The 57671-nt window shown below is 72.6% G+C and carries 49 protein-coding genes and 1 pseudogene (1 of these 50 running past the window's edge); 24 read left to right on the top strand and 26 right to left on the bottom strand.

From position 1 onward, the window contains the following. Positions 1–756, top strand: a 756-nt coding sequence (locus ACGF3I_RS20965; protein ID WP_393134144.1) for an RICIN domain-containing protein, incomplete at its 5' end; no start/stop codon positions are given. 72 nt (positions 757–828) lie between these two features. Here ACGF3I_RS20965 and ACGF3I_RS20970 read toward each other — a convergent pair. Continuing rightward, positions 829–1761, bottom strand: a complete 933-nt coding sequence (locus tag ACGF3I_RS20970) for a LysR family transcriptional regulator (RefSeq protein WP_393134146.1) — start codon at positions 1759–1761, stop codon at positions 829–831. Between the two features lie 70 nt (positions 1762–1831). On the opposite strand from ACGF3I_RS20970, the gene ACGF3I_RS20975 reads away from it, so the two are divergent. From ACGF3I_RS20975 to ACGF3I_RS21000, 6 genes and pseudogenes are all read left to right on the top strand, one after another. Further along, complete coding sequence (locus tag ACGF3I_RS20975; RefSeq protein ID WP_393134148.1) at positions 1832–2770, top strand: NAD-dependent epimerase/dehydratase family protein; 939 nt, start codon at positions 1832–1834, stop codon at positions 2768–2770. A 14-nt stretch (positions 2771–2784) separates the two neighbouring features. Beyond that, positions 2785–3669, top strand: a complete 885-nt coding sequence (locus ACGF3I_RS20980) for an aldo/keto reductase (protein WP_393134150.1) — start codon at positions 2785–2787, stop codon at positions 3667–3669. A gap of 346 nt (positions 3670–4015) precedes the next feature. Further along, positions 4016–5305: an MFS transporter gene (locus ACGF3I_RS20985; RefSeq protein ID WP_393134152.1), complete on the top strand. Its 1290-nt coding sequence runs from the start codon at positions 4016–4018 to the stop codon at positions 5303–5305. Position 5306: 1 nt separating this feature from the next. Then, a pseudogene (locus tag ACGF3I_RS20990) lies at positions 5307–5426 on the top strand (dihydrofolate reductase); the annotation flags it as partial. 404 nt (positions 5427–5830) lie between these two features. Further along, complete coding sequence (locus ACGF3I_RS20995; RefSeq protein WP_393134154.1) at positions 5831–7318, top strand: MFS transporter; 1488 nt, start codon at positions 5831–5833, stop codon at positions 7316–7318. 40 nt (positions 7319–7358) lie between these two features. Further along, entirely contained in the window at positions 7359–7694 is a 336-nt protein-coding gene (locus tag ACGF3I_RS21000; protein WP_393134156.1) for a hypothetical protein, read from the top strand. A gap of 81 nt (positions 7695–7775) precedes the next feature. On the opposite strand, the gene ACGF3I_RS21005 is transcribed toward ACGF3I_RS21000, so the two are convergent. The 14 genes from ACGF3I_RS21005 to ACGF3I_RS21070 form a co-directional block, all read right to left on the bottom strand. Then, on the bottom strand, positions 7776–9785 hold the full coding sequence (locus ACGF3I_RS21005; protein WP_393134158.1) for a hypothetical protein: 2010 nt from the start codon (positions 9783–9785) through the stop codon (positions 7776–7778). Between the two features lie 85 nt (positions 9786–9870). Next, positions 9871–11631, bottom strand: a complete 1761-nt coding sequence (locus tag ACGF3I_RS21010; RefSeq protein ID WP_393134160.1) for a carbamoyltransferase — start codon at positions 11629–11631, stop codon at positions 9871–9873. Then, positions 11628–12980 (bottom strand): hypothetical protein, encoded by a 1353-nt coding sequence (locus tag ACGF3I_RS21015; protein ID WP_393134162.1) that lies wholly within the window; start codon positions 12978–12980, stop codon positions 11628–11630. Before ACGF3I_RS21015 ends, ACGF3I_RS21010 begins: the two co-directional genes overlap by 4 nt. Further along, complete coding sequence (locus ACGF3I_RS21020; protein ID WP_393134164.1) at positions 12967–14625, bottom strand: ABC-F family ATP-binding cassette domain-containing protein; 1659 nt, start codon at positions 14623–14625, stop codon at positions 12967–12969. The genes ACGF3I_RS21015 and ACGF3I_RS21020 overlap by 14 nt, the downstream gene beginning before the upstream one ends. A gap of 43 nt (positions 14626–14668) precedes the next feature. Then, positions 14669–16042, bottom strand: a complete 1374-nt coding sequence (locus ACGF3I_RS21025) for a hypothetical protein (RefSeq protein WP_393134166.1) — start codon at positions 16040–16042, stop codon at positions 14669–14671. A gap of 69 nt (positions 16043–16111) precedes the next feature. Continuing rightward, the gene (locus ACGF3I_RS21030) at positions 16112–16720 is read right to left on the bottom strand and encodes a DUF5825 family protein (protein WP_393134168.1); all 609 of its coding nucleotides are present in this window, start codon (positions 16718–16720) and stop codon (positions 16112–16114) included. After that, the gene (locus ACGF3I_RS21035) at positions 16717–18651 is read right to left on the bottom strand and encodes a RiPP maturation radical SAM C-methyltransferase (protein WP_393134170.1); all 1935 of its coding nucleotides are present in this window, start codon (positions 18649–18651) and stop codon (positions 16717–16719) included. Before ACGF3I_RS21035 ends, ACGF3I_RS21030 begins: the two co-directional genes overlap by 4 nt. A 16-nt stretch (positions 18652–18667) precedes the next feature. Beyond that, a complete protein-coding gene (locus tag ACGF3I_RS21040; protein ID WP_393134172.1) occupies positions 18668–19963 on the bottom strand; it encodes an MFS transporter in 1296 nt (431 codons plus the stop codon). A gap of 6 nt (positions 19964–19969) precedes the next feature. Further along, a complete protein-coding gene (locus tag ACGF3I_RS21045) occupies positions 19970–21079 on the bottom strand; it encodes a ThiF family adenylyltransferase (RefSeq protein ID WP_393134174.1) in 1110 nt (369 codons plus the stop codon). After that, positions 21063–22994 carry a B12-binding domain-containing radical SAM protein gene (locus tag ACGF3I_RS21050; RefSeq protein ID WP_393134176.1) on the bottom strand — a complete coding sequence of 644 codons (1932 nt, stop codon included), beginning with the start codon at positions 22992–22994 and terminating at the stop codon, positions 21063–21065. The genes ACGF3I_RS21045 and ACGF3I_RS21050 overlap by 17 nt, the downstream gene beginning before the upstream one ends. A 1-nt stretch (position 22995) precedes the next feature. After that, entirely contained in the window at positions 22996–23760 is a 765-nt protein-coding gene (locus tag ACGF3I_RS21055; RefSeq protein ID WP_393134178.1) for a 2OG-Fe(II) oxygenase, read from the bottom strand. After that, the gene (locus tag ACGF3I_RS21060) at positions 23757–25163 is read right to left on the bottom strand and encodes an ABC transporter substrate-binding protein (RefSeq protein ID WP_393134180.1); all 1407 of its coding nucleotides are present in this window, start codon (positions 25161–25163) and stop codon (positions 23757–23759) included. The genes ACGF3I_RS21055 and ACGF3I_RS21060 overlap by 4 nt, the downstream gene beginning before the upstream one ends. An 809-nt stretch (positions 25164–25972) precedes the next feature. Then, positions 25973–26578, bottom strand: a complete 606-nt coding sequence (locus ACGF3I_RS21065; RefSeq protein WP_393134182.1) for a potassium channel family protein — start codon at positions 26576–26578, stop codon at positions 25973–25975. Between the two features lie 123 nt (positions 26579–26701). Beyond that, positions 26702–27097, bottom strand: a complete 396-nt coding sequence (locus ACGF3I_RS21070; protein ID WP_393134184.1) for a hypothetical protein — start codon at positions 27095–27097, stop codon at positions 26702–26704. 716 nt (positions 27098–27813) lie between these two features. Between ACGF3I_RS21070 and ACGF3I_RS21075 the strand changes: the two genes are divergently transcribed. Next, entirely contained in the window at positions 27814–28317 is a 504-nt protein-coding gene (locus ACGF3I_RS21075) for a winged helix-turn-helix domain-containing protein (RefSeq protein ID WP_393134186.1), read from the top strand. Positions 28318–28369: 52 nt separating this feature from the next. Here ACGF3I_RS21075 and ssuE read toward each other — a convergent pair whose 3' ends face one another. Continuing rightward, positions 28370–28930, bottom strand: coding sequence for an NADPH-dependent FMN reductase (gene ssuE, locus ACGF3I_RS21080; protein ID WP_393134188.1), 561 nt, complete (start codon positions 28928–28930; stop codon positions 28370–28372). A 932-nt stretch (positions 28931–29862) separates the two neighbouring features. On the opposite strand from ssuE, the gene ACGF3I_RS21085 reads away from it, so the two are divergent. Further along, positions 29863–31107, top strand: a complete 1245-nt coding sequence (locus tag ACGF3I_RS21085; protein ID WP_393134190.1) for an acyl-CoA dehydrogenase family protein — start codon at positions 29863–29865, stop codon at positions 31105–31107. 145 nt (positions 31108–31252) lie between these two features. Further along, positions 31253–31711, top strand: coding sequence for an RrF2 family transcriptional regulator (locus ACGF3I_RS21090; RefSeq protein WP_393134192.1), 459 nt, complete (start codon positions 31253–31255; stop codon positions 31709–31711). Positions 31712–31747: 36 nt separating this feature from the next. Here ACGF3I_RS21090 and ACGF3I_RS21095 read toward each other — a convergent pair whose 3' ends face one another. Beyond that, positions 31748–33145 carry a chloride channel protein gene (locus ACGF3I_RS21095; protein ID WP_393134194.1) on the bottom strand — a complete coding sequence of 466 codons (1398 nt, stop codon included), beginning with the start codon at positions 33143–33145 and terminating at the stop codon, positions 31748–31750. A gap of 573 nt (positions 33146–33718) precedes the next feature. Between ACGF3I_RS21095 and ACGF3I_RS21100 the strand changes: the two genes are divergently transcribed. Both ACGF3I_RS21100 and ACGF3I_RS21105 read left to right on the top strand, forming a co-directional pair. Beyond that, positions 33719–34396: a DUF4232 domain-containing protein gene (locus ACGF3I_RS21100; protein WP_393134196.1), complete on the top strand. Its 678-nt coding sequence runs from the start codon at positions 33719–33721 to the stop codon at positions 34394–34396. Between the two features lie 215 nt (positions 34397–34611). Continuing rightward, a complete protein-coding gene (locus ACGF3I_RS21105) occupies positions 34612–35004 on the top strand; it encodes a hypothetical protein (protein ID WP_393134198.1) in 393 nt (130 codons plus the stop codon). Between the two features lie 40 nt (positions 35005–35044). On the opposite strand, the gene ACGF3I_RS21110 is transcribed toward ACGF3I_RS21105, so the two are convergent. After that, on the bottom strand, positions 35045–35893 hold the full coding sequence (locus ACGF3I_RS21110) for a MurR/RpiR family transcriptional regulator (protein ID WP_393134200.1): 849 nt from the start codon (positions 35891–35893) through the stop codon (positions 35045–35047). Positions 35894–36011: 118 nt separating this feature from the next. Here ACGF3I_RS21110 and ACGF3I_RS21115 point away from each other — a divergent pair, with 118 nt between their 5' ends. From ACGF3I_RS21115 to ACGF3I_RS21145, 7 genes are all read left to right on the top strand, one after another. Then, positions 36012–36887, top strand: coding sequence for an EamA family transporter (locus ACGF3I_RS21115; RefSeq protein WP_393134202.1), 876 nt, complete (start codon positions 36012–36014; stop codon positions 36885–36887). 125 nt (positions 36888–37012) lie between these two features. Next, complete coding sequence (locus ACGF3I_RS21120) at positions 37013–37978, top strand: STM4015 family protein (protein WP_393134204.1); 966 nt, start codon at positions 37013–37015, stop codon at positions 37976–37978. A gap of 70 nt (positions 37979–38048) precedes the next feature. Next, entirely contained in the window at positions 38049–39164 is a 1116-nt protein-coding gene (locus ACGF3I_RS21125) for an STM4014 family protein (RefSeq protein ID WP_393134206.1), read from the top strand. 111 nt (positions 39165–39275) lie between these two features. Beyond that, positions 39276–40082 carry an STM4013/SEN3800 family hydrolase gene (locus ACGF3I_RS21130; RefSeq protein ID WP_393134452.1) on the top strand — a complete coding sequence of 269 codons (807 nt, stop codon included), beginning with the start codon at positions 39276–39278 and terminating at the stop codon, positions 40080–40082. Continuing rightward, complete coding sequence (locus tag ACGF3I_RS21135) at positions 40079–41434, top strand: STM4012 family radical SAM protein (RefSeq protein ID WP_393134208.1); 1356 nt, start codon at positions 40079–40081, stop codon at positions 41432–41434. Before ACGF3I_RS21130 ends, ACGF3I_RS21135 begins: the two co-directional genes overlap by 4 nt. A gap of 6 nt (positions 41435–41440) precedes the next feature. Next, positions 41441–42376: an STM4011 family radical SAM protein gene (locus ACGF3I_RS21140; RefSeq protein ID WP_393134210.1), complete on the top strand. Its 936-nt coding sequence runs from the start codon at positions 41441–41443 to the stop codon at positions 42374–42376. A 147-nt stretch (positions 42377–42523) separates the two neighbouring features. Then, entirely contained in the window at positions 42524–43909 is a 1386-nt protein-coding gene (locus tag ACGF3I_RS21145) for an Ig-like domain-containing protein (protein WP_393134212.1), read from the top strand. Positions 43910–44148: 239 nt separating this feature from the next. On the opposite strand, the gene ACGF3I_RS21150 is transcribed toward ACGF3I_RS21145, so the two are convergent. The 4 genes from ACGF3I_RS21150 to ACGF3I_RS21165 all read right to left on the bottom strand — a co-directional run bounded on the left by ACGF3I_RS21150 (position 44149) and on the right by ACGF3I_RS21165 (position 48955). After that, a complete protein-coding gene (locus ACGF3I_RS21150) occupies positions 44149–44496 on the bottom strand; it encodes a hypothetical protein (protein ID WP_393134214.1) in 348 nt (115 codons plus the stop codon). Between the two features lie 12 nt (positions 44497–44508). Further along, complete coding sequence (locus tag ACGF3I_RS21155; protein WP_393134216.1) at positions 44509–47205, bottom strand: DNRLRE domain-containing protein; 2697 nt, start codon at positions 47203–47205, stop codon at positions 44509–44511. Positions 47206–47444: 239 nt separating this feature from the next. Further along, positions 47445–47891, bottom strand: coding sequence for a nuclear transport factor 2 family protein (locus tag ACGF3I_RS21160; protein WP_393134218.1), 447 nt, complete (start codon positions 47889–47891; stop codon positions 47445–47447). Between the two features lie 143 nt (positions 47892–48034). After that, entirely contained in the window at positions 48035–48955 is a 921-nt protein-coding gene (locus ACGF3I_RS21165; protein ID WP_393134220.1) for a zinc-binding dehydrogenase, read from the bottom strand. Between the two features lie 111 nt (positions 48956–49066). Here ACGF3I_RS21165 and ACGF3I_RS21170 point away from each other — a divergent pair, with 111 nt between their 5' ends. Next, complete coding sequence (locus ACGF3I_RS21170) at positions 49067–50059, top strand: LysR family transcriptional regulator (protein ID WP_393134222.1); 993 nt, start codon at positions 49067–49069, stop codon at positions 50057–50059. Here the strand turns inward: ACGF3I_RS21170 and ACGF3I_RS21175 are convergent. The 3 genes from ACGF3I_RS21175 to ACGF3I_RS21185 form a co-directional block, all read right to left on the bottom strand. Then, the gene (locus tag ACGF3I_RS21175; protein WP_393134224.1) at positions 50041–50457 is read right to left on the bottom strand and encodes a hypothetical protein; all 417 of its coding nucleotides are present in this window, start codon (positions 50455–50457) and stop codon (positions 50041–50043) included. The genes ACGF3I_RS21170 and ACGF3I_RS21175 overlap by 19 nt on opposite strands. Positions 50458–50608: 151 nt before the next feature. Continuing rightward, on the bottom strand, positions 50609–50848 hold the full coding sequence (locus ACGF3I_RS21180; protein WP_393134226.1) for a DUF5133 domain-containing protein: 240 nt from the start codon (positions 50846–50848) through the stop codon (positions 50609–50611). Positions 50849–51074: 226 nt separating this feature from the next. Beyond that, positions 51075–51599 (bottom strand): CGNR zinc finger domain-containing protein, encoded by a 525-nt coding sequence (locus tag ACGF3I_RS21185; protein ID WP_393134228.1) that lies wholly within the window; start codon positions 51597–51599, stop codon positions 51075–51077. Positions 51600–51707: 108 nt separating this feature from the next. Here ACGF3I_RS21185 and ACGF3I_RS21190 point away from each other — a divergent pair, with 108 nt between their 5' ends. The 4 genes from ACGF3I_RS21190 (at position 51708) to ACGF3I_RS21205 (ending at position 57446) form a co-directional block, all read left to right on the top strand. Further along, the gene (locus tag ACGF3I_RS21190) at positions 51708–52589 is read left to right on the top strand and encodes an alpha/beta fold hydrolase (protein ID WP_393134230.1); all 882 of its coding nucleotides are present in this window, start codon (positions 51708–51710) and stop codon (positions 52587–52589) included. 158 nt (positions 52590–52747) lie between these two features. After that, a complete protein-coding gene (locus ACGF3I_RS21195) occupies positions 52748–54217 on the top strand; it encodes an aldehyde dehydrogenase family protein (RefSeq protein ID WP_393134232.1) in 1470 nt (489 codons plus the stop codon). A 67-nt stretch (positions 54218–54284) separates the two neighbouring features. Further along, positions 54285–55853, top strand: a complete 1569-nt coding sequence (locus ACGF3I_RS21200; RefSeq protein ID WP_393134234.1) for an APC family permease — start codon at positions 54285–54287, stop codon at positions 55851–55853. Between the two features lie 33 nt (positions 55854–55886). Further along, positions 55887–57446: a GMC family oxidoreductase gene (locus ACGF3I_RS21205; RefSeq protein ID WP_393134236.1), complete on the top strand. Its 1560-nt coding sequence runs from the start codon at positions 55887–55889 to the stop codon at positions 57444–57446. Positions 57447–57501: 55 nt separating this feature from the next. Here the strand turns inward: ACGF3I_RS21205 and ACGF3I_RS21210 are convergent, their stop codons facing one another. Beyond that, a protein-coding gene (locus tag ACGF3I_RS21210) for a cryptochrome/photolyase family protein (protein ID WP_393134238.1) crosses the window boundary here: on the bottom strand, positions 57502–57671 show its 3' end. It continues 1345 nt past the right edge of the window; 170 of the gene's 1515 nt are visible here — the last part of the coding sequence; its start codon lies beyond the right edge, outside the window; it ends in the stop codon at positions 57502–57504.

The raw sequence follows: 57671 nt of genomic DNA on the forward strand, positions 1-57671 counted from the left end.
CGCTGGGTGCTGGCGGTGGGCACGGTGGTGCTGGCGCTCGCGGTGACGTTCGCGATGATCTGGTTCCGTCATGACACCGGGGTCAAGAGCCAGGCTTCGGAGCAGGCGCCGGCCAAGCAGGTGCCGCTGCCGCAGGGCTCCCAGACCCCGCTGCCCGCTCCCCCGCCCAGCCCGTCCAAGGCGCCCGAGCCGCCGCCGTCCGCGCCCGCGCCCCAGCAGCCCAAGCCCAAGCCCGAAGGCGGGTCGGGCGGATCCGGCGGCGGGGGCGGTGGTCCGAAGAAGCCCCAGTACGACCCGACCAAGCTGGTACGCATCCAGTCCGGGCTCGGCAAGTACCTGACGACGAAGACGAGTGACAGCCGGGAAGGACGGCACGTCACCACGTGGGCGGAGATCAAGGACAACCCCACGTGGGACCAGTACTGGTACGTCCGGCCGCTGCCGCGCGACGAGTTCGCCATCACCTCCTCGTCCGAGCCGTGGGCCGTCGTCGACAACACCCGCGAAGGCAATCAGGTCCAGATGTGGGGTGCGGTCGGCGGTGATCCCAGTCTCACCAACGGGCAGATGACCAAGAACCAGAAGTGGTCGATCCAGCCGATCGAAGGAGCGGAGGGATTCGTGAAGATCGTCAGCAAGGACGACGCATGGTGCCTCTCCGACCTCTCCCCCAACGACACGAAGCTCCAGGTCGCCGAGGTGCGCCCCTGCGGAGCCCTGCCCACCGACCAGCAGCGTTGGCGCATAGTCTCCTGAACGACCCGGACCAGGGGTCCGGCCGGACGCCGGTGGGCGAACCGCCCGCCGGCATCCGGCCGCACCCCTCACTCATGACCGTCCACCGGCCGACGCTCCGCTCCTCCGGCACCGTTCGGCCTCGTCGACCAGCGCCTGGATGAGGGTCGTCACGTGCGGCCGCGCCCTTCGGCGGATCGTGGCGACGCCGATGTGCCGGACGGGGCCGGACGGCCCGACCGGCACCACACACAGCCCCGGGATCCGGGGAGTGAGCGCGATGGTGGGGATCAGTGAGATCCCCACGCCGGCGGCGACGAGTGAACGCGCGAAGAAGTAGTCCGTGGTGGTGCCGCGCACGTCGGGGGTGAAGCCGGCGCGCTCGGCGTAACGGCGCAGGTACGCCTCGGTCTTGTGGCAGCCGAGCACCCAGGGCTCGGCGGCGAGCTCGGCGAGGTCGAGGGCGTCGCGGCCGGCGAGTGGATGATCACGCGGCAGGACGACGTGCAGGGGATCGTCCAGGATCGGGGCCCATGCCAGACCGGAGTTGGGGCCGGGCCCGAGAGGCAGCGGCCCGTCGAAATGGTAGGCGAGCGCGAGATCCACGGCGCCCTGCCGGACGAGCGGCAGGGTGCTTTCGGGCTCGCCCTCCCTGATGTGCAGCACGGTGCCGGGATGGGCGGTCATGAGCCGGTCGAGTGCGCCGGGCAGCAGGAGCCTGCCGCCACTGGTGAAGGTGGCGACGGTCAACTGGGCTGCGCCCGTGGCGAGTTGGTCGACCTGCTGTTGTGCGTGTTCGAGTTCGGCGGCGACCGATTCGGCGGCACCGACCATGATCCGGCCCGCCTGCGTCAGGGTCACACCGCGCGTGCTGCGGACGACGACCTGGGTTCCGAGGCTGCGCTCCAGGGCGGCCACGTGCTGGGAGACGGCCGAGGGGGTCAGACGCAGGGCCACGGCCGCCCGGTTGAAGCTGCCGTGCTCCGCCACGGTCCGCAGGACGCGCAGCCGCTGAACATCGATCAACAGTTTTCCTTCATACGTATGCAGTGGATCAGCACTTCTGCTGCTGACGATAGACGGACACGATGGCGACATGAAGAGGATCTGCGTCATCGGCGGAAGCCGCTACGTCGGAAAGCTCCTGGTCGAACGGCTGCTGTCGGCCGGCCACCAGGTGACCGTGCTCAACCGCGGCTCCGCCCGGCCGCCGGCCGGCGCCGAGCACGTGGTCGTCGACCGCGACGACGAGGCCGCTCTTGGTGCCGCACTCGGCTCGCGCACCTTCGACGTGGTGGTCGATCAGGTCTGCTACACCCCTGTGCAGGCCGCCATCGCCGTCCGTGTGTTCACCGGCCGCGCGGACCGCTACGTCATGACCTCCACGATCGAGGTCTACGACCCGGCCGGCGCCGCGCTGCCCCAAGTCGCCCCGGGCACTCCGGTGGAGGAGGCGAACGTCGACCCCGCCTCCTGGCTCGTCTCCCTGGATCTGCCCTGGCAGCACGACGCCTACCGCGATGCGCACTACGCCGAGGGCAAGCGCCAGGCGGAGGCCGTCTTCGCGCGCGCCGACCGGCTCACGTTCGCCGGTGTGCGCAGTGCCCATGTGCTCGGCGGCGGTGCGCGGGAGTTCACCGGCCGACTGGCGCATTACGTCGAGCGCATCACCCGGGGCCGGGAAGTCCTGGTGCACGCACACGCTCTGCCGACGGTCTTCATCCACTACCAGGAGCTCGCGCAGGTGCTGCTGTGGGCGGCCGGCGGCGACTTCACCGGCGCGGTGAACGCGTGCTCCGACGTACCACTCGATGTGTACGACATCGCCGCGGCCGTGGCCGCACGGAGCGGCCGGGCACCCGTCTTTCGGAGCGTCCCGGCGGGCGAGGAGGCGTCGCCTTTCTCCTTCGACCGCCACTACGCCATGAGCAACGCCCGTGCCAAGGCACTGGGTTTCACCTTCTCCCGCACCTGCGACTGGCTGCCCGGCGCTGTCACCGAAGCCCTGACCGGCGCGCCGTCGCCCACCATCTGAGGAGCACCACGACCATGCGGTACCGCACCCTCGCGCACACCACCGTCAGCGCCGTCGGACTCGGCGCCATGCCGCTGTCCATCGAGCACCGGCCGGACGAGACGCGGGCCGTCGCCACCGTCCACGCCGCGCTCGACGCCGGCATCACGCTCATCGACACGGCCGACAGCTACCACTGGCACGCAGGTGAAGTGGGCCACAACGAGTTGCTCATCGCCCGCGCGCTGGCACGCTACGGGGGCGACACTTCGCATGTCCTGGTCGCCACCAAGGGGGGTCGCGGCCGCCCCGGGGACGGCAGTTGGACCGTCGCGGCCGGCCCCGAACACCTCAAGCGCGCCGCCCGGGCCTCCGCCGGGCGTCTGGGGGTCGAGGCCATCGGCCTCTATCAGCTGCACAAGCCGGACCCGACGGTGCCCTGGGCGGAGTCCGTCGGCGCGCTCCGCGACCTGGTGGACGCCGGCACGATCCGCGCCGCCGGCATCTCCAACGTCACGACCGCCCAGATCCGCGAAGCACACGAGATCCTGGGCAGCTCTCTCGTCTCCGTACAGAACCAGTACTCGCCCGCCGTGCGCGACAGCGAGGCCGAGTTGCGGCTGAGCGCTCAACTGGACCTGGCCTTCCTGCCGTGGAGTCCGCTCGGCGGCATTTCGCGCAGCTCTCTGGACGGCCCCTCCGGTCCGGCTTCCGCCGGCACGGCCTTCCATCGTGTCGCGGCTCGGCGCGGCGTCAGCCCGCAGCAGGTCGCGCTGGCGTGGCTGCTGGCCCGCTCTCCGGCGGTGGTCCCGGTACCGGGGGCCAGCCGACCCGCCTCCATCGCCGACTCGGCCCGGGCCGCCGACCTCGAACTGAGCGTGGCGGAGTTGGCGGACCTGGAGGAAACCGTGCCCGTCTGAGGCTTTCGAGGTGGATGGGCCGGAGGGGTGGGCGGGCCGGGGCGGCGGACGGCACGGATACGGCGCGGTACGGCGCAGGGTCGGCCGGACCGGGCCGGTATCGCGGGCGGCTCCCCGACGGCGGGGGCCGGTCGGCCGGACCGGGTCGGTATCGCGGCCGACGCGGCGGCTCCCCGTGTGGTGTTGCGGTGCATCGCGCCCGTGCGCACAGATACTCGGTCCGGCGGGGAGTCGGTCCGGCCGGGAGTTCCGCGGAGGCGGGCCGGGGCCCACCGGACCACCCCCACGACTCCCGCTCCCCCGCACCCCCCACCGCCTCCACCTTTTCGCCGGCGAAAGACACCGCGTGAGCCCTGCGACGACCGCCCCCCTTGCCCTCCGCACCGAATCGGCACGCACCTGGCAGGGCCCGTACGTCCGCTACGTGGCCGGCCGCGGGGTGTCCACCGCCGGCAGCAATCTGGTCAATGTCGTGACGGCGTTCGCAGTCCTGACAGCGGGAGGCAGCGGTTTCGCGGCAGGGCTCGTCCTGGGATGCTCGGTGGCGAGCCAGACGCTCCTGCTCCCCCTCAGTGGCGTTCTCGCGGACCGGCTGAACCGCAGGAAGCTCGCCGTCACCGGCAACCTGGCCCTCGCCGCGGTGCAGGCCGTCCTGGGCACCCTGCTGATCGCGCGGCCGGACCGGACTCCCCTGGGGGTGTTCGCCCTCGCCGCGGCCCTCACCGGCGCGGCCACCGCCGTGGTGCAGCCCGCCTTCCAGGGGTTGATCGTCGAACTGGTCCCCGCGGTCCTCCTGCAGAAGGCCAACGCCTCCCTGCGTCTGGTCCTCAACCTCGCCCGCATCGCGGTCCCCGGCATCGGATCCCTGTGCGGTGCCGCCTTCGGCTACGGGCACGTCCTCCTGGCCGGCGCCCTCGCCTTCGCCTCCTGCTCCCTCATCATGCTGCGGCTCCCGGTGCGGCCCCTGCCCCGGCCCGCTTCCACCGTCGCCCACGGCTGGCGCGAGGGCTGGGACGCCTTCCGGGCCCGCACGTGGATGTGGGGATACGCCCTCGCCGGGGCCCTCACCATCCCCCTGTGGCTCGCCGGGTACCAGCTCCTCGGACCGCTGATCCTGTCCCGGCAGACCGGCGGAGCCGCGCTCTGGGCCTGGGCCGTATGTGCCTTCTCCTGCGGCATGGTCGCCGGATCCGCCGTGGCGCTGCGCTGGAGCCCCGGCCGGCCCATGCTCGCCTGCGTCACCATCCAGTTGGTGTGGCCCCTGCCGCTGGCCGTCCTCGCCACGACACCGCGACTGCCCGTCCTGCTCGCCTCGATAGTCCTCAGCGGGACCAGCCTGGAACTGGCCGTCGTCTTCTTCGAGACCGCCAGACAGCAGCACGTGCCCGAGCACCTCATCGGACGGGTCACCGCCCTGGCCCAGATCGGCGAAAGCGCCTTGATCCCCTTCGGCTACGTCCTGGCCGGAACCGTCGCGGACGGTGCGGGCGCCGCCCGCGTGATGGGGCTGTGCGCCCTGGGCATCCTGCTCACCACCCTCTCCCTGCTGTGCAGCAGCAGCGTGCGCACCCTGCCCGCGCTGCCCGCGGGCCCCGACGCCTCGAAGGAGCCGCACAACCGGCGCGGCCGCGGGTGACCGTCGGCCGTTCGACCACCTGGGCGCCGAGCACATCGAACGGGACCCCGTCCGACGGCTGGAGGACCGGGACGTCACGCACCTCCGCCACCGGGCGCGCCGACCCGAACGGGCCGCGTAAGGCCCCGGGCCGCTTCTCGCCGCCACCGCACCGGCCCGCGCCGCTCGGTCCGGGTCTGGCGTAAGGTGAACGAAGTCCTGTGCCGGGTGTCGGTGGCGGTGGCGGCGCGACGGCGATGCCGACGGCGGCCCGCCGACACGTGACCGGACTTCCTGTTCCTGCGGTATCGATCTCGAGGTGACGTCCTATCCATCAGGCCCTGTAGTCGTCCGCGTTCCCCACGTGCTGATGTGTCGCACGTGTTCGGGGGCGGACGTCGCGCAGGCCTGAGTCGCGTCACCCTCCCCCGAGTCCTTCCGTCTCTCCCCGGGTGCAGCTCCGCCGTCTGCCCCGGGTTCCGTGTTTCCGGCCCCGGCGCGGCTGTCGGCGGGCTCCCCGATTCCTCCGGATCAGGAGTTCCCACCGTGTCTTCATCCGCGCTCGGCAACGAGCCGCAGCACACCCCCCGCCCGCCGGACCACCCGGCGCCCCGCTCGCCGCGTACGGCCCTCGCCGCCCGGATCGCCCTCGTGGTGCTGCTGGTGGCCGAACTCATGGACATCCTGGACCAGTCGATCGTCCTGACCGCCCTGCCCGCCATCCAGGAGTCGACCGGTGCCGGGCCTGCCTCGGTGCAGTGGCTGACCGCCGCGTACTCGCTGACGGTCGCCGTCGGACTGATCACCGGCGGACGCCTCGGTGACCTCCACGGCCGCCGCCGGGTCCTCCTGATCGGCACCGCCGTGTTCACCGCGGCCTCGCTGCTGTGCGGCCTCGCCACCGGCGCCGGGCCGCTGATCGCGGCCCGCGTGCTGCAGGGTGCGGGAGTGGCCTTGATGATCCCGCAGGTACTGGCCACGCTCCACGTCACCTTCGACGGTGAGAACCGCAGCAGGGCCTTCGGTCTCTACGGGGCCGTCCTCTCGCTCGCCAATGTCCTGGGCCCCGTCCTGGGCGGGCTGCTCACCGAGGCCGATCTGGGCGGGCTGTCCTGGCGGCCGATCTTCCTCGTGAACGTGCCCGTCGGTCTCGCCGTGCTGCTCCTGGGACGGAGGTTCGTCCCCGAGTCGAGCGTGCCCAAGGCCGACCGGCTCGACCTGACCGGCACGCTCCTGTCGGCCTCGGCCATCGTCCTGATCCTGTTCCCCCTCACCGAGGGCCGCGCCCACCACTGGCCGCTGTGGTGCTTCGTCATGCTCGCCGCCGGCCTGCTCGCCCTCGGCGTCCTCCTGCGCCAGCAACAGCGCAGGCAGCACAGCGCGCCGCTCCTCGCCCTCTCGCTCTTCCGCGTCCGGCAGTTCACCGGTGGCCTGCTGGCGCAGCTGATGCTCGGCGTGCTCTGCGGCCTGTTCTTCATGACCTGGACGCTCTACCTCCAGCACGGCCTCGGCATGGGTCCGTTCCACGCGGCGCTCGCCTTCGTGCTGCTCTCCGTCGGGGAGCTGGCCGGTGCGACGATCGCGGCGAAGAGCGGCGGACGCTTCGCCCGCCGCCTGCCCCAGGCGGGCGTCCTCACCGCGCTCGCAGCGATGGCCGGTTACGGATTCCAAGTCGCGCTGTTCCAGGCGGACTTGACTCTCGTGACGATGACCGTTCCGGTGGTGCTGACCGGCTTCGGGCTCGGCATGGTCGGCGGCCCCCTTGCCGACATGGCGCTCGCCGAAGTGCCGCACGAGGACGCCGGGTCCGCCTCGGGCCTGTTCAACACGGCCATGCACCTGGGCATCGCACTCGGCACGGGACTGACCGCCCTGGTGTACTTCGCCACCACGGACGGATCCTCCGACGCCGGACTCAGCCGTGACGCGTTCCTCGGCGTGCTGGAGTGGGCGGGCGGCATCCTCGCCCTGATGTGGGCCCTGATGCTCTGCCTCCCGAGGCACGCGAACAGCCGCGCCGCGTCCGGCCGATGATCCGTGCGATGCTTCGGTCACCGGGACCGAGGGGGGAATCATGGGGATCGAGCTGGAACTGCACTCGGCGCGGCCCACGAGAATGGGGCGTCGCTGGACCCGGGGCACTCTGCTCCGAGGCTCCTACGAGCACGGTGAAGCGCTCGCGAAGGCGCTGAGCACCGCTGCCCATGACTCCGGCAGGCTCGGCCGGGTGGATCCGTACGACGACACCCTGTTCGACGGCCAGGAGGCGCGAGCCGCCCTCCGGGAAGTCACCGCCCTGGTGCGGAGGTGTACGGACGACCGGCAGAGGGCGGCCCTGCTCGACCTCACCGCACTCCTTGAGGCGTGTGCCGCGACGCCGGGCAGCCATGTGTGGTTCATGGGTGACTGACCGGGGCCCGCTCGACTTCCGGGCGAGCCCCGGGCCGGCCCCCCGCGAGGCAGCGAGGCGCGCCAACCTCGCCGCGCTCCTCTACACACCGACCCTGGCGGACTCGGTGAACAGGCGCGCCTCGAAGAGGTCGCCGAAGACGGGCACCGGCAGCGGGATGCGGCCGGTGGCGAGCGTGCGTGCCGCCTCCTGCCGCCAGGTCTCCTCGTCGTGCCGGGCAGCCGGCCAGGACACCACGAGTTCGCCGTACGGGCCGTCCCCTTCGCCCGCCGGGAGGTCCACCTCCAGGAACGCCCAGCCCTGCGTGCACGGCGCGACGGGGGCCAGCACCCGCCCGTCCAGGGTCACCGTGCCCGGCCGGGCGTCCGGCTCGGCGTGCGGGGTGCGGTAGTTGAGCCGCAGCCGCATGCCCTCGGCGCGGTCCAGGCGCACCGGCGCCCGGAACCTCGGGGAGGCGCTGCGGAAGTAGGCGCCCTCGGGGCCGTGGACCAGCTGGGGCGCGCTGTCGAGGCGGCCGGCGAGCAGGTCCTGGGACGCTCCGGCGAGCGGCGGCACCGAGCGGCCGAGGGCCCGCGCGAGCACGCCGGTCAGGGGTGTCCCGGCCAGCGTGGCGAAGTCGTCGAGCGCCGTACTGGTCAGGTAGCGCTCGGCGTTGGGCCGGGCGCACAACCGGTCGTACTCCGGGGTCAGCCACGCGGGGACGCCCTTGGCCAGCAGGCTCAGGAGGTCGGCCGCGTCGTCCCGCACCCCGGGGTCCTCGGCGAAGGCGTTCGTCACGAGGCGGTGCAGCACTTCGGCGGGCTGTCCGTGGCGCGCGTTGTGGCACGCGGCGATCAGGTTGCCCATGGCCCGCTCCCGCGCCGTGCCCGGCAGTTCCGTACGCGGGGAACCTTGCTCCCCGCCCGCGCCACCGCGCAGCGCCCGTGCCACCGCCCGCATGGCGGTGACCGTGCCGGCGGGGCTCAGATGGCAGTAGTCGAGGAAGTGGGCCGGGTCGGGCAACCCGGTGTCAGGGGCGGCGAGTTCCGTCCGCAGGTCGACCAGGGCGTGGTGTCCGCGTTCGGCGAACGCGCGGAGTTCGTCCTGGATCAGCGTCGTCACCCGCGGGGTGTGCGCGACGAGGAGGCCGGACACCGCGTCGCGGCTGCGCTCCCACGCGGCGCGGGCTGCGGCGAAGTCGCCCAGCGCCTCGTGGGCCCGGCCCAGTGCCCAGCCGGGTACGGGGCTGGTGCCCTCGTCCAGCTCCGCCATCCGGGCCGCCGGGGCGAGGACGTCGTGCCAGCGCCCCTGGTCCTGCGCCTCCTGGGTCTGCGCCCGCAGCACGGACCACTCGGCGGCCCGCTCGGCGGGCAGCACCCCGGTGTCCCAGGCCGGATCGGGGCGCCATTCGGTCAGGTTGAACTCCGGTACGACGACCACGACGTCCAGGCCGGGGCGCCGGTCGGCCACCTCCTGCAGCCGCCGCAGCAGCGCTCGCACCCGGGGCCGTACGACGCGGTGCGCGAAGGTGTCGCGCAGGCCGGCGAGGCCGCCCGCACGGAGGGCGTCGGCGAGCCGGTCGTGGTCGGTGACCGTGAGGTTCTGCAGCGACCAGTTGTTCCCCGCCAGCAGGACGACCGCGTCCGCGTCGACCGCGTCCAACCGGCTTATCACCGCGCCCAGTTCGGTGATGCTCGCCCCGGTCTTGGCCAGGTCCACGCACTGCGCGCGCTCGTCCGCGTCATCGAGTGCGCGCTGCAGCACGCCGGTCGGCGTCACCGCCGGGTCCAGCAGGAAGCCCCGCGCGGTGGACTCGCCGAGCACGGCCACGCGGCGGGCGCTCCCCTTGCCCGGTACGTGGTGCGCCTCGGCCCACAGGCGTGCGGTGCCCGGGTCCGTCTCGTGCCGGTGCAGTTCCACTCCGTCGGGCCCGGGCCGCAGGTCCCAGACGCCGACCCGCGGCGCCTCGGCCGCCGCTCCGGCCGGCCGGGGGGTGCGAGTCGGCCGGCCGCGGCCCTTGTGGAGTTCGGCGAGGATCTCGGCCCCGCGGGCGTCGGACAGCAGGCGGGCCAGTCGGTCCGCGCGGGCGATGTCGTCACTGTGGTTGGTCACCGGGATGTGCAGCCCTTCGTCAGTACGCGGAAAGAAATGGCCGTGCGGTCAGGGATGCCGTGTGGTCAGGGATGGCCATGGGGGGTCAGAAGAAGGTGTAGACCGTTTCGCTGACCGACGGCGCGCGGTACGGAGAGGCCTGTTCCAGGCGGTGCAGCGCCGCGGGCGGCACATCGTCGCGGCGGATCAGCTGGTCGTCCAGGACGAGGACGTCGAGCCGCGAGCGGACGAAGCAGGCGAGGGCGTCCGCGGCCGTGTTCACGATCGGCTCCCCCCGCATGTTGAACGAGGTGTTCAACAGCACCGGGAATCCGGTCCGTTCACCGAAGGCGGTCAGCAGCCCGTGGAAGCGGCCGTCGACGTCGGCGGCCACGGTCTGCACCCGCGCCGAGCCGTCGATGTGGGTGATCGCCGGCAGCCCCTCGACGCGTACCTGGGCCGTCTCCAGCATGAAGGGCGATTCGACGTCGAGGTCGAAGAACTCCGCGCACCGCTCCGCGACGACCGCCGGAGCGAAGGGGCGGAACGCCTCCCGCTTCTTGACCAGCGCGTTGATGCGGTCGCGCATGGTGTCGTCGCGGGGGTCGGCCAGGATCGACCGGGAGCCGAGCGCCCGCGGGCCGAATTCGGCGGCCCCCTGGAACCAGCCGAGCACGGCCCCGCCCGCCAGTTCGGCTGCGGCCGCCCGCAGCAGTCCGCCCTCGTCCCCGGTGTGGTCCTCGGCCGGGATACCGGCGAGCCGGAGCATCTCGGCCACCCGGCCCGGGCGTTCGGCGTGGCCGAGCCGCGCGTCCCGCAGGCGCCGGCCGGGGAAGTCGCCGGTGTGGCGGTGGTGGACCAGCGCTGCCGCCCCCACGGCGCCGCCGGCGTCACCGGCGGCCGGCTGCACGAAGAGCTCGTCGAACGGGCCTCGGGTGCGCAGCGCTCCGTTGGCGACGCAGTTGAGGGCGACGCCTCCCGCGTAGCAGAGCCGCCGGCTGCCCGTGCGCTCGTGCAGGTGGGTGGCCTTGCGCAGCAGGATGTTCTCCAGCGCGCCCTGCAGGCTGGCCGCGATGTCCTCGTGGACGGGCAGGAGCTCGTCCTGCGGCGCCCGCGCGGGTACGCCCAGGAGTTCGGCGAGGGCGTCGGTGAACATCCGGCGCTCGTCCCGGAAGTCGAAGTACCGCGGGTCGAGCCGGAACTGCCCTTGCGGACCGTCGATCAGCAGGGACTCCAGCTGGTCCAGGAAGCGCGTCTTGCCGTAGGGCGCGAGGCCCATCACCTTGTATTCGTCGCTGTTGACGTCGAACCCGAGGTAGTTGGTGACCGCGCTGTAGAACAGGCCGAGCGAGTCGGGGAAGCGCACCTCTTCGAGGAGTTCGAGTCCCCCGGCCGCGTCCGCCCTGCCGTAGCTGGTGGTCGCCCACTCCCCGACCGCGTCCGCCACCAGGAGTGCGGACTCGCGGAAGCCGGAGCAGTAGAACGCGCTGGCCGCGTGCGCCTCGTGGTGGGTGACGAAGTCGACCGGGCCCTCGTGGCCGAGCAGTTCACGGATCTCGCGCAGCGGGCGGTCGGCGTCGAGGCGGAACAGGGCTCCGGCCGGCAGCTCGGCGGCCGGCCCGGACAGTGTCGTCCACAGCTGGCGGGAGAGCTTGGCCGTCGGGTTCTCGTAGTAGGCGAGCCGGTCGATCTGCTCGATGCGTACGCCCGCCTTCTCCAGGCAGTGGCGGAAGGCGCGGGCCGGCATGGCCGGGTCGTTGCGGCGCCGGGTGAAGCGTTCCTCGTGGGCGGCCGCGACGAGCCTGCCGTCGATCATGACGGCGCAGGCCGAGTCGTGGTAGAGGGCGGAGACGCCGACGACGATCATCGGGCCATCACCGCCTCGGCGGTGGCGTCCTGGGCCGGTGCGGGCGTCCGCCAGGCGAATCCCGCCATCGGGAACGGGCGTACCAGGGCGACGAGTTGGTCCGTCGTCATCACCGCGACACAGCGGCCGAACCAGGTGCCGACCGGCCTTTCCGCGGCTGGGCCGAGCGGGGTGAGTCCGCCGAGGTCCCGGTACTGCCGGTACTCGGCGAGCAGCATCTCGGCTCCCCGCTCACGCAACAGTCCCAGCTCCTCGTCGGAGGGCTCGTCCGACAGCCCGTGGGCCAGCAACTCGGCGGTGCGCAGATCGAGTTGGGTCCCTTCGGCGAGATCGACGGGGACTTCCGCGTAACCCGCGCGCACCGGGAAGGGCTGGAAGCGGCCGAGGGCGGAGCGGATGAACACGGCGGGCTGCTCGGCGAGGGCCGGGTCGCACAGCATCCCCGCCAGGCCGAGGCCGCGGAACACCGGGTGCACCACGGTGCGCCGTGACACGGTGAGCGCCGCGTTGACCTCACGGAACACCGCGTGCCGTTCCCAGCTGCGCGGATACGGCGGCGAGAGCACCTTGGCACCGGCCGCCACACCGTTCACCTCGGCCACCCACACCCGCAGGTCGAAGGCCTCGGGCGGTACGTCGAGTCCGCCCATGTAGTGGAAGCGCTCCATCCGCTGGAAGTCCGCGAGTTCGCCGGGCCTGACGACCGTGTGCTCCCGGAACGGGGCGAGGGGGGCCTGCGGGGCCGGGGGGATCCGCTTCACGCCGTTGTGGTCGAGGACCACGGTGTGGTCCGGGCCGAGCGGCGCCGCCAGGTCGTCGTGGGCCGTCGCGACCACCGCGGAGACCCCGTTGCGGCGGCAGAACTTCTGGAAGGCGTAGGCGACGACCGCCGCGCTGACCCGGTCCACGGTCGACAGGAACTCGTCCACCACGAGCAGACGGTGGCCACCGGCGTAGGCGAGGGCCAGGCGGGCCCGCGCCTGCTGGCCGTCGGACAGGCGCGCGTACGGGGTGAGGTAGGTGAAGGCCTCCCCGAGGCCCACCTGTCCGAGCAGGTGCAGGGTGCGGGACAGCGGGCCGTCGAACAGTTCGACGAGCGGCCGGTCGTCCACCACGTCCTGCGGTACGTGTGCCTCGGGGTGGTCGGCCAGGAACAACCGCAGGAGGAGGCTCTTGCCGGTGCCCGAGTACCCGGTGACGTAGGTGATCCCGGTGTCGGGCACGGCGACCTCGTCCAGGACGGGCACCGCCGTGAAGCGATCGGGGGTCAGCCCGAAGATGTCCTCGACGGCTCGTATGCGTTCGGATCCGCCGACGCGGGGCGGCCTGGACCAGCTATAGGTGCGCACTGTGTTCCTCTCCCCAGACGGGCTCGTCCCGCAGGGACACCGAGCCGTCGTACTCCACGATCAGGTACCGGTCGAAGCCACGGGCGAACCAGCGGTCGTGGGTGACCGCGAGCACCGTGCCCTCGTACTGTGCGAGGCCGTCCTCAAGGGCCTGGGCGCTGTGCAGGTCGAGGTTGTCCGTCGGCTCGTCGAGCAACAGGAGCGTGGAGCCCTGCAGTTCGAGGAGCAGGATCTGGAAGCGGGCCTGCTGGCCGCCGGACAGCAGGCCGAACGCGAGGTCGGCCTGGGCGTGCAGTTCGTAGCGGCGCAGCGCCGAGATGGCCTGCCCGCGGTCGCGGCCGGGCCGTTCGTCGTCGCCCCGGCCCAGGATGTCCACCAGGGTGCGCCCCGCGAGATCGCGCCGGCCGTGGGTCTGGGCGAACCAGCCGGGGACCACGCGGGCGCCGAGCCGGGCGGTGCCGGTGGCGGCCACCGGCACCCCGTGCAGGTCGGCGTCGTACCGTTCGCCGGAGGTGCCGCCGGCCGCCAGCAGACGCAGCAGGTGCGACTTGCCGGTGCCGTTGGCCCCGAGCACCGCGATGCGCTCGCCGAAGTAGACGTCGAGGTCGAACGGGTCGGTGAGGCCGACGAGTTCGAGGCGCTCGCAGATCACCGACCGCTTGCCGGTACGGCCGCCCGTGAGGGCCATCCGCACGTTCTGCTCCTGGGCGCGCTCGGGCGGCGGCCCGGCGGCCTCGTAGCGGGCGAGCCTGGTCTGGGTGGCCCGGTACTTGGCGGCCATCGCGGAGGAGATCTTCGCCTGTTCCTGGAGGGTGCGGACCAGGTCCTTGAGGCGGCGGTGCTCGTCGGCCCAGTCGCGGTGGCGCTGTTCCAGACGCTCCACTCGGTGGGCGCGGGCCTCCTGGTAGTCGCCGAACCCTCCGCCGTGGACCCAGGCGCCGTGGCCCTCCAGAGTGACGACCTGCGTCGCGGCGTAGGTGAGCAGTTCACGGTCGTGGCTCACCATGAGGACGGTCTTGGAGGTGGCCCTCAACTGCCGTTCCAGCCAGCGCTTCGCGGGGACGTCCAGATAGTTGTCGGGCTCGTCGAGCAGGAGCACGTCGAACGGCCCGCGCAGCAGTGACTCCAGCGCCAGACGCTTCTGCTCGCCGCCCGACAGGGTGCGCACCTCGCGGTTCCGGACATCGTCGTAGGAGGAGCGCATCGCGCTGGTGCACACCACGTCCCAGCCCACCTCGGCCTCGTAGCCGCCGGCCTCCGCCCAGTGGGCGAGGGCGGTGGCGTACGCCATCTGCGTGGGCTCGTCGTCCTGTTCCACCATGCGGGCCTCGGCGGACTCCAGGGCTCGGAACGCTGTACGGACCGCCGGCGGCGCGAGGTCGGCCAGGAACTGCTGGACCGTGGTGTCGTCGTCGATGGAGCCGATGAACTGCCGCATGACGCCGACCGACCGGCCCACGTGGAAGGCACCGGACTTGGCGGGCAGGGCGCCCGAGAGTATCTCCAGGAGTGTGGTCTTGCCGGTGCCGTTGGCCCCGACCAGTGCGGCGACGGCGCCGCTTCCCACCCGGAAGGTCACATCGGAGAACAGGTCGCGTCCGTCGGGAAGTACGTAGTGCAGGTTGCCGACCTCGATGTGGGTCATGGAGTTCCTCCCGGTGCGGGTCCTTGTGCCGTCATCCTTCCACTCACCAGGCGGTCTCCAGGGGGAGGTCCATCTCCCAGTGTTCTGCGGCCAGTTGACAGACCTGTGCGACGGATTGCCCCAGGCGCGCGCCGTGTTGGCCGCGCGCTGCCGCGAACTCGGGCCCGGCGACCAGGAGCAGGCGTCCCGTGTCGCCCACCGTGGTGTGCAGCAGGCAGGCGTTGCTCCGGCCGCCCCGCGCCACCGTGTGCAGGCCGTCGGCGTCCCTGGCCAGCCAGAGGGTGCGGGTTGCTCCGGCCTCCGGCGGGGCCGGTGCGTCCAGCGAGATCACGGCGTTGGCAGAGCCGCCCGCGTCCACCAGGGCCGCGAAGGCCGCGGTGCTCACCCGCAGGTCATGCCCGGCGACGAGCGCGGCGTGCAGCAGCGCCGTCGACAGGTTCGGCTGTCCGCCCTCGAACAGGGCGTGGCCGGCGCCGGTGCGCAGACCCAACTCCCAGGGCAGGAAGCCGTCGCCGACCAGCAGGCCGCTGAGCTGGAAGGCCCCGCGGTAGCCGTGCCTCTCGCGCAGTTCCGCGCCGACGGCCAGTGCCGTGTCCTCAAGGCTCCGGCGCGCCGGGTCGCCGGGTACCCAGTGGCCCGAACATCCCGCGGAGAGCAGCGCTCCCCTTGCCTCCAGGACGATTTCCTCGTGCGGGCGCAGCAGTACGGGCCCCTCGGGCAGCACGAAGCCACCGATGCCGCACGGTGTTCCGGGCACATGCGGCATGACGCGGACGACACGGCAGACCGCGGCCAGCCGGCGGGCCGCTGCCACGGCGTCGCGGGGCGCGCGCAGACGATGGGCCGGCCCGTTCGCCTCGGGTGCCAGCGGATTGCCCACGGCGCGGGCCACGGTGCCGTATCCGAGGTCCTGGGCGAGGTGTGCCTCCTCCAGGAGCCGCGGTTCGGGGGCCACGACGGCCGAGGGCAGCACGGTGATCCCCCGACGGGACCAGAGCGCGTCGAGCGCCCTGTGGTCGGCGAACGCCGCACCCCACCGCGTTCCCGCGTCGGTGACCGGACGCCCGTCGAACTCGGCCGGGCAGCCCGGGGTTTCGGCGACCACCAGGGCCGTGCGGTCGCGGTCGTACGCGTCGAGGGTGGTGCGCAGATCGCGCGGCGGTGCGGTCAGCAGGCGGCTCAGGGCGCGGCCCCGCGCACCGGAGCGGCCCAGGCTCACCACGTGGTGCCCGGCGATGCCCTCCGGTACGAGGCCGCTGCCCGTGCCGTCGGCGACGACGAACGGCTCCGGGGCACCCATGCGGCGCAGCACACCGCTCTGGCGGGCGTACGCGGACAGCGGGTGTCCGATCAGGATGAGCCGGCGGCCCGCGTAGAAGCGGCCGAGTTCCGCCTCGATCGTCGTGGTGCCGGTCACCGGCGTGCTCCCATCCGTGCGGGGCGGACCTGTTCGTGGGCTGTTCGTGGTCGGGCGCCGCCCGGCCGGTCAGGAGCGCGCATAGCGGAACCGCACGGGCAGGGCCAGCCAGTGACCGCACACGGAGGCGAAGAAGCCCTGCTCCGCGAGGGCCCGCACCGAGCGCGCGGCGGCCGGAGCGAGGTGGTCCTCGCGGACACGGCCGAGTTCCGGCGTCACCAGGGCGGCCACCTCTCCGGGCCGGTCCACCACGGTCCGCCGGATCGTCCCGTCCCGGTTGTCCTCGACCAGGACGAAGCCGGGGCCGCGGCGCAGGGTCAGCAGCGGGCGCGGCGGCACCGGCCAGGCGGGCTTGCCCTCCTCGTCGCGCGGGGGGTCGAGATGGCGCAGCGGGGTGTGGTCGATGCCTTCGAGGCGGCCCCGCCAGGCCACCCGCAGGCCGACGCCGGCCGCGTCCCGGAGGAACGCCAGGTGGTCGGCGGTGAGGTCCGGGTGCTCGGGGCCGAGGCGCAGGAAGCCGTTGACCCGGAAGCCGCGGGCGCCGGTGCGGGCCACCGGAACCAGCCGGTCGCGGGTGTGGGGCGCGCCGGGCTCCCACGCCATGAAGAGGCCCTTGCGTGCGGCGGTCGCCGGGGACGGTGGCGTCGCGTTCCGCGTCGAGGGCGGCGATGACGTCATGACCACCCCAATCCCGTGGCGAGGGCCACCAGATGGTCGCCGTCGCGGTACACCAGTCCCTCGCGCTCCCAGTCGGCGACGAGGCCGGGCAGTGTGCGCGCGGCGTCCGGGTGGCCGGCCTCGGTCATGCGCCGCTTCACCACCTCGTCGGTGCGGCCCTTCAGGAGGTCGCGGTAGGCGTCGACGGCCAGCGGGTCGCGCAGGAGGTGTTCGCGCGGGGCGCGGCGTACGCGTTCGTCCACGATGCGCAGCGCCCCGTCCTCCTCGAAGGCGACGAGGCGGGCGCCCCGGTGTGCCTGCTGCCAGTCCCGTACGGCCCGGTCGAGGCGGTCTCCGTCGGCGGCGCCGAGCCCCGCGGGCTCGCTGTCGAACATGTAGACCATGTCCTTGAGCCGTTCCTCGGGCAGTTGGTAGACGGTGGACAGCAGCCGGGACGGGCCGCTGTTGGCGAGGCCCAGCGCCGGCGTCGTGAAGTAGGGGCTGAACCGGGTCAGTCGGATGCGGGTCGAGAGGTCGGGCGGGAAGAGATGGGCCATGTGGGCGCTCTGCTCGACGACCGGCGCGTAGTCCGCCCAGGTCTCGCCGGGGAACCCGTACAGGACGTTCCAGCTCGGGTAGATGGCGAGGGTGGTGCAGTCCCGCAGGAGCCGGATGTTCTGCCAGCCGGTGACCCCCTTGCGCATCAGGGCCAGGACGCGCGTGCTGAGGTTCTCGATGCCGGGCTGGATCTGGGTGACGCCGCCGTCGGCCATGCGCAGCAGCTGCTGGTACGTCAGGTTCGACTTGACCTCGAAGAACATCCGCAGGTCCCAGCCGAGGTCGCCCACCTTCGGCAGCAGCGAGGTGAGGTAGTCCATGTCGATGATGTTGTCGGAGAAGACGACGTCGAGGACCCGGTGGTCGGCCACCACCTGCTGGATCTCCGCCAGCACCCGCTCGGCGGGTTTGGAGCGGAAGGCCATCAGGGTGCCGTTGAGCCCGCAGAACGTGCAGTGGTGCTTCTCCCCCCACCAGCAGCCGCGGCCCCCCTCGATCTGGACCTTCGGCAGGGCGCCCCGCATGGCTTCGGAGCGTTCGACGGCGTCGAAGTAGGCGCCGAAGTCGGGTGTCGGGACGCGCTCCATCGGGACCATCGCGCCGGTGGCGTCGTTGACCCGCGCGGCACCGTCCGCGGTGCGCCAGCACAGGCCGCCGATCGCACCGAGCCGCAGCTCGCGCTCGCTCCCGCCGAGGCCGGCCCGCTCGGCCGACAGCGCGTCGAGCAGTTCGGGCAGGACGAGTTCGGCTTCGCCGCGCACCACGTGATCAAGGAACGGGTACGAGGCGTGCAGCGCGCCGCCCTGCGGCCCGTCGCAGTTCGCGCCGCCGAGGACCGTGACGGTGTCGGGGCGCAGCTCCTTGACCGCCTTGGCCAGGGCGAGCGACGGGATGTTCTGGTCGAAGGTCGTGGTGAATCCGACGACGTCGTACTCCTTGGCCGCTATCTCCTCGGCGAGTTCGCGGACGAACTCCGGGGCGAGGCGGTACATCCGCGACGGCCCCCGCAGCTGCGCGCCCTGGGCGGAGGCCAGGCGGTGGAAGGGGGTCGTCTCCGGGTCGGCCGGCGGCTCGGTGACGGAGGCGAGGGCGGCGGAGAACACCCACTCGCCGACGCCGATGAAGTCCCCGCGCACGATGCGCGCGAAGTCCTCCTCGCCGACGGCGCCGGCGGTCCGGCGCAGGACGTGGTCCGCCCAGCGCAGATTGCCGTAGAGCAGGTCCACGGACGTGACGTCCGGGTGGTCGCGGACGAGGGGGGTGAGGGTGCTGAGTGCCAGGGAGGGCATGTCGAGCGACGCCCAGGGCATGCACACGAACAGCACGCGCAGCGGGGCGTGCGCGCCGGTGTGCGATGAGGCGGCCGGGGCCGGGCCGATCTGCAGCAGGGTCATCGTCACTCCCTCGTCGTCAGGGCTGTTGGGCGGGGTCGGCCGGCGCGAGCTCGCCGTCCTGGGGCTCGTCCCGCCCCGGGCCGGTACGGAAGGTGCGGGCGGCGCTGAACCAGGGCCACAGGGCGGACAGGACGATGCCGAGGGCGGCCAGCACCATCGTGCGGCGCAGTCCGAACGCGCTCGCGCCCAGCGCGCCGCCCAGCAGGGCGCCGATGGGGTCGACGCCCCAGCTGACGAACCGGAACGTGGCGCTCACGCGGCCCAAGTAGGCGTCCGCGACCAGGCGTTGGCGCAGCGATGCGCCGAGGATGAGCAGGATCACCACGCAGAACGTCCAGATGAACGTGGAGGCGCCGACGAACACCGCGGCCACCGGCTTGCCGAACGAGTCGGCCCAGGGGACGAGCAGTCCGGCGAGACCCGGGACCGCGTAGCAGGCGATGAGCGTGCGTCCGAGCCCGAAGCGCGCGGACAGGCGTACCGCCGCCGCGGACCCGAGCAGGCCCGCCACGCCGCCGGTCATGGTGACGGCGCCGAGCAGGAAGGGGCTGAATCCGAGCACCTTGACCGTGTAGAGGGTGAAGAGCGCGAAGAACATGGCGGTGAACAGGTTGAAGTGCGCCGCCGCCAGGGCCAGCGGCCTGAGCACCTTGTTGCCCCACAGCATTTTGAGTCCGCTGACGACGGCCGCGACGTGCCGCTCGGGCGCGGCGTCCTGGTCGCGGACCACCTGCGCCTTGGGCAGGCTCGCCAGCGCGACGCTGCTCACCAGGTAGCTGACGCTGTCCACGAGGAGGGAGACGGGGGCGCTGAGCCACTGCACGATGAGGCCGGCCATGCCGGGCCCGGCCACTTCGCCGACCGATTCGGTGCCCTGGATCCAGGAGTTGGCCCGCTCCAGCTCGTTCTTGCCGACGAGGCGCGGCAGGTACGCGGCCATCGCGCTGTCGAAGAGCAGCCCGAGCGCGCCGACCACGAAGGAGACCAGGATGAGGGCGGTCAGGGAGAGCGAGTCGGCCCAGTACAGGACGGGCACCACCAGGACGACGACGGCTCGTCCCACGTTCGCGAGGATGAGCAGCCTGCGGCGTTCGTACCGGTCGGCCAGGACACCGACGGACAGTCCGAACAGCAGGATCGCCAGTGAGCCGGCCGCGCCGAGCAGCCCCATTTCCCAGGCATCCGCGTCCAGGCTGAGCACCGCCACCAGCGGAATGGCGAACATACTGATCTGGGAGCCCGCCATGGAGACGGACTCCGCGGTCCACAGACGGAAGAATCCCGTCGTGGCCAGCGCTGATCTTCCGGACAACGGATGTCACCTTTCGGATGGTGCCCCGTGGGGGGCCGCCATGGTGGTTCGGGAGTGCGCGGTCCGCGGCGACGCGGTGTCGCAGCCGCACGGGCCGCCCTCGAGGAAGGACGTGGAGCTGTCGGTGAAGCGCAGGTGTCCGCGCCGGTTGAGGAGGGCGCAGCGCCCGGTGGCGAGGAATCTCAGCACCTCGTGCGCGAGGAGGGCCGACACCACCGTGTTCGTCGGACCGAACGAATAGGGCGTGGGAGGCCCGCCGATGAGAGCGACCTCGGCGTCCTCGGCGGACAGCCGGGCCACCCGTTGGGACTCGAAGCACCGTGCGCAGTGGCCGAGTCGGGGTACCAGGAGCGGCCCCCAGTATCCGGTGTCGAGGCCCACCGCGGCCGAACACACCGGTACCGACCGGGGCCGCGCCCAGTCCCACACGATGGCCGCGATGTCCAGGGGTGTGTCGGCCGCCAGGACGAGCAGGTCGAGACGGTCGGGCAGATCGCCGAGGTCCTCGGGAGAGGCCACCAGGCGTTCCACGGTGTGCAGTTGGGCCGCCGGCGCCAGGTTCGCCAGGGCGCGCGCGCAGGCGTCGGTCTTCGACGCGCCGACATCGGCCGGGCCGAACAGGAACTGGCGGTTGAGGTTGTGTGCCGCGACCCGGTCGTGGTCGACCAGCCACAGCGCGCCGACGCCCGCGCCCGCCAGGTGCTGCGCCACGACGCCGCCGACGCCGCCCACGCCGAGCACCGCGACCCGTGACGCGGCGATCCGGGACTGCATCGCGGGCGCGTCGGGACCGAACAGGGTCAGATAGCCGATCTGGCGTTCCGCTGCGGTGCCCCTGCCGTGGGCGGGGTCCGCGTCGGTGATCCAGCCCGCCTCGGCGAGGCGCGCCGCCAGGACGCGCAGCACCGATCCGGGTGCCAGGGTGGCGAGTTCGGCCGCCGGGACGCCTTCGACGAGCCGCTTCAGGGCAGCGGTGAGCGCTGTGACCGGCCCTCGCACCCGCAGGACGTCCACGCCGTGCAGCAGCCGCAGGCCGTCCGCGGCGGGCAGCGCCGTCACGGTCTCGACCAGCCGCAGCGTTCCGCGGCCGTGCGGGGGGTCAGCGGGTGGCGTCATCGAGCCCCGCCTCCGTGTCGGCGGCGGGCACGAGGACCCGGGCCGCCACCAGTCGCCGGGCCAGCGAGGAGACACCGTCCGCGCTGTGCGCTCCGGGGATCCGGCCCGCCGCGAAGGGCTGTCCGCCCAGATGCGGCTGGAGGACGCGGGCCGCGGCGCGCGGCAGGGAGAGCCGCTCGCGGCTGCCCATGTGCGTACAGACCAGCTTCTCCCCGAGGTCGAGCACGTCGAGCTGTTCGACCGGGACCCGCAGCAGCGCTCCGGGGTGCAGGTCCTCGCTGAAGCTCGACGGCGGGAGGGTGGAACGGGTCGCGATCTCGCGCGCGAAGTCCCGGTAGCGGCGGTGCACTTCGGCCCGCTGGTCGGGCGTCATCGCCGGGTCGGCGTTGTGCAGGTGGTTGAGGGCGTACTGGGACTGGCCGATGGCGTCGGAGTCGGCGAGCGGCAGCAGTCCGAACTGCTCGGGAGTGCGCCCGACATTCGACGAGCGGGTCGCCTCGAAGGGGAAGACGGAGACCGACTGCACGCAGTCGGCGAGGGACGCCATGTCGTCGAGGGCCGACAGCGCCTCGTCGTACGTGGTGGAGGGAAGATCGGGGATGAGGTTGATCCGCAGCGGCATGCCCACGTCGCGGGCGTCGCGCAGGAAGCGGATGTTCTCCTCGCGGTCGGCCGACTTGTGCACCAGTTTGAGGACGCGGGTGACCATCGTCTCCAGGCCGATGACGAGGAACTCACAGCCCGAGCGCACCATCAGGTCGAGCAGTTCGCGGTCGAAGCGGCGGTCCACCATGGCGAAGGAGTTCCACACCACGTCCAGCTCACGGTCGAGGAACGCGCGGCTCATCCGGCGGGCGAAGGCCGGGGGAATGGACTCGGTCACGAAGTTGAACCGCCGGATACCGAACTCCTGGGCCAGCCACTGGACTTCGTCGGTGAAGGTGTCGGGGTGACGGCCGCGGAACGGGGCGCTGCCCTCGTACAGTTCGACGAAGTCGCAGTAGTCGCACTTGCCCCAGTAACAGCCGCGGGCCTGGGTGATGCTCAGCGTCGGGGAGGCCAGTCGCGCCAGCGCCTCCTTCGCATACCGGGGCCGGGGCAGCTGGTTGAGGTTCGGCCCCACTCCGGGCGGTGTGTGGCGGACCTGGCCGGACCGGTGGCACGACACCCCCGGAACGCTCTCCGGGTCCCAGGTGCCCTCGGTGACCTGGCGGGCCAGGGCGAGCAGCGGGAACTCCCCGTCGAACCGTACGACGCAGTCGACCGCGGCGTGCGAGCGCAGCAGCAGGTCCAGGTCGTCCTGTGCCATCAGGCTCACCGCGGGTCCGCCGAGCACCACGCGCAGCGCGGGCCGGGCCGACTTGAGGTGGCGGGCCAGCAGCAGCGCGGGCAGCAGCTGGGGTCCCATCGCGGCCGAGACGCCGACCAGGGCCGTCGCGTCTCCGATCCGGTCGGCGATGCCGGTCCAGGTGTAGAAGTCCTCGTAGAACGCGGCGGCCAAGGGGGCGCCGGTGCCCGCGAGCACCTGTGTGTCCGGGTCGACCGAGAAGGGCTGGGCGAGGATCTCCATCGCCCAGCCGTATTCGGCGTCCGGCCCGAAGTGATGGCGTCCTGAGACGTCGATGAGCTGCTCGCGGTGTTCGCGGGCCCAGCGGGCGACGGCCGCGCAGAGCGAGTCGGCCGAGACGTCCGCGACCTCGCCCGCCCCCAGCGCCGTCACGGTGCCGGGCGCCAGGAGGTATTCGGCGAAGGCCTCGTTGAGATCCTCCTGAGCGCTGTCGATGCCGTGTGCGGCGAGGTACCCGGCCAGGACGGCGGGCGCGGGGTAGAGGCTGCCGAAGTTGGACTCGACCATCGGCGGGAACACCAGATGGACGGGGGCCGTGGTCGTCGCGGGCTCCTGGAGGTACGTCATGTCAGGCCGCCCGGTGCAGGCCGACGCTCACGGTGAACCGGCCGCGCCCCGCTCCGCCGTACGGCTCCACGCGGTGCCAGGCGTCGGGCCGGATCTGGATCATGGAGAAGCTGTTGAACAGGGGCTCGACCGCGAACTCGGTGTCCTCCTCGTTGCGGTAGACGAGCCGGCCCCCGGTGTCGGGGCGATGGGCCTCGTCGAGATAGAAGTTGACGGCGAACACCCGGCGCGGCACGAGGTCCTGGTGCGGGCGGATCTGGTCGCCGGGCCCGTAGCAGGCGAGTTCGAGGCTGGTCTCCTTCGAGCTGAGGGAGATCCCCGTGCCGGCCGCGATCCAGTCGCGCAGGGTGTCGGTGAGCAGCGCCTTGCCCAAAAAGCCGCGCAGGGCGGCCTGGTGGGCGCTCTCCATGGCCCCCTCGGCGAGCACACCGGGAAGGTCACGCGCGACGTAGTGGCAGGCGGCCCGCCGGGGGTGGCCGGCCCACTCGGACTCGGGTATGTCCTCGGTCTCCGTGTCGCTCGCGAAGGCGGTGACGCAGCGCGTCCAGACCGGCAGGGCACGCAGGGCCGCGCCCATGGCCCGGGCCGTCCGCGGGGCGACGAAGTCGCGCAGGACGAACGGCCTTGAGGGAGCCCGCGTCAGCCAGTCGCCCAGGCTCCCGAGCGTGTCGGCCGTCAGATGCTCGGGGTTGATGAACCCGGCCGCGCCGTTCAGTGCGGCCTCCCTCGGCGGGGCCTCCTGAGAGGTGTCCGGTGTACGGCTCATGCCCGTGCCTCCTCGAATCGGCCGTCTGCGGTGGGGGCGTCCGGATCCGTCGCGAGGCGGCGGAAGTCGATGAGCCCGGTGGAGTTGAGCCGCACTCCGCTCACTCGACCGCTGTGCACGCAGTGCGCGCGGACCTGGATCAGCGGGATCCGGGGCATGAGGTCGGCCCACCGGGCGTTGCTCTCGCTCCAGAGCGTTTGTTGTGCGGCCGGGTCGGTCTCCTCCGATGCCGCGTCGAGAAGCCGGTCGAGCGCGGTGTCGGCGAACCCGGCCCGGCGGGCGCCCGCGGCGTCGGAGCGCCAGGGACTCAGCAGGGCGGCCGGGTGCGGGAAGTCCGCGGCCGTCAGGGTGTAGAGCAGGCCGTGGTCCCGGCTGAGCACGGAGCGGACGTAGGCGTGGTAGCTCAGCGGCCGGGGCACGGCCATGATGCCGAAGACGTCGGCGAGCTGGTCGCAGACCGCGCCTACGACGGTGCCGTTGGGAACGAAGTCGGCATGGCCGATCTCGATGGAGGTGCCCAGTTCGCGCCGGACGGCTTCGATCTCCCGGGCCGTCGGCGGCAGGACCGGGGGCAGGCCGGCGGACGGGCACCACGGAGCCGTCTGGTCCAGGAAGGGGATCACCAGGCCGGGACAACGTCGGGCGACGTCCTCCCGGTCCAGCGCGCGGCCCAGCGCCCGGCGCAGATCGGGCCGTGCGACGAGTTCACCGCTCCGCTTGCCGAATTCGAGACTCCCGAAGAGGGAGATTCCGCGGCTCTGGTGTCCGGGGTGCCCGCGATGGGCCGCGACGTCGTGCGCGGAGAAACTGGTGGTCGGCGAGACGTCCACGTCGCCCCGGGCGAGTGCCTGCAATGCCTGTGCCGTCGTCTCGTACACCCGGAATTCGAGTCGTGACGGTCGGTGCGACCCGTCGTTGTCGAGCGTGTCACGCAGGACCATGACGATCGCATCGTCGGTCCGCTCGGAGATCTCGTACGGCCCGAGAACCGGGCGCGTGGGGCCGGCCGGAGGCGAAGGCGCGAATTGCGGCAGGGTGAACAGTGCGGGCGCGTAAGTGACGGGCCGGTCGAAGCGGTACTCCAGTGTGTCCGGCCCCGTCTCCACCGCGGGGTCCTTCGGCCCGTGCGGGTAGAGCAGTCTGGCCGGCGCCGAGCGGGGCCGCTCCAGGATCGCGCGGGCCGAACGGAGCGCGTCCTGCGGTGCCAGGCGCCGCCCGTCGGACCACGTGGCGCCCGGGCGCAGGGTGACGCGCCAGCGCCGACCGCCGTCGGCGCGTTCCACGGCAATGGCGGACCCCGGGGCCGGTGGCCCGCCGTCGGCCTCGACACACAGCGTGCCGAGCACGGCTTCCCCGACGAATCGTGCGTCGTAGTCGGCAGGCCAGTGAATGTCGGCGTTCAACGGCATGGAATCAAGCGCGAAGATGATTTCCGACCTCACTGAACCCCCTCCCCTGTCCGGAACAATGGGATCCGGCATATCCGGACTCATCGCATGCGCCCGGATATGCCGGGCGCCATTAGCAGCGGTGCGTCATGGCCAGGTAGTCGCTCAGCGTCTCCTGGTCGAATTCAAGCTCCTCGACTTCTTCGGTGAGCTCGGTTTCCTGGACTGCTCCAGTTGCCTCCATTTGAAATCCCCTCCTTCCGAATCGGTGAATTGAGATCACCGTAGGCGCTCAAGTCGACGGCGAACAAGAGGGCCCACATCAAGTATCCCCGAACTGGCTTGATTGCCGCTTTTCTTGACAAGCCCCAAATCGGGCATCGCCTACGATGTGGCAGGCAGACGAATCCCGAAGCACCTCACTCAGCGACCTACCGAACATTCGGCCGGGCTCTCAGTGGCTAAAAGCAGCGGTCCAGAAATCGGCGTTCGCGTCGGCGGAATGATCCATCGACGGCCTCAGCAGGCGCCCCCGTGTCGTGTCAAACGGTTTTCCTGGGCGCGGCGTCACAGCGCCACGCCGAACGCCCCCCTGCTCTCGTAGATAGCTCCAAAATCCTTGACCCTCCCTTGATCGCGCGGAGGTGTCCTTAAATGCGACGCCCGCCTGCCGGACCCGGGAGAATCCCTGCGCTGGGACGAGAGCCCGGCACAGCACGACGGCGGAGACCACAGGAGGCGAGAATGCCCTCATTCAGCCCATCTGCCGCCGTTCACCGACCGGCCGCCGACGGCGCCTCCCCGCCGACCACGAGCGCCGCTGTTCAGGCATCCTGCGGGCCCGCCCCGGAGCCCTCGCGCGAGCCCGCCCCGGAGCCGTCCCGCGGACCCGCGCCCGAGCCGTCCTGCGGGCGGCCGCGCCGGCGCAGACCCACCTGCACCGCGCCGAACACCGCTTTGCCGAGCACGGCCAGGACGATCAGGTCGACGATCATCTGCCCGCTGGTCAGGGCCCGGGCCGCCTCGCTCGTCGGCACGATGTCGCCGAACCCGACGGTCACGAACACCGAAATCGTGAAGTACAGCGAAGCGGTCCTCGACAACGGCTCCGAGAACGATCCCGGAACGTCATGGGCCAACAGGTAATAGACCGCCGAGAACAGCACCAGGAAGAGCGGCACGGCGACCGCCAGCGCCTCCATGGCGCGCAGCCACGGATAGCGCGCACGGGAGATGGACGCGAGCTGCCACACGAGCAGCCCGGCGAATACGACCAGTGCCCCCACAAGGACCGCCACGGTGCCCGCGCCGAAGCCCCAGTCCAGCGGCGCCACGTAGTACAGGACGGTCACCAGGGCCGCCGAGGCGAGAGCGCGCAGCACATGGACCGCCCGGGTCAACGGGGTGACTCCTGAGCCTGCTCTGCGCATGAGGCGCTCCCGCGAATCGTGCTGCGTGACGAAGGTGCTACGCACCAGGAGAGTCACCCCGCGCCGATCCCGCCACCCGGGCGCCGGCGGCTGCGCCCGGGGTACCGCTGCCCGGAGGGAGCTTCAGTTGACCACGCGGTAGGCGCTGACCCACGCCCCGATGCTGTTGTAGCCGGAGCCGTCGATGATGATCGCGCCGCCGGTGCAGTTGTAGTTGTCCCAGAGTTCCACCCGGCGGGTGGCCACCTCGGTGCGAGCGGACCGGATCCTGTCGTTCCAGTTGTCGCCGACGTACTTGCACTCCCCCGGGTTGCCCCAGAAGTAGGTGTCCAGGCCCGAGTAGCCCGTCGAGGCGAAGGCGTGCCAGCTGGCGGCGGCCGGACGGGCGGGGGCGGTGCTGACGGAGGCCGTGGGTGCGGACGGCGCGGCGGGAGCCGACTGCGCCGACGACGGCTGGGCGAGGACGACGGTGCCGGCCAGGGCCACAGCCGTGAGCATCAGCTTGCGTGTGACGGACAAGGCGTCTCCTTCGATGGACGAGGAAGGTGTCCGCGGTGCGGCGGACACCACCGGCGGCTGGCGCCGGGCTGAGGGGGCCATCCCCGGGGCGTTCCCTGGCGAAGCCCGTTTCCCGTCGCCCCGCACGAACGGGAAACGGGAAACGGGCTCCGGGCACCGGGCCCGGCCGCGTCGCCGGCTTCGCGGGCCTCGGAAACCCGGCATCGAAGTCGCACCCTATTTGCGCCGCCGCGCAAACAAGGGTCTTTGGTCCCTGGCCGGTGCCTGCCCGGTCCCCTTACCGTGGAGGCGAGCCCGGGTTCAGGTGAACGCGGGCACGCCGTGGAATCGAGGAAGGGAGGCGAGGTCATGGACAGCAGTCCGAGTCGCGAACGACTCCGCGCGCATCCGCGCTTCCGCTCGCCTTCTTGCGGCACCCGCTGACGTTCGCGGACCGTCGCCCCGGCACCCCGCTCCGGCACTCCCTGCAATCCGTCAGGGCCCTGACCCCGCCCAAGCCGCTTGCGCCCGCGGCTCCAGCCGCGCCTGAGCCCGCGCCACGACAATGGCCTGAGCCGCGTCACGACGAACGCTCGCGCAGAGGCGCACCTCCGGCACGAAGCCCGGCCACCCGGCGCCGTCCGCGCGCGTCGACCGGATCTTCGGCTTCAGCCGCTCACGCACAGCAACAACCACATCCGACTGACAACCCAACGACACCTTATGGAGGTGACAACATGACTCATGTACACGTCCCCAACACTGCCCGCCGCCCCGGCGGCACCACCCACGATCTTCAGCCGGCCGTGCGCACCGCGTCGGCGAACGCCGCTGAGCGCAGGCACCGGCGTCGGACGCGTGCCGAGCTCCGGACGACCGCGCCGGCCCGCACGGCCGAGCGCCCCACGGCGCCCTGCCATCGGATCGGGCGCCTCGTCGTGGACGCGGGCCGCCGCCGGGCCTGGGTCGACGGACGCCAACTCCGGCTCACGTGCATGGAGTTCGAGCTCCTGGCCCATCTCGCCGCCCATCCGGGAAAGGGCTTCTCCCGTTCCCGGCTCATGGAGCTGGTCTGGCAGCGCAACGCTCAGGGCGACCTCGCCACCGTCGATGCCCACATCGACCGCCTGCGGGACAAACTCGGCGTCACGTACCGGCCGCTCATCCGCACGACGCCCACGACCGGATACGTCCTGGCCGACGACGCCCTCGCCGACCAGGGCCTGGCCGCTACGGCTTGAGCAACGCGCGACCGCGAGGACGGGCCCGCCGGCCAGGCGGCTGGGCGCGCCGTCAGGCGGCCTGCCCGGCCGGCAGGGCCGTGCGGCTGCCGACGGCGTCGGAGAACTGGTCGACCACCTGCGCCAAGGCCTCGGCCGCGGCCGGCGCGATGGTCAGCGTGCCGTCGGCGCCCACCACGAGGTCCTTGTCGAGCGTGAACCACCCCTGGACGATGTGCGCGGCCCCCATGGAGCTGAGCACCGGACGCAGCGCGTAGTCGATGGCCAGGACGTGCGCGGTGCTCCCGCCGGTCGCCAGCGGCAGGACCGTCTTGCCGACCAGGCCGTACTGCGGCAGCAGGTCGAGCAGCGACTTCAACAGCCCGGAGTAGGCGGCCTTGTAGACGGGGGTGCCGATGACGACCCCGTCGGCGCGGGCGAACAGTTCGCTCGCCGCGACGATCGCGGGGTGCCGGAAGTCCGCGCCGAGCAGGGCCTCGGCCGGGAGGGTACGGACGTCCAGCGGGATCACCTCGTGCCCCTGCGCGGCGAGCCGCACGTCCAGGTGGCGCAGCAGACGGGCGGTACGCGAGGTGGCGGAGGGACTGCCGGAGACGGACAGGACGGTGGCCATGGGGATCCTTCGGGAGGGAGGCGGGGCGGGTGAGGTGTGCGTTCGGGGTGCGGGGACGCGGGATGCGAGTGCGCGGACGGCCTGGCGGGGCAACTGCGCTTCACAGCAAGGGAATTCGACGCGGGACAGCACTTCGTGAGGGATCGGGCCCGGCGGCGGGCTCCGGGACGGCGCGGCACCCTCGGGCCGGGCGGGCCGGGGCGCGACACCGCTTCGGCTCCCGCCGGGTTCGCCGTCCGCGGATCGAGCGCGTACCGGTGCACGCCTACGGGGCCGGTGAGGAACGCGGGCCCCGCGACAAGGGACACCGAGAGAGGAGGCCGGGTAAGCGGCCCGCTACCGTGTCAGACGCAACACGCCGCCGACCACACACGACCGAAGTCGATGTGGTCACGGGTGACCAGGCGCTGCTCGGCATTCATGCGCTTACTTGAGCAGCACATCGCGCCACTCGTCAACCACGGCCCGGATGCCGGACCGTTCCTCGCGCCCGCCGCGCGTGCTCCGCGCACCCCGACCCGCGGCGGCAACCCTCCCCCGCCACCTGCGCCTTCATTTCCCCTGCCGCATTTCCCACTGATTTACTAGGAAAGCATTGACGGGTCGTCCGGCCCGTGCGCAGGATGGGCCCATGCCCCCCACACAGCAGCGTCTCGTGCGCCGTCGGCATGTCGACTTCGGTCGCGTCGCCAGCGCCTTCTGTTGTCACGCATAGGGCCCGGCTCCCACGGCACACCGCCGCCCTGGCGGGCGCCCCAACTCTGCTACTACGTACGGCAGTTGGGTTCGTCGCCGCAGCGCACCCATCAATTGCGGGGGGCTGTGGAAACCGACTCACCACCGCGCCGCGCACGGGCCCACGCGCCCCGAACCAATTCGGCGCAGCCAACCCAACACCCGCCCCCGTCAACGACCTTGAGGAGATCACCACCATGGGCGTTGCCACCGCGCCGTCCGCTCGCGTACCCGCAGCTCCGGACTCCGAGCGGACCCGGCCCAGTCGTACGCACTGGCAGCGCGTGGCCCGCGAGACCGCGGACGATCTGGCCACGGACGCGGCGGCCAGGGAGCGGGCGGGCAAGGCGCCGTTCGACGAGGTGTCCCGGCTGCGGGAGGCGGGGCTCCTGACGCTCCTCGTCCCGCACGAGCTCGGGGGCGGCGGCGCGGACTGGGCCACGGCCTACGCCGTCGTACGCGAGACGGCCGCGGCCGACGGCGCGGTCGGTCAACTGCTGGCCTGTCACTACTTCCTGTCGTGGAGCGCGCGGCTGTTCGCCGCACCCGCCCGCGCCGCCGAGGTCGCGCGGAGGACCGTCGCGGAGGGCTGGTGCTGGGGCGGTGGGCTCGGCCGCCAGGAACCGCCGCTGACGCTGACGAGGAGGGCGGGCGGCCTTGTGCTCGACGGCCGCCAGAGCTACGCCACCGGGATCCTGGTCGCCGACCGCCTCGCCGTGCGGGCCGAGCGCGTCGACACGGGCGAACCCCTTGCCGTCGTCGTGGATCCCGCGCGGCTCGGCGTACGGATCGACGGTGAAGCCGGCACCTTCGGACAGCGCCTCGCGGCCGGCGGGACCGTGGAGTTCGACGCCGTACCGGTCGCGGCCGAGGAAGTGCTCGGCTCCCTGTCCGCGGACGAGGACGTCCTGTCCCCCCGGGCCGCCCTGGCCGCGCCGCTCGGGCGGCTCCTCTCGGTACAGCTCCTGCTGGGCATGGCCGAAGGGGTGCTCGCCGAAGCCCGCGACTACAGCAGGGCCGGCCACTCCCCCTGGCGCCCGGACTGGCCGATCGGCTCCCCGCAGGATCCGCAGGTGCTCACCACGTACGGGGAACTCACCGTTCTCGCCCGCTCGGCGGCGGCCCTCGCCGACCAGGCCCTGAACGCCGTGCAGGGCGCGCTGGCCCGCGGTGAGGACCTCACCTATGACGAGTACGCGGAGGCCTCCGTCCTCGTGGCCGTCGCCGAGGCCGCGGCCTCCCGGGCGGCCCAGGAGTCCACCACCCGCGCCCTGGACGTCATCGGCGCCCGCTCCGTGTCCTCGCGGCTCGGCTTGGACCGCTTCTGGCGCAACGCGCGGGCCCACACCCTCTACGAACCCGTCACTCATCGGCTCCGCGACGTCGGGGACTTCTTCCTCAACGGCGCGCACCCTCCGTTCGTCCTGCCCGTCCGACCGTGAGCCGACGGCCGTGACCGGGACCGAGGCCGGGCACCCGCCCGCCGAACCCCGGCCTCGAACGCCGGCCCACCGGCCGCGAACAGCCACCTCTCGGCCGCGGACGCCGACGCCGAGGCCGCCGAAAGCCATACGGAATACTGCGCACATGAGGATTTCAGCCAGGGCCGACTACGCGGTGCGCGCCGCGCTGCAGCTCGCTGCGGCACGGGATGCCGAGCCGCTGAAGGCCGAGGCGATCGCCGACGCGCAGAACATTCCGCACAAGTTCCTCGAAAGCATCCTCAACGACATGCGCCGGGGCGGCCTGGTGCTCAGCCGGCGCGGCGGCAACGGCGGCTACCGGCTGGCCAAGCCCGCCGGGTCGATCAGCATCGCCGACGTCATCCGCGTCGTGGACGGTCCGCTGGTGTCGGTACGCGGCGTGCGCCCGCCGGAGCTGTCCTACACCGGCCCCGCCGAGTCGCTGCTCCCGCTGTGGATCGCGCTGCGGTCCCATGTGCGCGAGATCCTGGACGGCGTGTCCCTGGCCGAGGTCGCCACGGCTCAACTACCCGTAGCCGTATCCGAGTTGGCCGACGCGCCGAGCGCATGGACGAACCCCTGAAACCCGGGGCCGATTCCGACGTGCCTCGGCGCGGCCTCACGCCCGGGACGCGTCGCCCGCGTCCACGGAGACCGCCGGCAGCAGTTCGGCGGTGATGAAGGCGACCGCGCCCGCGATGATCACCAGGGGCATCAGGTCGGGACTGCCCAGGAGCAGGGCGACCAGGACGACACTGCTCACCGGCAGCCGCAGCGTGGCCGCGGTGGCCGCCGCCATGCCGGCCGCCATCGCGGGGAGTACGCCGAAGCCCGGCAGCGGTGCGAGCAGGACACCGGCGGCGGCGCCCAGGAACAGGGCCGGAAAGATGGGGCCGCCCCGCAGGCCGCCCAGGCACAGGGTGTAGGCCGTCCCCTTGAGGGCGAGTACGGCGACCAGCGCGCCGATGCTCCAGGCGTGGGGGCTGGACGCCAGGGCGCTGATCGTGCTCTGGCCGGACGAGGCGACCTCGGCGGGCGAGCGGCCGGTGAGCAGTGCGTAGAGGGCGGCGCAGACCGCGGCGCCGAGCGCGCACAGAACGGTGCGGACGACCACGGCCCCGCTGATGTAGGCCCCCACCTTCTGTCCCGCGCTGAGGACCGCGCGCATCGCGATGCCGATGGCCACGGCCATGAGCAGCGCCCATCCCACGTCCGGCCCGTCCAGGCGGGGCGCCGGTGAGGGCAGTTTGAGGCCGAGGCTGCCGGTCTGGAGTCCGGTCCAGCGCCCGAAGCCGGTGAAGACCAGCGCCCCGACCCCGCTGGACAGCAGGGCGGGCAGCATGACGGCGGACAGCCGCGGGCCGCCCACCCCCGCGATCTCGATGAGCAGGACGGCGGCGACCAGAGGGCTGCCGAAAATGACCGCGATCGCGGCGGCGGCTCCTGCCGCACCCAGCAGCGCTGTGCTCTGGGGTGTGGCGGGGACCCGGGCGAGGTCGCGGAACAGCAGGGCGAGACCGCCGCCCAGGGCGATCAGTGGCGCCTCGGGACCGAGCACGGCGCCGAACGGCAGGCTCGCCAACGCGGCGATGAGCACACCCGGCAGCGTGACGGGGAGCGTGCCTCCGGTGTGCAGTCCTGAGGCCGGGACGTGGCCGCCGGCGCCGGGCAGCCGCGCGACGACCGGCCCGACAATCAGCCCGGAGACGAGCAGGAGCGGCAGTGGCCACCACCACGCGGGACCGTTCCACCCCAGGTGGCGCGGCAGGTCCGCCCAGAGGAAGTGCTCCAGTTCGTGCAGGGCGACCAGGAACCAGAAGGCGGCGAGTGACACCGGGATGCCGATGAGGGCGCAGAAGACGAGCAGCTTCAGGTAACCGGGAGTCAGCAGGATGTCCCGCAAGCGGTCCGCCGCCTGGGGCTGCGGGGGCTCGGCGGGCGCACCCGGTCGGGGCTCGGAGGGCAGGCCGGGCTCGGGCGGAGGGGCGGGCTCCGGTCGGGGGTTGGGCTCGACCATCGCTGTCCTCCCTTTCCGGCGGCCCGGCGGCCCGGCGGCCCGCTCGCCCGGTGCTCGGGCGCACACAGCCGCACAGGTCCATCGCTATCCCCGGCGGCGGCCGATCGCAACAGGGGCCCGTCGGCCACCGCCCGCGCCCCGACCCGCCCCGCCTGGGCGCGCTCCGACGGACGGCCCGGTCGTGCGACCTGCAATGACGTTGCTCCAACCGTATGAATGAAGGAAGCAGGACGTTGACGATCGGAAGTCCGTAACTCCGCCATTTCGCCGGGGCCATGACTGAACGGCGAGCGCCCGGGAAGCCGCAGCACTGTGACTGATGCGCACGGGCCCGGCCCCGCCGGAGGCCTCCGACTCCCGTCGGTGGCGATTTCTCCGTCCCGCCGGTGGCTCTTTCTCCGCGTTCGGAGGGACAGTGAATGAGGGGGTGCTTCCCGCGCCCCGTAATAGACACGCCGGGGCGGCCTCGACCCACGAGTGAGCGCGAGGGCCGGAGCGCGCCTCCCCTCGGGGCGACCCGCGCCCGCCCACCCCTCGGCATCCGCCCGGGGGCGGCCGTACGGAAGGAGTCTCATGGACAGGTACCGCGTTCCCGCACGTCGTCCCCGGCGGGGCCTGCCGTCACTGGGGGTCGCCGTTCTCGCCACGCTCGCCGCGGCCACGGCCTGCGGCGGCAGCGGCACCGACGCCCAGCCCTCCTCCTCGCCGCCCGCCGTCACGACCCCGCCGAGCGCGACCGGTGCGGCGCCGAGTGCCAGTACGCCCTCGCGCGACGCCCCCTCGGCCACGGGTTCGCCGCACGCCCCGGCCGTCACGTCGTCCGCCTCCTCGCCGGCCGGGACCTCTCGCTGCACGGCCGACCGGCTGGCCGTTTCCCTCGGCCGGGTCTCGCCCGGCGCGGGCAACCTCTACGTCCCGCTGGTGTTCACCAACAAGGGCACGACGGCCTGCGCCTTGCAGGGCTTCCCTGGCGTCTCCCTGCTCGACGCCTCCGGCGCGCGGATCGGCAACCCGGCCCAGCGGCAGGGGAGCGCCCTGCCGGTCGTCGTCCTGGCGCCGGGCAAGGCCGCGTACGCCAGTCTGCACACGGTGAATGAAGGCGTGTCCGACAAGCCGTGCTGGACGGCGGCCACTTCGGTGCAGACGTATCCGCCGGGTTCCACCGAGGCGGTGCGCCTGCCGGCCCGCGGGCTGCACATATGCGGAGCGACCTTCGACGTGTCGGCACTGCGCCCGGGCCAAGGAGCCTGACGCGAAGTCCCGGTACGGGAGCCGGAGTTGAGTCCGGCGTCGAGCGGGTTCGGCGTGCGCGGACCCGGGCGGGTCATCTCTCGTACGCATGCTCCCCCGGTCCCGCACCCGTCCACGCTCCCCGGGGGCGCGAACACCCCGTAGGCAGCGGTGTCTTCGGTGCGTGATGTCCGGGTGGGCCGGACGGCCGGTGGCGGGCCTCGAAGGAGCGGGTCGTGGTGACGGAGTCGTGGAACGAGGCAGGCGGGGGCCTGGCCCTCCTGGCGACGGGCGGTGCGTGGGCGTGGGAGGCGCCGGTGCGTCGGCACATGGCCGGGCTGCTGGCCGCGGACATCTCGGTGCGGGGGGTTCAGGTGCTGGCCGAACCGGTCCGTTTGGAACTGCTCGGGCCCGCGCCCTCCACCACGGCCGCCGCCGTGGCCGTGGCGGTCAACGTCGATGTGACGCTCGGTTCCGCGGAACGCGTGGTGTGGACGCGCGGCGCCTTCACCCTCGCGACCTGGACGTCGCCGGACGGAACCCGTCGCGAGCGGACGTGGTTCGAGCCCGGCCGGCCCCTGCAGCACGCCGTGCTGGCTCTGGGGCACCGACTGCGCGGGCCGCGCTGAGGACGGCGCGCGCAACCCCGCGGACAGGGCTGACGGCGTGTCAGTACGTGTGGTCCGCCGTCACGTCGGCGGACAGCGCCAGCCCTCGTTCCGCCTCGGGGCCACGAACCGTCAGCAGGGTCTGGCACAGCGCGTCGACGACGGCGAGGTGGGCCAGGCGGCTCGCGACCGTTTCCAGTCCGAAGATGAGGTCCTGGCCGCCCGCGACGAGGGTGCAGTCGCCGGCCTCGCTGAGGGGCGAACGGGCGTAGCTGGTCACGGCGATGACGCTCGCTCCCGCGGCGCGGGCGCGGCGGGCCGCGTCGACCGTGCTGCGGGTGGCGCCCGTGTGGCTGATGGCCAGGCAGGCACCCTGCGGCGGCAGGAGCCCCGCCGACAGCTGGGCGGTGAGCGGATCGGCCGGGGCGTCGACCACGCAGCCGAGCGCGCGCAGGCGGTACGCGGTGTCCAGGGCGACCGCACCGGACAGACCGGCTCCCGCGACCAGCACGCGCGGGGCCGTGTCGAGCGTCGCGGCGGCAGTGCGCAGGGCGTCGATGGACAGCGTGGAGGCCAGGCCGTCCAGCGCCTCCCTGGCCGAGCGCACGGTGTCGGCGAGGGCGCGGGCGGCCGGGTCGGCGTCACGCGAAGGGCGTACGGGTGACTCCTGCCGAGCCGCCGCGATCTTCAGTTCCTGATATCCGCGAAAGCCCAGCCGCTGGCAGGCGCGGACGACGGACGACGGGGCGGTCCCGGCCAGCGCGGCCACATCGCTGACGCTCAGGTGCACCAGCTCCGCGCCCTTGTCCAGCACGACCTGGGCGACCCTCGCCTCGGTCTCGCGCAGCTCCGGCAGGTGCGCCCTGACATGGGCCGCGAGACTCCGGGCCGCGACAGAATTGAATTCCATGACGTGATGCTACCGTGGAATTCCGTTCCATGAGGTGTTCCCCAGGTGTGGCATGGAGGGGTTCCCTACGGCTGTTCCTCGCGGCTGTTCCTGCGTCGTTCCTCGGATGAAGGTGATCATGTCCTCGGCCCTGTCGCTGCTGGCGCCGCCCGCCGCCGTGCCCCTCGTCGTGCTGTTCGCGGCGCTGCTCCACGCGGTGTGGAACGCGCTGGCGCACGGCGCCGGGGACAAGCTCGCGGTCTTCACGCTGATGAACGCGGCAACGGGCGGATGCGCGGCGGTCATGGTGTGTCTCGTCCCGCTGCCCGGCGCCGCCGCCTGGCCGTACATCGCCACGTCGGCCGGACTGCAAGTCGCTTACCAGCTCCTGCTGTTGCAGGCCTATCGGCTGGGCGACTTCGGCCAGATGTACCCGATCGCCCGCGGCACCTCGCCCCTGCTCGTGGCCCTGGCCTCGACGACCGTGCTCGGCGAGGCCCTGCCCGCGCGGAACGCGGTGGGGGTCCTGGTGATCTCCGTGGGCCTGGCCGGTCTGGCCCTGGCGGACGGTCTGCCCGGCCGGGCCCAGCTTCCGGCGCTGGCCGCCGCCCTGGGGACCGGCGTCATGATCGCCTCGTACACCCTCGTGGACGGCAGCGGCGTGCGGAAGGCGGACACCGTCGCCGGCTATGTGGCCTGGCTCTTCCTCTCCCAGAGCCTGGCCTTCCTGGTGCCGGTCTGCCTGCTGCGCGGCCGTCGGCTCACCGGCCGTCTGCGGACCGTGGGTTGGCAGGGCCCGGCCGGGGGCGTTCTGTCCCTGCTCGCCTACGGGCTCGTGGTCTGGGCACAGGCCCACGGCAATGTGCCCACCATCGCCGCTCTGCGGGAGACGAGCATCGTCTTCGCCGCGCTGATAGGCACGCTGGTGTTCCGCGAGCCCTGCGGCCGTCGACGCCTGGCGGCCGGCGCCACCGTGCTGGCGGGTATCGCGGTCCTCGAACTGGCCCGCGTCTGAGGGAAGTGCCCCTGGGAGGGGCGATGTCAGAGGGGCTTGGTAGAACTCCTCTACCTGGCCCGGTCCCCACGACGCGGCCCATTCCGCGCGCCGGTCCCCCGGCAGCAGTACGAAGGAGCGGTCCCATGACCATTGGCAGCCACCTCGACGATTTCCACGGCCTGCCGGCCTTCGACTTTCCCGACGCGGACGAGGCCGCCGCCGCTTCGTCGCTTCCCGCCCCCGAATCCGTGGCCTGGCGCATCGCCGTGGACTCCTACGACAGCGAGGAGCAGTGGCCGGAGGCGTTCGCCCGCTTCCTGCGGGCCGTGGACACCCGAGGGGTGCGGGCACTGATCGTCGGCGCCTGGAGCGATGTGTACGAGACGGCGCCGGATGCCGTGATCGAGGCCTTGGTGGCCGCGCGCGACCAACTCCCCTCGCTGCGCGGCCTGTTCCTCGGCGACATCGTCATGGAGGAGTGCGAGATCTCGTGGATCGTCCAGAGTGATGTCTCACCGCTCCTCAACGCCTTCCCCGAGCTGGAGGAGTTCGGCGTGCGCGGCGGCAACGAGCTGGTGTTTCCCGCCGTCCGGCACGAACGGCTGCGGGCGCTCACCGTCGAGAGCGGTGGCCTGCCCGCCGCGGTGGTGCGCGGTATCGCCGCCGGCGATCTGCCCGCGCTCGTCTCCCTCGACCTGTGGCTCGGCACGTCCGAGTACGGCGGTGACGCCTCCGTCTCCGACCTGGCGCCCATCCTCGCGGGAGAGCGGCTGCCGAACCTGCGCCGCCTGGGGCTGCGCAACAGCGAGATCCAGGACGAGGTGTGCCGGGCCCTGGCGTCCGCTCCGGTCGTGGCCCGTCTGGAGGACCTCGACATCTCCATGGGCGTCCTGACGGACGACGGCGCCAACGCCCTGCTGGCGGGCCGGCCACTGACGCACCTCAAGAGCCTCGACCTCCACCACAACTACCTCGGCGCGGCCGTGCGCAGCCGCCTGGTGGAGACCTTGGAGGCGGCGGGCGTGCGGGTCGACGCGGGGGAGGGCGACGCCGAGTCCGACGAGGAGGAGGACGGCACCGTCTGGCGCTTCGTCGCCGTCGGCGAGTGAGACCCTGCGCGGCAACGAACGACGAGGACGGGGGCGGACCGTGGACAACGGGCAGGGTCGGGGAGCAGCCGTGAGGTGGGCGGTCGTCGCCAACGGCGAGAACCGCCGGGTGGAGCTCTTCACCACGGCGGCCCGACGGGCGGGTCACGACGCTGTCCGCGTCGTGGAGTGGCTCGACGTGCTGCGGGACGGCGGAGCCGACTTCGCGGCGGACGAGCTGGTCCGCCTGGACTCACCGGGCGAGAACGCGGCCGTCGACCACGAGTTGCGCGGCGGCGGCGAACCGACCCGGGTCGAGGGATCCGCCCGCTGGTACGCGGGTTTCCTGGACGCCGTACGTTCGCTGCGCGGTGGCCGCCGGCTCGACGACCCGGACGATCTGGCCGTGCTCTTCGACAAACGGCTGTGTCACGCCCGGCTCGATGCCGCGGGGGTGGCGGTGCCGCCCTCCCCCACCAGCGGCGAGCCGCGGCCGGTGGAGGGCTGGCGCGAGGTGCGGCGTCTGATGGAACAGGCCGGGCTGCGCCGGGCGTTCGTCAAGCTCGCCCACGGCTCGTCGGCCTCGGGCGTGCTCGCCGTCGAGACCAGCGCCGCCGGCCGCGTGCGCGCCACCACGTGCGTCGAGCGGACGGCGGACGGCAGCCTCCACAACTCCCTGCGGATCCGCCACTACACCGACGAGGCGCGGATCGCGACGATCGTGGACACCCTCGCGCCGGACGGGCTGCACATCGAACGGTGGCTTCCGAAGGCCTCGCTCGGCGGCAGGTCGGCGGACCTCCGCGTGGTGGTCGTGGCCGGCCGGGCCACCCATGCCGTGGTCCGTACGAGCCGTTCCCCCCTCACCAATCTCCACCTGGGGGGTGTGCGCGGAGACCTCGCGGCCGTACGGGCGCTCGCCGGCGACCGGTGGGCGCGGGCCCTCGGTCTCGCTGAACAGGCCGCGGCCTGCTTCCCCGCCACCCTGTGCGTCGGGGTGGATCTGCTGCCCTCCATCGGCTGGCGCCGCTTCGCGGTCGGCGAGGTCAACGCCTTCGGGGACCTCCTCCCCCGCCTGACCGGTCTGCCCGGCAGCGGCGCCGAGGGGCTGGACACCTACGCGGCGCAGGTCGCCGCGGTCCGGTCCGGTGCCCTCTCGTCCTCCCCGCCTCCTCCTCCCACCTTCCCCGCACTCCCGCACCTCTGAGGTCAGCACATGCTTCCGCCCGAACTCGCCCCTCCCGCGCCGCACATGGCCGCGCCCGAACCTGCCCGGCCCGCCCCGACCGCGTCCTCCCTGCCCCTCGACGCGCCCGACATGAACGAGGTGGTGGGCCGCGACGACCTGCTGCTCCTGACGCTCGACACACTGCGCCACGACGTGGCCGTCGAACTCGCCGCCGCCGGACGCCTGCCGAACCTCGCCGCGCATCTGCCCGGGGGCACCTGGGAACGGCGTCACGCACCGGGGAGCTTCACCTACGCCTCCCACCAGGCGATGTTCGCGGGCTTCCTGCCCACCCCGGCCTCGCCCGGTCCCCACCCCCGGCTGTTCGCGGCGCGTTTCGCGGGCAGCGAGACCACCGCGGGCCGGACGTTCGTCTTCGACACCCCCGACCTGGTGACCGGGCTCGCGGCCCGCGGCTACCACACGGTGTGCATCGGCGGTGTCGGGTTCTTCAACAAGCAGGGCGCCCTGGGCAGCGTCCTGCCCGGCCTCTTCCAGGAGAGCCACTGGGATCCGGCGTTCTCGGTGGCCTCCCCCACCTCCTTCGAGGCCCAGGTGGCCCAGGCCGAGCAGTCGGTGGCCCAACTGGCCCCGGATCAGCGGCTGTTCCTCTTCCTGAACGTCTCGGCGCTGCACCAGCCGAACTGGTTCCACCTGCCCGGCGCGACCCGTGAGGCGGGCGACAGCCGGGCGACCCACGCGGCGGCCCTGGAGTACGTCGACCGCCACATCGGCCGGCTGTTCCGCGCCATGAGCTCCCGGCGCCGCTGCTTCGCCATCGTCTGCTCCGACCACGGCACCGCGTACGGGGACGACGGCTACACCGGCCACCGCCTCGGCCACGACTGCGTGTGGACCGTGCCCTACAGCCACTTCTTCCTGGAGCCGACCGCATGACCCGCCCCATCACGGCCCCTGAGCCCACGACGCCGCGCCCCTACCAGAGTTACACCTACGCCTACCCCCACAAGACGGCCTACCGGCCCCTGGCCCCGCGCCCCGCGCTGAAGGACGTCTGGGAGGGCGAGTCGCGCCGGTCCCTGTCGCTGTACGTGCACATACCGTTCTGCGAGATCCGCTGCGGCTTCTGCAATCTGTTCACCAGGATCGGCGCGCCGGGCGACCTGACCGGCCGCTATCTGGACGCGCTGGGGCGCCAGGCGGCGGCAGTGCGCGAGGCACTCGGCGAGGCGGAGCCGCCGCGGTTCGTCAACGCCGCGTTCGGCGGCGGGACACCCACCTTCCTCGACCCCGCCGAACTGGAGCGGCTGTGCGACATCGCCGAGCGGGAGATGGGCGCGGACCTGCGGGCCGTCCCGCTGTCCGTCGAGGCCTCACCCGCCACCGCCACCGCCGACCGGCTGGCGGTGCTGGCCGCCCGCGGCACGACCCGGCTCAGTCTCGGAGTGCAGAGCTTCATCGAGGAGGAGTCCCGCTCCGCCGCCCGTCCGCAGCGCCGCTCGGACGTAGAGGCGGCGCTGGCGCGGATCCGTGACGCGCGCATACCCGTGCTCAACATCGATCTGATCTACGGCATCGACGGCCAGACCGCGGCCAGTTGGCGCCACTCCCTCGACGCTGCTCTGGCCTGGCGCCCCGAGGAGATCTACCTCTACCCCCTGTACGTCCGCCCGCTGACGGGCCTCGGGCGCCACGCGGACCCGCTCCGGGCGGGACGGGACTGGGACGAACAGCGCCTGCGCCGCTACCGGGAGGGCCGCGACCACCTGCTGGCCCAGGGCTACGAGCAGGTGTCCATGCGCATGTTCCGCCGCGCGGACGCACCGCCGCAGGGCCCCGACGACTACGCCTGCCAGACCGACGGCATGATCGGCCTGGGCTGCGGTGCCCGTTCCTACACCTCGACCCTGCACTACTCCTTCGACTACGCCGTCGCCATGGGCGAGATCCGCGGCATCATCGACGACTACACCGCGACCGAGGACTTCTCCCGCGCGCTGCACGGCCGCCGCGTGGACGAGGAGGAGGCCCGGCGCCGGCACCTCCTGCAGTCCTTGCTCCAGGCCGAGGGCCTGAGAGGGGCGGACTACCGCCGGCGCTTCGGCCGTGACCCGTGGGACGACTTCCGCGCCGAGCTGACCACCCTCGCCGCACGCGGCTGGCTCGCCCCGACCGGCGACGAGCTGCTGCGCCTGTCCGACGAGGGGCTCGCCCACTCCGACGCCATCGGCCCGGAGTTCTTCTCCCCCGCCGTGCGCGCCGCCATGGCCGCCTACGAAACGAAGTGAGGCGCCGTGGACCTGACCCTGCTCTACCGCGGCCCGCTCGCCTCCTGCGACTACGACTGTCCCTACTGCCCGTTCGCCAAGCGGCGGGACACCACCGCCCAACTCCGCGCGGACCGCGCCGCGTTGGGGCGTTTCACCACCTGGGCCGAGGCCCAGCGTGAGGACCGCCTGTCCGTGCTCTTCACCCCTTGGGGCGAGGGCCTGACCCGCTCGTGGTACCGCGAGGCCCTCGTGCGACTGTCCCACCACGAGCATGTGCGGCGCGTCGCCATCCAGACCAACCTCAGCTGCCGCACCGACTGGCTCGACGGGGCCGACCGGGACACGGTGGCCCTGTGGTGCACCTACCACCCGGGACAGACACCGCACGAGCGCTTCCTCGCCAAGACCCGCCGGCTGGACGAGATGGGTGTCCGCTTCAGCGTCGGCGTGGTGGGTCTTCCCGAGCACCTGGGGGCGGCGGCGCGGCTGCGCGAGGAGCTTCCGGAGCACGTGTACCTCTGGGTGAACGCCGCCGAAGGGCACACCTACACGGACGAGCAGGCCGCCCCGTGGTCGGCGATCGACCCGCTCTTCCCCTTCAGCCGCCACCCGCACCGCTCGGCCGGCCTGCCGTGCCGCACCGGCGCGTCGGTGATCTCGGTGGACGGGGACGGCGCGGTCCGGCGCTGCCACTTCGTCCGCGCCGAGCTGGGCAACCTGTACGACGGTTCCTACCGTGCCGCACTCGCCCCGCGCCCCTGCCCGCTGGCCACGTGCGACTGCCACATCGGCTATGTGCACCTGGAGTCCCTGCCGCTGTACGACGTCTTCGCCGGCGGCGTCCTGGAGCGCATACCGCGCACCGCGCCGGTCCCGCTGCGCGCGCAGACCGTGCTGCCCGTGCTGGAAGGAGCGGGCCCGGTACCGGGCCGAGCCGCACGTCCCGTCCGCGGCGGTTGATGCAACCGGGGGGTCCGCTACACCCGTTCGGGGTCATCGCCGACGGCGCGGTCATATGATCCTTTCCGAGGTCTGCTGTGATGACGCCACCCCGCTGTCGATGCTTGGGAGGGCCGCACGGTGAGACCCCGCCTCAGGAACTGGAGCATGGCGCTGGCCGCCGCCGGCGCCATGACGATGGCAGCCGCGGCGCCCACGCCCGCCTCGTCGCACTCCGCGCCCTCGACCGTCCCGCTCCTCGCGGACACGGCGCTCGAAGCGCTGTTGGGCAAGGAGCCGGCGGGCGGGCGGTGCGCAGGGAGCTGCGCGGTGAGCCCGTGCACTCCCGCGGGCTTCTGGGACGAGAACCGGCTGCACGAGATCGACGACACCGACCGGCGCCAACTCGCGCTCGGGCGGGCCGACTTGGCCACAGGGCCGGGGGTGTCGCCGGACGCGGCCGAACCGGCCGACGCGCTGTCGGTCCGGCTGAAGACCGACGGTCGGCTCACGGACGTGAGCGCCACCGACGCCCAGGGACGCCATCTGCCCGGCCGCATCAGCGACGACGGAACCTGCTGGCACAGTACGGCTCCGCTGCGGGCCGGCACCCGCTACCACGTACACGCCACGGCGGAGGACGAGGACGGCACGCCGGGGCAGGCGAGTTGGGCCGTGCGCACCGCGCGGCCCCGGGCGGGCAGCGGCCGGCTCACGGCCTCCTTCGGCCCGACGGCCGGGGTCTACGGGGTGGGGCAGCCCGTCGTCGCCGAACTGTCCCGGCCCGTCCCGGCCGACGACGCCCAGGCCCGCAGGCTGGTGGAACAGTCCCTTCAGGTCACCTCGCAGCCCTCGGTGCAGGGGGCCTGGCACTGGGTGGACGACAGCACCCTGCACTACCGGCCCCGGACGTACTGGCCGGCCCACGCGACGATCCAGGCCCGCAGCGGCCTCGACCGGGTGCGCGTGAGCGGTTCGCTGTACGGCGGCCCGTCGCAGCCGCTCAGCCTCACCACCGGGGACCGCATCGAGGCCGTCACCGATGTCGCGGCCCACGAGATGACCGTCAAGCGCAACGGCCGCACGGTCAGGACGATCCCCGTCACCACGGGCAAGCAGGGCTTCCGTACGCGGGAGGGCATCAAGGTGGTGCTGGGCAAGGAGCGCGCGGTGCGGATGCGGGGCGACTCCATCGGCATCGCCCGGGGCACCAGCGAGTCCTACGACCTCCCCGTCTCCTACGCCACGCGGCTCACCTGGAGCGGCGAGTACGTCCACGCCGCGCCCTGGTCCCTCGAATCCCAGGGTGCCGAGGACGTCAGCCACGGCTGCACCGGCATGTCCACGGACGACGCGGCCTGGTTCTTCAACACCGTCCGCCCCGGCGACATCGTCGACGTCGTGCACGGATACGGCGCCCCCATGACCGCGTTCGACAACGGGTACGGCGACTGGAACCTGACCTGGAAGCAGTGGCGCAAGGGCAGTTCGCCGGCGCCGTCGTCCGCACCCGCGAACTCCGTGGTTCCGGCGCGCCTGCGCCCCCTGACCTGACCGTCGGGCTTCGGCAACTGGCCTGACAGGCACGGCAGTTGCTCATAGGGCGGGGGGGGGGGGCGGGGGGGGGGGCGGCGCGGGGGCGCCCGGCGGCCCCCCCCGGCCGGGGGGGGGGGGGGGGCGGCGGGGGGGGGGCCGGGGGGGGCGCCGGGGGCGCCCCCTCCGGGGGCCCCCCCGGCCGGGCGCCCCCCCCGGGGGCCGCCCCCCCCCGGGGGGGGCCCCCCCCCCCGCGCCGCCTAGCCCCAGGGGAAGGCGGCGTTCTGGTTGAGCGTGCCCACGGCGAGGCCGCCGACGCAGGCGATCAGCCAGTCCGCCGAGGCCCACCGCCTGGCCAGCCGGTGTACCGCGGCCCCTGCCTGCGCCGGCAGGACGCAGCCGGTCAGGACGATGGCCACGAGGTCGGAGTAGCCGATGTCCTGGTGGCGCGTCAGCGCGTAACCGGTGGTCGTCGCCAAGGTGGCGAGGATCAGGTTGCGCAGATCGACGGTGCCCAGCGACGGGAGGCCGGCCCCGCGTGCGCCGCGGACCGTGTACGCGATCAGCGCGGCGACCTCGGCCGCGACGACCAAGAGCGCGATCAGCATGAGCGCCTCCTCTCAGAACTTGCAGGCCTTCTGGATCGCCGGGATGCCGAGCAGGGCCTTGATGGCCGCCCGCTGCGGGGAGCTGAGCTTGCGGCGCTTGGCGTACGTCTGGATGAGCTTGGCGGTCTTCTTGACACCGATCCGCTTCACCAGGCGCACGGCGGTCACCACGCGGCCGGAGGACCCCACCGGGGTGAACATGGCGATGAAGCCGGCGACGGTGGTGGCGCACCACAGGATCTTCTTGGTGGTGGACCACCAGGACGGGTCGATGACGACGGGGAAGGCGCTGTTCGCGTCGAACTCGACATGCTGGATCAGCTTGTCGCCCACCACCCGGTAACCGGTGGGCAGGTCCTTGCCGTTCGCGTCCTTGGCCCAGGGCGCGGCGAAGAATCCGGCGGGCTCCTTCAGCGGGGCCTTCTCCGCGTTGTCGTCGCCCTCGGAGTACAGGGACACGGAACCGTCGTCGTGGGTGACGGCCTTCATCCCCGCGGGGATCGTGAAGCCGGTCTCGTAGTCGTGCGGCGCGGAGCCGTCCTTGAGGATGTTGAGCGTGCGGGAGCCGCCGTCGGTGGTGGGCTGCACCACCGTGTCGACCGGGCCCGACGAGGTGTAGACGACGTTGCCGCCCACCTGGGTGCCCTTGGTGGTCGCCTGGGGAATGGTGAGCGCGGCGGGCATCTGGGCGTTCTTGATGTCGATGCGGTTGTTCTTGCCGTCCCAGGGGACCGCCACGGTGTTCTCCTCGGTCGTGGCGATCGAGGCGTACGTGGCGTCGGAAGCGGTGGCGGCCGTGATGTCCGCGGCGTCCGAGTGGAGGTTGGCGAGACCCAGCGCGTGTTCCGCCGCGGTGGGCCTCCAGGAGGTGTCCACGGTGAAGCGGACGGCGTCGGACCAGCCGTTGGCGTAGTGGGTGCCGTCGTAGGTGGTGGTGCGGAAGCTGTAGGTGTGGCCCGAGATCAGTTTGCCGGCCGGAACCTTCACGCTGGAGGTGCTGTTGGCGGGCGCCGGCTCGGCGTTGACCGTCGCGACGACCTTGTTCGTGGCGGTGTCGGTGATCTCATAGGTTCCGGTGATCTGGTCCTCGCCGTCGGTGTCCACCGTGGAGAACCGGAGGGTCGGCGTGGTCGAGTTCACCTTGAAGATGCCGCCCTGGGACAGGAACGGCGTACCCGCCTGGAGGTTGGTGCCGTTGTACGGGCGGTAGTTGTAGGTGACTTCGAGGGTGGGGACCTGCTTCTGGTCGGGGGCCTCGGAGGAGTAGAACCGCTTCCATGCGTAGGTGTCGGACTCGTCCGCCGCCTTCAGCGCGATGGATCCCTCCTCGGCCTTCTCCGAGGACCAGCTCTGCGCGAGCTTGGTGATGTCCGCGCTCGCCCATCCGGCGTTGGAGCACGTGGCCGACTTGGTGTCGGTGGAGGTGGCGATCTTCTCCTTGAGCGCCGGCTGCCTGGTCCAGCGGGTGTTCTTGTCCGCGGGGTCGGCGGCCCAGACCTCCCATCCGCGCTTCTCGCACGACCAGGCGTGGTAGTTCCACATCTTCAGCGTCGCCTTGGAGACCAGGGCGTCGGCGAAGTTCGCGGTGCGGAAGGTCAGGAACGAGCGGGCGGTGCGCTTGGTGGACCCGGCCGTGTCGCCGGGCCAGCCGATCTTCAGGTCGGTGTTCGAGGACTGGTCGGTGGTGTCACCGCCCTGCACGAACGTGTCGAAGAGGGTGTCCAGGGTGTCGGTGGCCGGATCGATCGTCACCGGGTAGCGGGTCGTGGGATCGCTCAGCCACCGCGCGTCCGGGGTGAGGGTGAACTCCACGGTGTTGCCCTGCTGGGCGACCTTCATCGCGACCGGCCTGGTGTTGGTGCGCTCCAGGGACTTCGCGTCCACGGTGGCGTCCCACATGCGCGGCGCCGGCATCACCGCCCGCTCCTCGCCCTGCGCGTCGGTGAAGGACACCGAACCGTCGGCGTTGGGGGTGGCCTTCACTCCGTCGGGCACCGTCATGGGCAGCACCATCGGTGCACCGCTGTCGGGGGCCCTGTTCAGGCGCAGGAACTGCTCGAACCCCGTGCGGGTGGCTTCCACGATCAGGTCGCCGCCGGGCACGGCCTCCCGGTAGGTGGCGACGTTCCCCTCCAGGACCGGGGCGGGCAGGCCCGCCTTCCACCGCACCGCGAGGCGGTCCTTGCCGGTGCCGAGGGTGATGAGGTCGCGCGCCTCGGACGCCGGGGCCTGGGCCGCGCCGGCGATCGACCGGGGCAGCGCTCCGCCCTTGCCGGCCAGCCGCAGCTGCTTGGGGTGCGCCTCGGCCGTGACCCTGCCGTCCGGCGCGGCCTTGAGGTCGACGTCGACGTCCACCCACTTGCCGTCGCGGATCATGCGGATCGGGCCGGCGGCCATCTCCCGGGTGAGGGTGCCGTCGGGGTTGGCGTGGACGGTGTCGGTCTCGGTGCGCAGCTGCAGCACCTCCACCGGCCGGTCCTGCACCGCCGCGGCCGCCTGCGCGGCCTCGACGCTCTCGGCCTCCTTGATCGGATCGGCCTTGAACGCCGCGAGGTCCTTCTCCAGGCCCGCCAACTCCCGCTCGAACGCGGCCGCTTCCGCGTCGTCCGCGGCCGAAGGCTCGGCGATGGCGTGCGGTGTAGACGTCAGGACGGCGCCTACGGTCAGCATTGCTATGCCCGCGGTGCGGGCACGCCAGCTGTACTTCACGTGCAACTCCAGGTGCAAGGTGGCGATCCGGGCCCCGGGTGGGGGCACGCGGGATCGCCGCGGCAACCGGCAGCCGGATGGGGCATGCCGATTACCGCCTCCAAAGTGGGGGTTTTGACCTGGACTTTACTTGCCTTGACCAGTACTTGGTCAACTGGGGTGGGGAAGGTGCGTACCCGGGGCGTCTGCCGGCCGGACTCCCGGCCCGGCCCGGCTCCCGTCGGCCGCCGGATCTCACCTCACGCCCGACCCTGTACGCCGAGCGGCCCCGTACCGGCGTCCCCGGGGAAGAGGGCCGCGGCCACATGCCGGGTGTCCGCGTATTCGACGACCGCGGTGATGCGGCCGTCCTGGACGGTGTAGATCCCGATGCAGCGGTTGTCGTACGTGCCGCCGTGCACGGTCTCGGCCGTGGAGGTCCACTCGGCGACCACGCGGTCGCCCTCGGCGATGGTCCCGACCAGCTCGACGCGCATCGTCCCGGGGACCAGCAACGGCCCCATGCCGCCAAGAAAGTCGTCGACGATCGCGTCGCGGCCCCGCCACACCTTCGAGATCGGCAGGTCTCCCGGGTAGTGCCAGGTCGCGTCCTCGGCGAAGCTGTCGCGGATGACGGCGGCATCGCCGTCGCGGACGGCCTCGACGTAGCGGATGACGACGGCGCGGGGCGAAAGGGTCTCGGTCATGATCGGAATCCTTCTCTTCACTGGACACGTTGGTGGGACACGTCGGTGGGACGCATCGGTTGGGACACGCAGGCGGGGCACGCCGAGGGGGTGCGTCGCCGGCGCCACATCGGTTGTCGTGGCGGCCACTTGGGGGCGCGGGCTCAGGACAGGGTGAGCACCGCCTTCCCGCGGATGCGCCGGTCGCGGAGGTCGGTGAGGGCGGTCGCTGTGTGCGCCCAGTCCGCCACGCGACCGATCTCGGGGTGCAGCCGACCCTGCGCCGTCAGGTGCACCAGGGTCGCGAGGTCGTGGCCGATCGTGGTGTCGGCGTCGAGGTAGTGGAAGTGGCGGATGACGGCCGACTCGGGGCCGTTGAAGAAGTCGAAGAAGTCGAGGGTCGCCGCGCGGCGGCCTGCCTGCCCGAACCAGATGAGCAGGCCGCGGCGCGCGAGCCGCGCGAGCGCCCCGGCAAGGGCCTCGCCGCCCGTCGACTCCAGCACGATGTCGTACGGTCCGTGCGCGTCGGACAGGTCGTGGACGACCCGGGCGGCCCCCAGTTCGGCGAGCCGGGCACCGCGCTCGGCGTCCCGGGTCACCGCGGTCACCTCCGCTCCCGCCGCGGCCGCGAGCTCGGTCACGTAGTGGCCCACGCCTCCGGACGCCCCGGTCAGCAGCACCCGGCGCCCCAGCACCGGCCCCGCCGCGCGCAGCAGCCGCAGCGCGGTGAGACCGGCCAGGGGCAGCGCCGCGCCCCGCACCGCGCCGACGCTGTCCGGCAGAACCGCCAGCGCGCTGGTCGGCACCGCCGCGAACTCCGCCCAGCCGCCTCCCATGGGGTGGCCCACGACCCTGGCGAAGCCGGCCGGCCCCGTCCCGTCCGCGGCGGGCTGCACCACGAGTCCCGCGACGTCCTTGCCCGGGCGCTCTCCCCGCACCGGCGCCTCCAGCTTGAAGGTCTCACCCCGGTTCACCGAGAAGGCCTCCACCCGTACCAGCACCTCATCGGGGCGCGGCGTCGGCTCGGGCACTTCGGCGATGACGACGGGTTGCGCGGGGTCCCCGGTCGGCAGGAACGCTCTCATCTCTGGCCTCCTCGGCTTGACTTGAGGCAACCTCACCGCACGCGGCAGCAGCCCGGCCAACAACGCATGCGCTCGGCCGACAACACTTGGTTGTCCTATATGGTCAGCGGCATGGACCTCGACCTCGCCCTGGTCCGCGCATTCGTCGCGACCGCCGAAACGCTGCACTTCGGGCGCGCCGCCGAACGGCTCGGGACCAGCCAGCAGGCTCTGTCCAAACGCGTCGCCCGCCTGGAAACCCTGCTGGCGGTCAGCCTGTTCGAGCGCGAGGGCGGCACCCGGCTGACGAGCGCCGGCCGGCGTTTCGAGCCCGCCGCCCGCGAAGCCCTGGCCGCGGGGGCCCGGGCGGTCGCCGCCGTCCAGGGAGGCGGGGCCGCTCTGCGCATCGACGTCTGGGGGCATCTGTACGCCCCCATGCGCACCGTCGCCCAGGCCGTCGAGGCCCTGGACGCCGTACGCCTCGAACCGGGCCCCGCACGGGACTGGCCGTCGGCCGCTCAGGCCCTCCTGCGCGCGGACACCGACCTCGGCTTCGGCCGCGTCCACCCCCTGCCTCCCGGCCGCGCCACCGGCACGGCCCACCGGCTCGTCCGTCTGGAGCCGGTCGATGTGCTGCTCAGCGCCTCGCATCCGCTGGCCGGCGCCGCCCAACTGCGCCCCGCCGATCTGCGGGACACCACCCTGTGGTCCCCCGCCGAACTCACCCGCCTCGACTTCCTGCGGCGATTCGCCGACGCCTTCGGTCTCACCCGGCGCCAGGACGGCCCCAACCTCGGCCTGGACCACCTGGTTCAGCACATCGGCAACGACCCGGGCTGCTTCACGCTCTTCCCCAGCGATGCCCCGCTCCCCCACCACAGTGGGCTGCGCTCCATTCCCCTCACCGCGCCGACGCCGCTTTACGCCTGGTCACTGGCCTGGCGCGAGAGCCACCCGCACCCCCAACTCCCGGCACTCCTCGACGCCTTCACGCGAACGGGCCGGGCCCACCGCTGGCTCGACTACGACCCCGCGCAGGACTGGCTGCCCGACACCGACCACGCCCAACTCGGGTCCGTGGCAGGGGGCCGGGCGCACCACGCCGCTCAGTGGGGGCGGGGGTAGACCCCGCACGAGGTGATCGGCTTGCCCTTCGCGTCGTCGAGGCAGACGCCGGCGTAGGAGCCGCCGCCGACGACGTTCGCGGGGAGCGTGGCGGGGACCGAGGTCACCGTGTTGCAGTGGGTGCTGCTGCTCCTGGCGCCGAGCGGGTTGGCATAGCCGTCGAAGACGCTGTACCAGACCCGCCGGCACCCTTTGGAGGTCAGCGTCCCGGTGAAGGTGGCCGCGCGGTTGGACCAGCGCAGGGTGCCCTTGATGGAGCTGCCCGCCCCGTCGGTGACGTACACGGCGGTGGTGGGTACGGCGGCGCCGGCCGCTGCGGCTGAGGGCGCGGCGAGTGCCGTGGAAGCGGCGACGGCCGCCAGGGTGACGAGGGTGAGAACGGGGGGTCGGCGCAGCACGACACGTCTCCTTCGCTGTCGGCGGGTCGCCGTGACGAGGGTCCCGACTCCCGCGGGGTGCCCGGAGCTTAGCGTGTTGCCCGCCGTCAGGCAGCGCGCGTGCGCCGCGACTGCTCGGCGCCGGCGCCGCTCGCCGCGGCGCGAGGCATCCCTACGCCGCGATGCCGGTGCGCTGCTTCCCGGCGGCGGCGCGCTCGGGCTGGCTGAGGATGAGGTCGGCCGCGACGATCGCGTCCTGCACGCACGTCGTCGAGGTCGCCGCACACAGGGCCTGGACGATGGCGTCGATTTCCCCGGACACGTCCCGGGCTCGGCTGTGCGCTTGGGTGATGCGCGCCTCCGCGTATCGGGCAAGGAGAACGCGGAGCGTCTTGGCGCGGGGCTCAGGCATCGGGGTGCGACCCTCTCGTCATGGCTTTTGACCAACGGGTTCCCCGTCGGTCGCTTCGTATGCGTTCCCGTGCCGATCGCGCCGCAACCCGGGAGGGCGAGCCCATCACGCGGGAGCCGTGCCGCGGTTGAGCCATGATCGTGTCGAGCGGCCGGTTCAGGCGTACGGAACCGACCTGGCCCCCGCGGCGCCGGTCGCTGCGAAGGCCCGGTCGCCCGCGCGGGCCCTATCCGGCGCGCGGGCCCTCCTCGGGCTCCGGCGCCTCGCGCACGCGGGCCTGGTGGCGGCGGGCCTTGAGGCGGTTTCCGCACGTCTTCATGGAGCACCACCGCGCCGTGTTGGCGCGGCTGCGGTCCAGGAGGAACAGGCGGCACTCCGGGTTCTCACAGAGGCGCAGACGGCCGGGCAGGCGTTCCTTGACGTCCGCCCAGGCGAGGACGAGTTCCACGGCGAGCCTGCGCTCGGGCGCCACTTCCAGGTGCCAGGTGACGCCCGACGCGCCGGCTTGCGGCGTCTTGCGGACGCCCGCCAGGACCCGGCGCAGCCGGGACTCCGCCGGCTCCCCCGACTCCGCCGCCCGGATCGCGTCACGCGCGGCGCGCAGCCGGCGGCGCTCCTCGTCGCCGCCGTGGCCGCCGTGCGCGCGCACCCACCGGCCCAGGTCACCGCCCTCGCTCCACAGGTCCCGGCCCTCGCCGTCGATGACGGGGGTGCTGTTCAGCGCCTCCAGCATGGCTTCGTCGTCCAGCATGGCCGCCACCTTCCTGACTAACTGCATCGGGCCGATTGACAGGTTACTCCACGCGGCGTCTACTGGACGGGCGAGAGTAACCATCAAAATGGCTCTAAGGGGTTAGTCATGACCGAGGTCACCCACCGCTTCGCCACCGTCGAGGGGCACCGCGTCTTCTACCGCGAGGCCGGCCCCCGCGAGGCGCCCACGCTCGTGCTCCTGCACGGATTCCCCACCAGCTCGCGCATGTTCCGCCGGCTCATCCCGGCGCTGGCCGATCGGTTCCACCTCATCGCGCCGGACCACCTGGGCTTCGGCCTCTCGGACACGCCCTCCGTGGACGCGTTCCCGTACGGCTTCGACGCGCTCACCGACATCACCCAGGCGCTGCTGGCCCAGCTCGGCGTCACCCGCTACGCCCTCTACGTCCAGGACTACGGCGCGCCGATCGGCTGGCGGCTCGCGCTGCGCGACCCGGAGGCGGTCACCGCGGTCATCACGCAGAACGGCAACGCCTACGAGGACGGGTTCGTACCGGAGTTCTGGAAGCCCGTGCGGGAGTACTGGGCGAACCCCGGCCCGGAGACCGAGCCGGCCGTCCGCGGCGCCCTCTCGCTCGACGCGATCCGCTGGCAGTACCTCAACGGCGTGGACCGGCCCGAGCTGGTCGATCCCGACACCTGGGCGGCCGACCACCGCGACGTCAGCCGGCCGGGCAACGACCTCGTCCAGCTCGCCCTGTTCCTCGACTACGCCTCCAATCCCCCGCTCTACCCGAAGGTGCACGCCTACTTCCGGGAGCGTCGGGTGCCGCTGCTCGCGGTCTGGGGCGCGGGGGACGAGATCTTCGGGCCCGACGGGGCGCGGGCCTTCACCAGGGACCTGCCGGACGCGGAGGTCCACCTCGTTCCCGGGGGCGGGCACTTCCTCCTGGAGAGCCATCTCGACACGGTGGCCGGATACATCCGCGGGTTCCTGACGACGCCCGGCAAGGCCGCGTCCGCATGACGGCCCACGGCCCGGACCGGCCCGGACCGTCCCCCCGTGCGGGCCGGTCCGGGCCGTGTTACGTCTGGCAGGCCGACCGTCCGTCCCCCGGACGGTCCGTGCGGCACCGGCCCGAGGGGCCGTGCCGCCGCCCCTGACGGCCTGACCTGGAGGATGCCATGCCCGAGCTGTTCATCGGCGGCCGGTGGACGGTGGCTGCGCAGGGGCACAAGCGGGAGATCCGATGCCCCGCCGACGGCACCCTCGTCGCCCAGGTGGACGAAGCGGGGCCGCAGGACGCGGCCGCCGCCGTGGCCGCCGCCCGCGAGGCATTCGACCGGGGCCCCTGGCCGCGCACCCCCGTCGCGGACCGGGCGGCCTTGCTGCTGCGCGTCGCCGACCTCCTCGTACGCGACAAGGCCGCCTTCGCGCGTGCGGAGTCGCTCGACACGGGCAAGCGCATGGTCGAGTCGGAGTACGACATGGACGACATCGCGAACTGCTTCCGCTACTTCGGCAACCTCGCCGCGGCCGGCGGCACCGACCGGGTCGTCGACACCGGCACGCCGACGGTCGACAGCCGTGTCGTCCACGAGCCGGTCGGCGTCTGCACCCTGATCACGCCCTGGAACTACCCGCTGCTGCAGACCGCCTGGAAGGTCGCACCCGCGCTCGCCGCGGGCAACACCTTCGTCCTCAAGCCGAGCGAGCTGACCCCGCACACGGCGATCATGCTGATGCGGATCCTCACCGAGGCCGGGCTGCCGCCGGGCGCCGCCAATCTGGTGCTCGGCACCGGAGCGTCGGTCGGCGCGCCGCTGACCACGGACGCGCGCGTGGACCTGGTCTCCTTCACCGGCGGCCTGGCCACCGGCCGCGGCATCATGGCCGCCGCCGCGCCCACCGTGAAGAAGATCGCGCTCGAACTCGGCGGCAAGAACCCCAACATCGTCTTCGCCGACGCGGACTTCGACGCCGCGGTCGACTACGCGCTGATGGCCGTGTTCCTGCACTCCGGGCAGGTCTGCTCGGCCGGGGCGCGGCTGCTGGTGGAGGACGAGCTGCACGACCGTTTCGTCGACGAACTCGCCGCACGCGCCGGGCGGATCCGCATGGGCGGCCCCTTCGACGAGCACGCCCGCACCGGCCCGCTGATCTCGGCCGCGCACCGCGACAAGGTGGAGGCGTACGTCGCCGCCGGCATCGCCGAGGGCGCGGTGCTGCGGCTCGGCGGCGCCCGGCCCGACGATCCGGCCCTCGCGGACGGCTTCTACTACCCGCCGACCATCCTCGACGAGTGCACCCCCCAGATGTCCGTCGTCCAGGACGAGTCGTTCGGCCCGGTCGTCACCGTCGAGCGGTTCCGTGGTGAGGCCGAGGCGGTGGCGCTCGCGAACGACACCGTCTACGGCCTCGCGGGCGCGGTGTGGACGACGGACGAGGGCAAGGGGCACCGCGTGGCCGCCGGCCTGCGCGTCGGCACGGTCTGGATCAACGACTTCCACCCCTATGTCCCGCAGGCGGAATGGGGCGGCATGAAGCAGTCGGGCGTGGGCCGCGAGCTGGGCCCGGCGGGGCTCGCCGAGTACTGCGAGGCCAAGCACGTCTGGCGCAACACCGCGCCCGAGCCCCAGCGCTGGTTCGACTGACCACCGGCGGCCCGAGCCGCTCGCCCGCCGCCCCTGACCCTGCCCGTACGGAACGAGGAGACCAGTCATGGCGGACACCCCGCCCGGCCCGGACGAACCGGCCACGAACGCGTCCTCGGACCAGGACGCGGCACTCACCGAGCTGGGCTACAAGCCCGGACTCAAGCGGACGCTCGGCAACTTCCACACCTTCGCCGCCGGCATCAGCTACATCTCCATCCTGACCGGCACCTTCCAGCTGTTCTACTTCGGCGTCAGCTTCGGCGGGCCCGCCTACTGGTGGTCCTGGCCGATGGTCTTCATCGGCCAGTTGATGGTGGCGCTGTGCTTCTGCGAGCTCGCCGCCCGCTTCCCCGTCGCGGGGTCGGTCTACAACTGGTCCAAGCACGCCGGCGGCCCCCATGTCGGGTGGCTGGCGGGCTGGATGATGACGGTGGCCACGATGGTGTCCCTGGCCGCCGTCGCCCTCGCCTACCAACTGACGCTGCCTCAGATCTCCAGCGTCTTCCAGGTGATCGGCGACGGCACGGGCCAGTACGACAAGGCCGCGAACGCGGTGCTGCTCGGCACGGTCCTGATCCTGTTCACCACCGTGGTGAACGCGTTCGGCGTCAAGCTGATGGCCACCATCAACTCCGCGGGCGTGTTCATCGAGCTCATCGCGGCCGTCGTCCTGATCGGCCTGCTCGCCGCGCACATCACGCGCGGCCCGAGCGCCCTGGTGCAGACCGCCGGCTACGGACAGGGGCAGTCGCTCGGCTACCTCGGCGCGTTCCTCACCGCCTCGCTGGCGTCGGCGTACGTGATGTACGGATTCGACACGGCGTCCTCGCTCGGTGAGGAGTCCATCGACCCCTCCCGCAACGCACCGCGTGCCATCCTGCGCGCGCTCATCGCCTCCTTCCTCCTCGGCGGCCTGATCCTGCTCTTCGCGCTGCTGGCCGCTCCCGACCTGCACGCCAAGGAGCTGTCCGTGGACGGCCTGCAGTACGTGGTGAAGGCAGCGCTCGGCCACACCGTCGGCGTGGTGGTGCTGTGGTGCGTCATCATCGCGATCACCGTGTGCGCGCTGTCGGTGCAGACCGCCGGGCTGCGGCTCGCCTTCGCGATGGCCCGGGACAACAACCTGCCCGGAGGCTCCAAACTCGCCCGGCTCAGCCCCAGGTTCCAGACCCCCGTCCTCGCCACGTGCCTGATCGGGGTCGTGGCCATCGCGATCCTGGTCGTCAACATCAACCAGCCGCAGATCTTCTCCGTCGTCACCAGCATCGCCATCGTGATGATCTACATCGCCTATCTGCTGGTGACGCTCCCCCTGCTGATCCTGCGGCTGCGCGGCCGCTGGACGACGGCGTCCCACGGATTCTCGCTGGGCCGGTTCGGGATCCCGGTGAACATCCTGGCCGTGCTCTGGGGCGCCGCCATGACGGTCAACCTGCTGTGGCCGCGCCCCGCGGTCTACAACGCGGACGGGCCCCAGCACTGGTACCTGCGCTGGGGCGGCGTCCTGTTCGTCGGCGTCGTCGGGGTCGGCGGGTTCCTCTACTACTGGTTCATCCAGCGCAAGAAGACCGGGGTGCTCGCCGAGCACTCCTCCAGCGGCCCGGCCGGGCCGCTGGGCCATGGCGCGCCGTAGGGGCGCGGGCCCGACGCCGGCCAGTGACAAGGAGTGGATGTGGACGAGTTCGACTATGTGGTGGTCGGCGGCGGCACCGCCGGATGCGTCGTCGCCGCCCGCCTGAGCGAGGACCCGTCGGTCACGGTCTGCCTCCTCGAAGCGGGGCCCAGCGACGTCGGCGACGAGAACGTGCTGCGCCTGGAGCGCTGGATGGGCCTGCTGGAGTCCGGCTACGACTGGGACTATCCGGTCGAACCGCAGGAGCACGGCAACAGTTTCATGCGGCACGCCCGTGCGCGGGTGCTCGGCGGCTGCTCCTCGCACAACTCCTGCATCGCCTTCTGGGCGCCCGCCGAAGACCTCGACGCCTGGGCGGCGGCGGGCTGTTCGGGCTGGGGCGCGGCCGACACCTTCCCGCTCTACCGGCGCCTGGAGACCAACGACGCCCCCGGTGACCACCACGGCCGCAGCGGCCCGGTCAAGATCCGTACCGTCCGGCCCGACGACCCGTGCGGCAGCGCCGTCCTGGCGGCGTGCGCCGAGGCCGGCATCCCCACGGCCTCCTTCAACACCGGCACGACGGTCCTGCGGGGCGCCGGCTGGTTCCAGATCAACTCCGACGAGGACAACATCCGCCAGTCCGCCTCCGTCGCGTATCTGCACCCCGTGCTCGGCAAGCGCCCGAACCTCGAGGTGCGCACCGGGGTACGGGCCAAGCGGCTGCTGATCGACGCCAACAGGCGCTGCACGGGCGCCGTCTACCTCGACCCGGACCTCGTCCACTCGCGTACCGTCACCGCGCGGCGCGAGACGGTCGTCAGCTGCGGCGCGATCGACACCCCCAAGCTGCTGATGCTCTCGGGCGTCGGGCCCGCGGCCCACCTGCGGGACGTGGGTGTGGACGTCGTCCTGGACGCGCCCGGCGTGGGCGAGAACCTCCAGGACCATCCGGAGGGCGTGATCATGTGGGAGGCGCGGCGGCCCATGGTGACCACGTCCCAGCAGTGGTGGGAGATCGGCATCTTCGCCGACACCCGGCCGGGTCTGGACCGGCCGGACCTGATGTTCCACTACGGCTCGATGCCGTTCGACATGAACACCTACCGGCGCGGCTATCCGACGAGCGAGAACGCGTTCTGCCTCACGCCGAACGTGACCCGGGCCCGCTCGCGCGGCACCGTGCGGCTGCGCACGCGCGACTTCCGGGACAAGCCGCGCGTCGACCCGCGCTACTTCACCGACGAGCACGACGTGCGGGTGATGACGTACGGACTGAGGCTGGCCCGCGAGATCGCCGCGCAGCCCGCGCTGGAACCCTGGGCCGGGGCCGAACTCGCGCCGGGTCCGGACGTACGCACCGACGACGAGCTGCTGCACTACATCGCCACCACGCACAACACGGTCTACCACCCGTCCTGCACGGTGAAGATGGGGGCGGACGACGACCCGAGCGCCCCGCTCGACGCCCGGCTGCGGGTCAAGGGCATCGAGGGACTGCGGGTCGCCGACGGCTCGGCGATGCCGGACCTCGTCACCGTCAATCCGTGCATCACGACGATGATGATCGGCGAGAAGTGCGCCGACATGCTGAAGGAGGACGCCGGGCGGTGACGGGAGTGGCCCGCGCGCGGCGCGCCCGGGCTGCCGGGACGCCGCGCCACGGGCGTCAGTCCTCGCGCGCGGCTTCCTGCTCCAGGAGCGCGTCGAGGTCCCGCAGCCGGTCGAGGCCGCGCACCGCCTGCGTCATCCGCGCGTTGTGTTCGAAGCGGTCGCGGTGGCGGTGCAGCAGGTTCCAGTATCCGGCGGTGAACGGACAGGCGTCCTCGCCGACCCGCA

Origin of the sequence: Streptomyces sp. NPDC048111, assembly GCF_043202815.1 — a bacterium.
Lineage (GTDB): Bacteria > Actinomycetota > Actinomycetes > Streptomycetales > Streptomycetaceae > Streptomyces.

What these genes read in the sequence shown, in the direction of transcription:
- ACGF3I_RS21165 (WP_393134220.1), bottom strand. Translation starts at nt 48,955, where the DNA reads ATGAGAGCGTTCCTGCCGACCGGGGACCCCGCGCAACCCGTCGTCATC.
- ACGF3I_RS21180 (WP_393134226.1), bottom strand. Translation starts at nt 50,848, where the DNA reads ATGCCTGAGCCCCGCGCCAAGACGCTCCGCGTTCTCCTTGCCCGATAC.
- ACGF3I_RS21095 (WP_393134194.1), bottom strand. Translation starts at nt 33,145, where the DNA reads ATGGTCGAGCCCAACCCCCGACCGGAGCCCGCCCCTCCGCCCGAGCCC.
- ACGF3I_RS21065 (WP_393134182.1), bottom strand. Translation starts at nt 26,578, where the DNA reads ATGCGCAGAGCAGGCTCAGGAGTCACCCCGTTGACCCGGGCGGTCCAT.
- ACGF3I_RS21145 (WP_393134212.1), top strand. Translation starts at nt 42,524, where the DNA reads ATGGCGCTGGCCGCCGCCGGCGCCATGACGATGGCAGCCGCGGCGCCC.
- ACGF3I_RS21160 (WP_393134218.1), bottom strand. Translation starts at nt 47,891, where the DNA reads ATGACCGAGACCCTTTCGCCCCGCGCCGTCGTCATCCGCTACGTCGAG.
- ACGF3I_RS21120 (WP_393134204.1), top strand. Translation starts at nt 37,013, where the DNA reads ATGACCATTGGCAGCCACCTCGACGATTTCCACGGCCTGCCGGCCTTC.
- ACGF3I_RS21185 (WP_393134228.1), bottom strand. Translation starts at nt 51,599, where the DNA reads ATGCTGGACGACGAAGCCATGCTGGAGGCGCTGAACAGCACCCCCGTC.
- ACGF3I_RS21075 (WP_393134186.1), top strand. Translation starts at nt 27,814, where the DNA reads ATGACTCATGTACACGTCCCCAACACTGCCCGCCGCCCCGGCGGCACC.
- ACGF3I_RS20980 (WP_393134150.1), top strand. Translation starts at nt 2,785, where the DNA reads ATGCGGTACCGCACCCTCGCGCACACCACCGTCAGCGCCGTCGGACTC.
- ACGF3I_RS21170 (WP_393134222.1), top strand. Translation starts at nt 49,067, where the DNA reads ATGGACCTCGACCTCGCCCTGGTCCGCGCATTCGTCGCGACCGCCGAA.
- ACGF3I_RS21020 (WP_393134164.1), bottom strand. Translation starts at nt 14,625, where the DNA reads ATGACCCACATCGAGGTCGGCAACCTGCACTACGTACTTCCCGACGGA.
- ACGF3I_RS21055 (WP_393134178.1), bottom strand. Translation starts at nt 23,760, where the DNA reads ATGAGCCGTACACCGGACACCTCTCAGGAGGCCCCGCCGAGGGAGGCC.
- ACGF3I_RS21010 (WP_393134160.1), bottom strand. Translation starts at nt 11,631, where the DNA reads ATGATCGTCGTCGGCGTCTCCGCCCTCTACCACGACTCGGCCTGCGCC.
- ACGF3I_RS21200 (WP_393134234.1), top strand. Translation starts at nt 54,285, where the DNA reads ATGGCGGACACCCCGCCCGGCCCGGACGAACCGGCCACGAACGCGTCC.
- ACGF3I_RS21110 (WP_393134200.1), bottom strand. Translation starts at nt 35,893, where the DNA reads ATGGAATTCAATTCTGTCGCGGCCCGGAGTCTCGCGGCCCATGTCAGG.
- ACGF3I_RS21035 (WP_393134170.1), bottom strand. Translation starts at nt 18,651, where the DNA reads ATGACCCTGCTGCAGATCGGCCCGGCCCCGGCCGCCTCATCGCACACC.
- ACGF3I_RS21135 (WP_393134208.1), top strand. Translation starts at nt 40,079, where the DNA reads ATGACCCGCCCCATCACGGCCCCTGAGCCCACGACGCCGCGCCCCTAC.
- ACGF3I_RS21090 (WP_393134192.1), top strand. Translation starts at nt 31,253, where the DNA reads ATGAGGATTTCAGCCAGGGCCGACTACGCGGTGCGCGCCGCGCTGCAG.
- ACGF3I_RS21130 (WP_393134452.1), top strand. Translation starts at nt 39,276, where the DNA reads ATGAACGAGGTGGTGGGCCGCGACGACCTGCTGCTCCTGACGCTCGAC.
- ACGF3I_RS21045 (WP_393134174.1), bottom strand. Translation starts at nt 21,079, where the DNA reads ATGACGCCACCCGCTGACCCCCCGCACGGCCGCGGAACGCTGCGGCTG.
- ACGF3I_RS21190 (WP_393134230.1), top strand. Translation starts at nt 51,708, where the DNA reads ATGACCGAGGTCACCCACCGCTTCGCCACCGTCGAGGGGCACCGCGTC.
- ssuE (WP_393134188.1), bottom strand. Translation starts at nt 28,930, where the DNA reads ATGGCCACCGTCCTGTCCGTCTCCGGCAGTCCCTCCGCCACCTCGCGT.
- ACGF3I_RS21150 (WP_393134214.1), bottom strand. Translation starts at nt 44,496, where the DNA reads ATGCTGATCGCGCTCTTGGTCGTCGCGGCCGAGGTCGCCGCGCTGATC.
- ACGF3I_RS21195 (WP_393134232.1), top strand. Translation starts at nt 52,748, where the DNA reads ATGCCCGAGCTGTTCATCGGCGGCCGGTGGACGGTGGCTGCGCAGGGG.
- ACGF3I_RS21085 (WP_393134190.1), top strand. Translation starts at nt 29,863, where the DNA reads ATGGGCGTTGCCACCGCGCCGTCCGCTCGCGTACCCGCAGCTCCGGAC.
- ACGF3I_RS21115 (WP_393134202.1), top strand. Translation starts at nt 36,012, where the DNA reads ATGTCCTCGGCCCTGTCGCTGCTGGCGCCGCCCGCCGCCGTGCCCCTC.
- ACGF3I_RS21050 (WP_393134176.1), bottom strand. Translation starts at nt 22,994, where the DNA reads ATGACGTACCTCCAGGAGCCCGCGACGACCACGGCCCCCGTCCATCTG.
- ACGF3I_RS20975 (WP_393134148.1), top strand. Translation starts at nt 1,832, where the DNA reads ATGAAGAGGATCTGCGTCATCGGCGGAAGCCGCTACGTCGGAAAGCTC.
- ACGF3I_RS21000 (WP_393134156.1), top strand. Translation starts at nt 7,359, where the DNA reads ATGGGGATCGAGCTGGAACTGCACTCGGCGCGGCCCACGAGAATGGGG.
- ACGF3I_RS21030 (WP_393134168.1), bottom strand. Translation starts at nt 16,720, where the DNA reads ATGACGTCATCGCCGCCCTCGACGCGGAACGCGACGCCACCGTCCCCG.
- ACGF3I_RS21100 (WP_393134196.1), top strand. Translation starts at nt 33,719, where the DNA reads ATGGACAGGTACCGCGTTCCCGCACGTCGTCCCCGGCGGGGCCTGCCG.